This window comes from Chryseobacterium oleae (assembly GCF_900115055.1).
Classification (GTDB): Bacteria; Bacteroidota; Bacteroidia; order Flavobacteriales; family Weeksellaceae; genus Chryseobacterium; species Chryseobacterium oleae.
On the sequence record NZ_FOVD01000003.1, the window covers coordinates 115,344 to 173,014 of the forward strand.

Consider the following 57,671-nt stretch of genomic DNA (forward strand, 5'->3'; position numbering starts at 1 on the left):
AAGTTTAGGAACTATGGCAGGTGAAGATAAGAGTGATGTAAAAACATTTGGAAATACTCCGTTTCTCCATAAAGACTACACCCGATACCTGAACTTAAAAGGATTGAAAGGAAAAAGATTAGGATATGTAAAAGGAATCACCAACGGGGCCAGTAAGAAAGTGGATGAACTGTTTTTACAGACCTTAAAGGTATTGGAAAGGCAGGGAGCTATTATCGTAGAAATAGAAAAAGATCTGCTTTCCGGAGAAGTATATGAAAAATCTCTGGAGCTGATGATTGATGAATATAAAGATGGGATCAACGATTATCTTGCCTCACTGGGTAAAAATGCACCAATAAAAAATATAGACGAACTGATTGCCTTCAATAAAAACAATAAAGAAGAACTGAAATATTTCGGGCAGGAATATCTGGAAATGGCTGCAAAAAGTAAGGGCACCAAAGAAGAAGGCTATGCCAAAGCCGTTAAAACTGCACAGGAAGGCAGCGGTGAGAAAGGAATTGATCTCGCTATGAAGAAATATAATCTTGATGCCATCGTTTCTCCAACGACAACGGAAGCCTGGAAAACAGATTTAATAAACGGAGATCATTACACTTTCGGAAGTGCAGATGCGGCAGCCATCGCAGGATATCCAAGCATTACACTGACAATGGGCTATATCGACGGACTTCCTGTCGGGATTTTATTTTCTGCAGAAAAATGGAGCGAAGGAAAACTGATTAATATGGCTTATACTTTTGAACAGGCGAGTCCGCAGAGGAAGGTTCCGCAGTTTTTGAAGGAATAACAGGTTGTGGGTTCTGAGAAGATAAGGATTTTAGTTTGACTTAAAGTTTAATGGGATTAATTTAAAAACTTGAGGAGCGCATAAGCTTTTTTTACGCAAAGGTCTATTTTAATACCGATGATTTAAGGCTGCAAAGAAGGAATCAATTTCATTGATTCGATTAAGCGGATGTTTTAGGCAATCGCTTCATCAGTGACGCAGTCACAGTCTTTCCCTTCCTCAAAACTAAACGTCAACAAGATGAAGCTTTGCGTTAAAAAATTTTACCCGCTCCTCAAGCTTTGCAGGTGATCCGTTTTATTATATGAAAAACAAAAAAGCGCGGAAATTTTATTTCCGCGCTTTTTATACTTTATAATTCTCTTCTAATGCTTATAATTCAGCTTTCCATTGTGATTCATAACCCGAATCCCGACATCTCGAAACTCCGTACTACGAATCCTGCAACAGCCTATTAAAGCATTTTAAGATTATTAACTTCCAGTTCTGTAAGGATTCTCCAGTGTCCACGTTTGATGTTTTTCTTCGTCATTCCGGCAAACATCACTCTGTCTAAAGCTTCCACTTCGTATCCAAGTCTTTGGAAAATTCTTCTGATAACACGGTTCCATCCGATATGAATTTCAATTCCGATTTCATTTTTAGGTTTCCCTTCAATGAATGAAATCTGATCTACTACCGCGATTCCTTCGTCAAGACGAATTCCTTCTACGATAAGTCTCATGTCTTCATTGGTCAGTTTTTTATCCAGTGTCACATGATAGATCTTTTTAGCATCAAAAGATGGATGCGTCAGTTTTTTCGTCATGTGTCCGTCATTCGTTAAAAGAATAACTCCGGTTGTAGAACGGTCAAGTCTTCCAACAGGGAAAAGACGGTACGGTGATGCATTCGCTACCAGATCCATTACTGTTTTTCTGGCTTTGTCATCTTTAGTGGTAGAAATATATCCTTTCGGTTTATTTAAAAGCACATATACCGGTTTTTCAGGGGTAATACCCTGTCCGTCAAAAACTACTTTATCGGTCTTCTGAACCTGATAGCCCATTTCGTTCACCACTACTCCGTTTACTTCTACCAGTCCCTGCGTAATCAGTTCGTCAGCTTCTCTTCTGCTGCAGATCCCGGAGTTTGCGATATACTTATTAAGACGGATGGTGTCTTTATGAACATCTTTTTCAATCTTGTTTAACCTTCTTTTCTGTACAAAAGATCTTGCCTTATCTTCATTTTTGTCATCTCCACTGGATGGTCTTCTTCCGTATTTCAGGCTGCCTCTTTCATACTTGTCTCTGGTATCAAAACTCTTTGCACCTCCTCTTTTTGCAGCCGGTTTCCCGAAAGTTTTTCTTTCACGTCCTTCACTTGAATTGGTGATGAAAGCTCTGCTTGCCGGTTTTTCACCAGCTTCTTCATCGCTGCTTTTTGCACTGTCATCACTTCTTTTGAAAGGTTTCTGTCCGAACTTTGAATTACTGCCTTTACTGTCGAAATTTCTTTCGCCTGCTTTAGGGAAAGGTTTCTTAAAAGGTTTTGATCCTGAAGAATTTCCAGATCTGGAAGCACGAGAATCATCAGAATTGTTTCTTGTTGAAGTTCTTGGTCTTTTTGGTCTTTCTGAATTATTATTATCTCTGCTCATTTCTAAAAATTTCTGCAAAGATAGTAATTTAGTTACGAGTTAAAAATTAAGAATCATAACTTTGCAGAATAGTTTTATTTTAATTTTAAAGAAACTCCAATAATGATAACAATATTAAACGATGATTTTTCTCAATTAAACAGTTTTCTACACGAAAAATCTTTCAGTAAAATCTTTATTTTAGTTGATGAAAACACCCATGAATATTGTCTTCCTGTCCTTTTGGGCAATATGGAAACAGACTTAGGTTTTGAAATTTTAGAGATTGAGGCAGGTGAGGAAATGAAAAATATCCAGACTGCGAATCAGCTTTGGGAAATTCTTACCGAAATGCAGGCGGACAGAAAAGCACTGGTCATCAATCTTGGCGGCGGTGTGATCACAGATATGGGTGGTTTTATTGCATCAACTTATAAAAGAGGGGTTCAGTTCATCAATATCCCTACTACCCTTTTATCGATGTGTGACGCTTCTATAGGCGGAAAAACAGGAATAGACCTGATGCATTATAAAAATATGGTGGGAACTTTTGCCTTCCCGGAGCAGATCTTTATTTATCCTAAATTTTTAGAAACCCTTCCTTTTAAAGAATTGCGCAGCGGTTTTGCAGAAATGCTGAAGCACGGTCTTATCGCTGACAAGGCACATTGGGACAGTTTGATTCAGATTCATAAACTGGATGTGGAAACTGTAGTTCCTCATATTCAGACTTCCATGGATATCAAGCAGGATGTTGTAGAAAAGGACTTCCATGAAAAAAATATCAGAAAGACCCTGAATTTTGGGCACACGATAGGACATTCAGTAGAAAGCCTTTGTCTGAGCCAGGGAAATCCTATTCTTCATGGAGAAGCAGTCGCTATGGGAATGATCTGCGAGGCGCATCTGGCCCATCTTGAAGATCTTATCACTGAGGAAGATGCCACTTTTATCATCGAAAATATTCAGAGGTATTATCCTTACCTTGATATCAGCGACTTTACGGATGAAAGCATTACAGAACTTCTTCTTAATGATAAAAAGAATTCAGACAGTAAAATCAATTTTTCCCTGCTTACGGGAATAGGATCATGTACGTATGATTACCAGTGCAGCCAGGAAAATATTTTGAAATCTTTAGAATTTTACAGAAAGCTAGATATCGTTTAAGCTTACATACTGTCAGGAAGTTATAATCTGCAAATGATTAAGATACACCAACTAACCATGTCAAGTTTTTGAACCTTGACATGGTTCTACTTAACAGAAACTATTAAAAATTATCAACAGATACTCAGTCTCCCGGCTTCTATTACTGATTCCCCGATATTTTACGCTGTAAACGCTCTTTAATCGTTTGATAAACCTCTTCCAGCTCATTGGTATCATTATATAAATAAGGAAGAAAAAAACCAACTCCCTCTACTTTAACTCTTATCTTGTTTCCCATCCATTTGTCGGTTACCATATTGACTGTTAACTGATCTGTAAAGTAGGCTTTTTCCATTTTCTTGCGAAAAAACATAGAGACTGCGTGAAAGTTCCGTGCTCCGGTCCCAAAATCATAAATCGGGAAAAATTCAAAACTGTCGTCGTTGATGATAAGTTGTACAATCTTTTTCCGTCGGATGAATAATTTGATCCCGGTGAAAATACTGTACAGTGATGCCAGAAATAAAATAAAAAGCAAAGCCAGCATCACAATAAGCGCCGCAGACTTTCCCGTTTGAATTTCTTTTATAATTTCAGGAACCGTGGGAAGTAAAAAATAAATAAAAAATGCAGGCAACACCATCATCACCAGACTGAACGTTGTGCTTCTGTAAGGCGAAATAAAGAACAGTTTCTGTCCGGTAGCATCCTGATGAACTGTCGTCAAAGGCGGAGGAACTGCTGTAAAAAAGTCATAAATGAATTTTAAGGTCAAAAGCAGGATCACAATACCCACACCTGACATCACATAAATGGTGAAAGGATATTCAATGATGCCTGAAAGCATGACAAGCGTAGCAGCCACCATTAATACAACAAGGCTTATCGCAAATCTTACTATCTTTTTATGTTCCATCGCAGCCTTTTATTTATGGTTATATCATATACGAAATCATTGAAATGATTCTTTATCAGGTTTTTCCAACTGAGTACAAATCATTAAAAACTTTCATTACAATATTACATCTTATTATGAAATAACGCTGTTTTTAACTTATTTTAATAAAATATAACCCTGTTTTTACAGGTAATATAATTTAGATCATTTCTAAACAAATGTTTGATAGGATAATTAAAAAACTGAAAATCAACTAATTAAATACACCCACCTAGGAATACCAACTCTATTATGAGCTGACTTTTGTCATGTAAATTATTTTTGGCAAGCAATTTGAAAGATACTCTGCGTTCAACTGAAAACTGAACAGTAGTAAAATTTAAAATTAAGAATAGTAAAATATTAAAAAATTAAAGTTATGAAAAAGTTAATTTTAGGATTAGCAGTAACTGCAAGTTCACTGGCATTCGCACAACAGACTCCAAAGTCTTCTTCTAACCCGGTAACATTTGGTGTAAAAGGTGGGATGAACGTATCTTCTCTTTCTAAAGACGAAGGTTTAGATGATCAAAAATCTAAAATCGGTTTCAACGCAGGTGTATTTGCTAACATTCCAGTTGCAGAATCATTCAGCATTCAGCCGGAGGTTTTATACTCTCAGTATGGTTCAAAATCTGAGTATACTGTATTAGGAAACAAGTATTCTTCTTCAACTAAATTAGATTACATCGCTGTACCGGTAATGTTCCAGTACAACCTGATCCCTAATCTTTTTGTAGAGGCAGGTCCTGAGTTTGGTTTTATGGTGAGTGCAAAAAACAAAATCAAAAACGAATCTAACGGAAACTCTTCTACTTCTGATAACTACAAAGATGATTTAAAAACATTCAACTTTGGTATCGGTATTGGAGCAGGATATTACTTCACGGATAACTTTGGAATTACAGCGAGATATGTTGCTGGTTTAACAGACGTAGCTAAAGACAGACCTAACGGATCTGATGCTGTAAGAAACAACACATTCCAGGTAGGATTGGCTTATAAATTCAAATAATAAGCTTTAACATTCAGATAACAAATTTTATATTCAATAGAAAGCCGGGCTATGTATTTAGTCCGGTTTTTTTGTGTGGAAAATTTTCTCCATTCAGCATTTTTGGCAAGAAGTTTGCGTATATCAGATAAGCCGGAAGACATTGTTTTTTTTAAACAGTATCTGAAAGCAAAAAAAGTTTCTTCATATACAAATTGATTTCAATAGAAAAGGTCAGGTTTATTCATTTAAGCCTGACCTTTTCGCGTAAAACATGATATTTATCAGTTTAATCCCTTTGGCGGGAATTTTGATGCAGTGTGAGAACATAAGTTTAAACTTTAAAAATCATGAAAAAACTAATTTTAGGATTAGCATTTGCAGGAAGCCTTTTGGTGAATGCACAGGAAAAAACTAAATCTACATCACCGATTACTTTCGGGGTTAAAGCAGGATTCAACGCTTCTACTCTTTCCAAGTATGATGGATATGATGGGTATGATAATGATCAGAAGCTGAAACCAGGTTTCAATGCTGGGGTATTTGTAAATATTCCGGTAGCAGAGAAATTCAGCGTTCAACCGGAAGTTCTTTTTAGCCAATTGGGTTCAAAAACTGAAGAAAAAGAGGTGTACTATAATAATTCTGATAAATTCAAAAGAGAAACTGATTACAAAAAAACATTGAATTATCTTACCATTCCTGTAATGGTACAGTACAATATCCTTCCTCAGCTTTATGTAGAAGCAGGGCCTGAGTTCGGATTTCTTTTAGGAGGAAAGGATAAAGGGGACTTGACTCTTACCCAAACTTCCGGAAATACAACGACAACGCAAACAACAAGCTTTTCGGAAAATATTGTTAAAGATCTTCACAATAAATTCAATTTCGGAATCGGTATTGGAGCAGGATATTATTTTACTCAAAATTTTGGGGTAACAGCCAGATTTACGGCAGGTATTACAGATATCTACAAGCATAACAACGGTGATGCTGTTAGAAACAATGCATTCCAGGTGGGTGTAGCTTACAAATTCAAATAATACGTATCATAAAATGCTGGAATTTTATTTAATCCAGTGTTGATAAAGAGATTTTACAAAAGGTCAGGTTTATTCGTTTAAGCCTGGTCTTTTGATTTATAATAGACTTCCTTAAATATGTAGAGGCAGGTCTTGAATTCGGGTTTCTGTTGGGTGGAAGAAGCAAAGGTGACTTTACTCAAACCAGAAATATAGACGGATCAAGCAGTACACAGAGTTATTATGATAAAATTGCGAAGTCCGTATTCAATAAATTCAATTTCGGAATCGGGATTGGAGCGGGATATTATTTCACTCAAAATCTTGCGGTAACAGCGAGGTTTACAGTTGGTATTACGGACATCTATATAAGTATAGCAATTCAGATACAGTGAGAAATAATGCATTTCAGATTGGTTTAGCATATAAATTCAAATAGCGATTTATTATTTTCAAGTTAATGTCGGATCTTTTTAGAGGTCCGGCATTTTTATAGGCAATAAATGGGACATTGGTATTAGGGAGTATGATGCTATCTGGTTTTTTGTTATCAGAACAGTTAACAGAAAAATGTGTTTTTACTTCTAATGGATAAAAGTTTTTTTTTATCAGTATATTAACTCATTTAATTGGTAAGAGTCCTTATCCTGAAGTAGAAGCATTATTGCTTACCCACAATTATTAGTTTAACAATGATTTACGCCATTTTTAATGGTGTTATTATAAGCAAGTGTAAATTAAGTAGAATGATTTTAAAATAAATACGATGCTTTTCGCCAAACTTCATATAAAAATAAAAACGATCCTAATTATGCAAAGTATAGCAATGCTAAGTGGCATGACTACACATCTAATTTGGATAATTAATAATGGATTTTTGTCGGAAAATTATAATGCGCCGTTTTTTACCAGATTTTTTTGGGATAGTTTGACTTTTATTGATCCCATTGCCGCCATCTTATTAATCATCAAGCCCAAAACTGGAATTTGGCTGACTTTCATAATTATTATAATTGATGTCGTTCACAATTTTATATTATGTTTTAGAAGTATAATTCCGAATTCTAATTATTTCTCTTACTGGATTATCGGCAACTGGATGCTTATGTGTCAGATTCTTTTTCTTTTATTTGTGTCTGTTACCTTTAAAAGTAATTTAAAAGAAGTGAAAATCAGATCTGCAGAGTTTTAATACTATAAAGTATCTGGGATTGTTATGTTTCTTTAAGAGGTCGCCTTACACTGAGCTCCAGTTCTCTCAGCAATCGAGAAATAAAACTAAACATTTTATCTCCGATAAAATGTTTGCGCCTTCAATATGACATCAATGTATATGGCTTGCTTTTTCTACTTCATTCTTAAGGAAAATAAAAGCTTAAATATTTTCATCAATTATCTTATCCTTTTTTGTCTATTTTTTTCCGGTTTAACACGATATTAAATCATCAACATAAATGCGTTTTAGCTTAAAATCCCGACCAAAAAATTGAATTCCATAATATAATTTTTCATAAAAAATCGTTAAAAGAAGAGAAAAGACAACAGCCAAAACCCTTCCTAAAGCCCTTCAAATAAGGATTTTCCGAGTTTGGCAAGCATTTTGCAAAATAATTCAAGTCTGATTGAAAAACCGGACACGAAGTACAACAGTAAAATTAAAAAATAAAATTATGAAGAAGTTATTTCTAGGGTTGGCAGTTACTGCTGGCATGATGACATTTGCTCAGGAAACAAAAACAGTAACTCCGGAACCTATTAAAAAAGAAAAACAACCGATCAGATTTGGTATCAAAGCAGGGGGAAACTCTTCTTACTTCAGTGAGCAGAAATTAAGCCTTAACAACCAGAAAGTCGGGTTCCATGCCGGGGTTTTAGTTAATATTCCAATTTCTCAGAAATTCAGCTTACAACCAGAGGTTTTATATAACCAGTTAGGAGCCAGAAGCGTGATCTCATCTACAGATGTAACTACGGGTGCTACGAACGTTAAAACGAAAAGCGAGTACAAAACTACCATGAACTATATTTCAGTTCCTTTAATGGTACAAATGAGACCTACTGAAAGATTTTATGTAGAGGCAGGTCCTGAATTCAGCTATTTCATCAACGGGAAAAACTCCGGAGACAGCACGATTTCTACGACAACAGGTGGTATTACGACCACTCAGTCGGTATCTAACTCTGAAGACATCAACAAAGATAATGTTAACAAGTTTAACTTAGGATTAGGTTTAGGTCTTGGATATGATATCACTCAAAACCTGGGCATCAACGCAAGATACATCAACAGTCTTACGGATATGAGAAACCAAAAGCCTGAAGGTACAGAACCTTTGAACCACAGAGCGTTTCAGTTGGGTCTGAATTACAAGTTCTAATAAGAGACAATCAATTATTTAACCTATAGTAAAGTCCGGATTTAAATTATTTAAGTCCGGACTTTCGTTTTTTGATGATGATAGATGTCAGACACCAGATTTCAGATATCAGATATTATCACTGGGGGCTTCGAGATTCTTAGCCATCAGGTATTTGTCATTCATTCAACCTTTTCTGGTGTATTAGATTATGCGCATCCCGAAATTCTCAAACTCTACGACAGTCTGACGCTCAAACCCTAAAACACTCCCACTCTCAAACCTCTTTACCGGTTATTCAAATATCCTCGGATCATCGCTGATCACACCGTCTATTCCCATGTCTTTTAATTCTTTTAATCTTTCTTTTGTGTTGACGGTCCATGGGATCACTTTCATGCCCAAGGCATGGCATTCCTGTACCAATTTTGAAGTAACGAGGGTGTGATCAGGACTGTAAATGGTTGGGATAAAACTTAGAAATTTCATATCTCCGGCTACACCATTCAAATGATTCGGATATTCTTTGAATTTGTCAGCGGGTATATTTTCGAAATGAGCCTGCTGTTGAACTATCTTTTTATCATCCACTTTTTCTACCAACAGAGCGGTCATGACCTTAGGATATTCCTTATGAATGATTTCCAATGTTCTGGGATCAAACGACTGAATAATTACTCTGTCCTGAATGCCTTTTTTGACAATAATTTTCATCATCAGATCTACAAATTCCTTAGGTTCCGGATGAAATATATTGTCGGAAAAAGGACGTGTTTTGGTTTCTATATTATAAAATGGCAAAGGTCTTTTCAATTCGCGGGAATACGCCTCGCAGGCATCTATTACATCTTCGAAGAGCGGTTTCTGAACCTTCATCTTCTTCTGGTCAGGATAGCGGTCAAGTTTCTTTGAGCCTACATCAAAGGTTTGAATCTTTGCATAGGACATATCATAAATTTTATAGTAAAATCCAGAGTCTTTCGGAATATAGGTTCCATCCGGTTTTGTTATTAATTCAGGGGAAAGGAAAGCATCATGGGAAAGGATTACTTTTTTGTCTTTTGTGATGGCAAGATCCATTTCCAGCGTCGTTACATTCATTTTCAGGGCATTCTTCATGGCCGGAATTGTATTTTCAGGATACAGGGACTTTCCGCCACGATGCGCCTGATTATCAAAAGTCTGAGAGGAATACCATTGGGTCAGTACCAGAAAAGCACCGGTTAAAAATACGTTCTTCATTTTGCTACAGTTTAAGGAAACAAATTTAGAATTTGCCCCTGTACTGTATGATAAAGGAATATTAAGCTTTTGATACATTTATAAAAACAAAAAGAGCCAGACTCAATGCCTGGCTTCTTCTTTTTTATTTCGAATCGCAGATGATTAATTAAATAATTCTATCTCCTCTCCTTTTTCTACCGGATATTCTTCTGTGAAACATCCGAAACAGTGGTTGGAAGATCCTAAAATTTCTTTCAGGTTTTCTGTACTTAAAAACTCTAATGAGTCTACACCCAGATAATCTCTAAGCTCTTCTGTCGTCATATTGGCCGAAATCAGATCATCTTTTGAAGGAGTATCGATTCCTAAGTAGCACGGAGCAATAATAGGAGGAGAAACACTTCTGAAGTGGATCTCTTTCACACCTGCATCCTTCAATATTTTCACCAATCTCTTGGAAGTAGTTCCTCTCACGATAGAATCGTCGATGATCACTACTCTTTTATCCTTGATCTCTGAAATAATCGGGTTAAGCTTAAGGTTTACTACCCTTTCTCTCATTTCCTGTGTAGGAACGATGAAACTTCTTCCGATGTATCTGTTTTTGATCAGAACCGGACGGAAAGGTATTCCGGAAGCTTTTGAGAAACCTATGGCAGCCGGAACTCCTGAATCAGGAACCCCGATCACGATATCCGCTTCTACAGGAGCCTGCTCCCAGATCTTTTCACCGGACTTTTCTCTGATTTCATATACGTTGATGTTTTCCAGTGTAGAGTCAGGTCTTGCGAAGTAGATGTATTCAAAAGAACAGATTCTCTGCTTCCCTCTTCCCTCATTCACCATATAAGACTGAAGTTTTCCAGGCTCATTTTCATTGGTATAAATAATCTCTCCCGGAAGGATATCACGTACATACTGAGCGCCTACAGCATCCAAAGCAACAGATTCGGAAGCTACCACGTAAGTATTTTCATCAACAGCTCCTAAAACCAACGGACGGATCCCGTTGAAGTCTCTGAATGCAAAGAATTTATTTCTCGTCATTCCCACTACGGAGTAAGCACCTTCAATTTTCTCCATGGTAGCTTTGATAGCTCCACGAAGTCCTAAGTCAAGATTTTTCTGGATCAATCTTAAAATAACCTCAGAATCGGAAGTAGCTCTGAAGACAACGCCTTCAGCTTCCAGTTCATTTTTTAATTCTCTCGCATTGGTAAGGTTACCGTTATGCGCTATAGAAAGAATAATCTGGTCGTACTCGTTTTTCGCGAAGAACGGCTGGAAATTATACTTCTTTTTGTCTCCTGCAGTGGTATAACGGGTATGCCCGATTGCAGAATTTCCCATAAAAGCCTCAGGTTCCTGAATTTCTTTATAAACGTCTAAAACCAGTCCTTCATCTTTCATGTTCGTGATTTTCCCGTCTTTTAAAACGGAAATACCGCAGGCTTCCTGTCCTCTGTGCTGGAGGGCAAAAAGTCCGAACTGTGAAAGCGAAAACGTATCCAGATCATTGTCAGAGTACAGTCCGAAGATTCCGCACTCCTCATTGGGAGCATCCAGTCTTTCTTCTTCCTGCGTTCTGAAAAGATTCCTCCCGTAGGTCTGGCCTCTAAACTGTTTTAAATATTCACTTTTATGAATGTCTAAACTTTTCATTTCTATTTTTTCTAAATTAGAAGTTAGATATTAGATGTTAGAAATTAGTCTAAGTCAACTTCAATTATAATTTTAAACTTTCTTTTAATGAGTATATCATCTTCTGAATTTCAGCTAAAAGTTCTTTTAAAGGTACTACTTTAGCTTCAGAAATAAAATCCAGATCTATTAACAACTGTAATTGAGTTTGCAGTTCATAGGTAGAACCAAATGCAATTCCAAGAAATTGATAGAACTCATTCTTATTATTTCTTCCAGCTCCTTCAGCAATATTAGAAGGTATTGAAACGGCACATCTTCTGATTTGAGACAGCAGACCAAATTTTTCTTCAGCTGGAAGTTCTGCAGAAACTAAATAAACTTCTTTTACCAAAGCCATCGATTTCTTCCAAACCTTCAAATCTTCTATCCTGTGCGATTTCATACTAACTTCTAATATCTAACTTCTAACTTCTCCAATTTACTTACCAAGTAAATTTTTCAGTCTGTTGTAGATCTCTACGTAAGCTTCCGTCACTTCTCCAAGATCTCTTCTGAATCTGTCTTTATCCAGTTTCTTCATGGTATCTTTGTCCCAAAGTCTGCATGTATCAGGAGAAATTTCGTCAGCAAGGATGATTTCCCCGTCTGCCGTTTTTCCTAATTCAATTTTGAAATCAACCAGGATGATGTTCATTTTATCAAAAAGGTCGATCAGGATTTCGTTGATATCAGAAGTCAGTTCATACATTTCATCCAATTCCTCATAGGTTGCTGCTCCTAAAAAAACGGCGTGGTGATCGTTGATAAGCGGATCTCCCAACTCGTCTTTTTTGTAGCAGATATCGAAGATGGTCACCGGAGATTTAATTCCTTCTTCCACTCCTAATCTTTGAGCCATACTTCCTGCAGAGTAGTTTCTTACCACCATTTCCAATGGAATGATAGATACTTTTTTTACCAGCTGCTCTCTCTCGTCTAATTGTTTGATGAAATGAGTTTTAATCCCTTTTTCATTTAAGTATTCAAAAATAAGAGTGGTGATCGCGTTGTTCATTTCGCCTTTCAAATCAACAGACCCTCTTTTTTGAGCGTTAAATGCTGTAGCGTCGTCTTTAAAACGTACTACTACTTCATTAGGATTATCGGTAGCAAATACCTGTTTTGCCTTACCTTCGTACAACATTTCTTTCTTTTCCATTTCTAAATTCTTGTTAGTTAGATTTATTTTATATTACTTAATTAAAATTCCTGTTAAAACAGCTAATCCGAAACTCAGCAGTGTTCCGATCAATACATATTCCGTAAGCTTTCGCTGTTTAGCCTGTGCCAGATCGCTGAATCTGAAAACCGATTTGGCAGCCACCATAAAACCTACGCCTTCCCAGTGATTCACCATAATAAACGTGAACACCAGAAGACGTTCCAGTATTCCGATATATTTTCCTGCACTCGACAGCGATTCGGTCTGTAAACTGCTTTGTGTCTCCGGAACCGGAGTCCATGAAGACAATAATATTTTGATAAAGATGGATGCAGGGGTTGACAGAAATAATGCCGCCATCCCAATTTTTAAAACTTCCTGATTGCTCAGAAAATTAAAACTGAATTCTTTGAAATAGAATGAGATTCCCAGAATTACAAGAATATGCAGCATCTGATCAATGAAAAACCATCTCTTTTTATTCTTTACGTTTTGAAAGATCAGTTTTGAGGCATCAATGATAAGATGCGTGATCCCCACCAAAATAGAAACCCACCAGAGGTCTGTATTCCAAAGGAAAACAAAACTTAAAATGGTATGAATCAGAACATGAAGGTACAAATACGGACTTTTCAGCTTACGGCGTTCTTTATCTGCAACCCAAGAATCTGGCTGAAGAATAAAATCTCCGAATAGATGTGCCAATATGAGTTTAGTAAAGATCATGCTTACAGTTCTGAGATTTTCTTTCTAAAATATTGATTAGTTTCTACGATAAGTTCGTAGTTGGCGCGTTTCAGCCTCTGACTTACGGAGGACTGTGAGATGGCAAATTTCTTAGCCAGATCTTCCTGTGTGATATCCTGGTTCATGATCATTTCGTGAATGATCTCTGCCGTGGCTACCGTCCAGCTGTCGAAATCCTTGGAAGACCATTTCAGGAGAATATTTAAATCCCGGTCTACAGCTTCGTTGGAGGTTTTTATAGAAACGGTGTGTCCGTCACTCTTAAGGTCGTTGAGCAGTCGTCCGGAATGTACGTAGGCTGTTCCATTGGATTCGGTGATTTTTTCAGAGGAAAAATTCTCTTCCCCAATGCCTATAGCAATTCTTACATCTAAATTTTCCTGACTTCTTATGAGGGACTTTATGGCTAGAAAACGCCAGAACACTTCATCAATGCTACACTTAAACTGGAACTCGTCTCCTCTGTAGATTTCCCATGCGAGCGGTGAACTTCCCCAATTTTCCAGGAGATTCTTGAGTCTGGTGATCCAAACTTCCGTGTCTGCATGCTGTGAATTTATAATATCACCGGTTATGACCGCTATCATTATGCAAATATAAGCATAATTACTTATAAATAAAAAATATAAGCAGAAACACTTATAGATATTGATTATTAGTGAATCTGCTTATATCAATTATGTATTGTTTATAAGCTTTTTAACGAAAAAAATAAAAATTCGAAAGCCTAAAATGACCCAAATGGGCTCTTGCCGCTCAGTTATTTTTTAATAAACTGATACACTTTTTCATCAAGTTTTAAGAAATAAAAACCTGCAGAAAGATTCTGAAGAGAAATATTCTTCTTGTTCCTGAACGGATTTTTTTCAGTGTAAATTATTTTTCCTGAAACGTCCAGTACCTGAGCCATCTTAATTTCCTGAGTTTCTCCGCTCACGAAAAGATCATCATGAACCGGGTTCGGATATATTTTAAACTCTTTATTTGAAGTGATAAGATCAGTCGTAGATAAAGTTCCTCCAAGATTCTGGCAGTAGTTGATCGCATAAGAATCCCATTCACTTAAAGTAAACGTACTTGTCGGCTGGGTGACTGTGCTTTTTCTGTAAAGAGAAAGATTACCGTTTGCATTAGCCGTACTTTTCAAACCGATTGCATCCACAGTCCCAAAACCCTTATAGGCTAATTCTACATACTGACTTCCTGTATATGTCATAGGAGTGGAAGCCGTAACAAATTTAGCCTGTGAATTGGTATAACACGTGAATGCTGCATTAGGGTTTAAAACAACAAATGTTTGATTATTGGCAATTTTACCCTCAAGCTGAAAACTGTCTGAGAAATAATAACTGGTTCCACTGCTGAACTGAATATTCAGATTGTAGTTATTCAGATTAACTTCATGTCCGGTTTTATTGGTAATTTCTATCGCTTTATTATTGCCGCTTCCTTCAATATATTTGCTAATCATTAAATCCTTTGAAAAACCGTCTGAAGCAATGGTGGCTGCCGTAGCAACGTTACTCATTGGAGATTCCAGATATCCTTTATCATAAGATTTTACCGTAAAAGTATACGTTGTTGACGGAGTCAGCCTATCAATAGAGATACTGGTACTTTTAGTAGTAGCAATAGGCGTTGCAGCACCATTCATATAAATTTTGTATCCTAAAATATCCGTATCTGCACTTGGCGTCCAGCTTAAATTGACAAAATTGGCATTCTGTTGAGCTACCGACAGGTTTATCGGGGCAGAAGGCGCATTTGCATCAGGAGTTTCAGACCAGATTAAATCCACCCAACCCGGATTATCAATAAATGGATTTCTGTTTTTCTGAATACTGTACACCGTATTATTTCGGTCTATTTCCCTTTGTGAAACAGGATCTAAAGTATTCCACTGTTTTAACATTGTAATGTAAGCCGGTTCAAAAGCACGTTCTTCCGTGCCATCCAACTGGGATTCGTCATTGGCCGGAGTAGTTCCTGCATTATGATTAAACCCGTTCAGCTTTCCTTCATATCTTACCGCAAAATACAGCAATGCTCTGGCAACATCTCCTTTAAATTCATTGATTGGCTCATAAACACGTCCTGTATAAGCCAAGCCCGGAGTTGCATCGTTGGCTATCTTTGAACCATTGGTAAAATTATAATAAACCGTTGATCCCGCTACACCATAAGGGTAATTGGATCTTCTCTGATTGATCCAGGCATCCACCGGCACTACATAAAACAAGTCAGAATACATAGGATAATTACTGATGCTTCCTGTACTGAATGTACTTTGCGGAACCATATGCTCCCGGTTCCACGCGATTCCTTCTCCTGTAATAGAACCTGATCCCTGCAATTGTGTGGAGTTGTACTCATATGAATCTGGTCCGTTCGGAATTTCTGAGTAAATATCTAATAATATGTAGTTCCCATTGGAAGGATTGTTGGTGCTATTATGATCGTAATAAACATCTAAATCTGTCTGTTTATAATATTCCTGCAAGTCGCCATAGTGCCAGTTGACATTCTTTTCAGCAATAATATCATGCAACTTAGACTTCAGCGCATAACCGCTAAGTCCCACTGTTCCGTCATAATATCCCGCCGGAGCCTGGGCAGAAATAAGTGAGGAGATTAAAATAATAGGTAGTAGAAGTTTTTTCATTCCTTAAAAATTGGGAGGCTAAAATAGTAAATTAAAACACTTAAAGTTCTGAAAAATTTATTAAAAAATCATTAATTATGAAAATATAAAAAATTGATTATTAAAATATTGCGTATATGATCTTATGAGCTAAATAATTATTTTTGGCTTTCCGTCAATTTAATTATCTTTGGGAACTAACTATTTTATCTATATGAACACAGAGACTATTGACAACATTAAAATGATAGCGGAAACAGCAAGAGAATTTGCTGAGAAAAATATCAGACCGAATATTATGGAGTGGGACGAGAGCCAAACATTTCCAAAAGACTTATTTCACCAGTTAGGAGAAATGGGATTTATGGGGATCGTAGTTCCTGAGCAGTACGGAGGTTCCGGTCTGGGTTATCACGAATATGTTACCATTCTGGATGAAATCTCTCAGGTAGACCCTTCTATCGGTCTTTCTGTAGCGGCACACAATTCACTTTGTACCAATCATATCTATGAGTTCGGAAATGAGGAGCAGAGACACAGATGGCTTCCACAGCTTGCTTCGGGTAAAGTGATCGGCGCATGGGGACTTACAGAGCACAATACAGGTTCTGATTCAGGAGGTATGTCTACGACTGCTGTAAAAGACGGTGATGACTGGGTGATCAACGGTGCTAAAAACTTTATCACTCACGCCATTTCTGGAGACATTGCCGTAGTAATGACCAGAACAGGTGAAATAGGAGCTAAAAACAACTCTACTGCTTTTGTTCTGGAAAAAGGAATGCCGGGCTTCACGTCAGGAAAAAAAGAAAATAAATTAGGAATGCGTGCTTCTGAAACGGCTGAACTTATTTTCGACAGCGTTCGTGTACCGGATTCTCACAGATTAGGAGAAGTAGGTGAAGGTTTCAAGCAGGCTATGAAAATCCTGGATGGTGGTAGAATTTCTATCGCTGCTTTAAGTTTAGGAACAGCAAGAGGCGCTTACAAAGCGGCTTTAAAATATGCTAAAGAAAGACACCAGTTTGGAAAAGCAATCGCTGAATTCCAGGCGATCAACTTTATGCTTGCTGATATGGCAACAGAAATTGACGCTGCTGAACTTCTGATCCAAAGAGCATCAACCTTGAAAAATGCCAAACAAAAAATGACCAAAGAAGGAGCAATGGCTAAATTGTACGCTTCTGAGGCTTGTGTAAGAATTTCCAACAATGCCGTACAGATCTTCGGAGGTTACGGGTATACAAAGGACTTCCCTGCTGAGAAATTCTACAGAGATTCTAAATTATGCACCATCGGTGAAGGTACTTCAGAAATCCAGAGAATGGTAATCGGAAGAGATATTACAAAATAAGAAATCATTTTCAAGTTCTGACCTGAAAATCAGATTGAGAATTATTTTATAATAAACCAATAGCATACGTATTTTGCGTATGCTATTTTCTTTTTATGAGATAATACATTTTTCATTATATTCAATGTATTGCATAATATATTAAATGAATACTCTAAATTTTTCTTAAATAATTTTGTTTTTCGTAACATAAAAATTATTAGCTTTGATATTCCACAACCAAAACAAATAATTAATATGAAAAAACAATTATCCATGATTGGAATGCTTCTCATTACGGGCATTTCTTTCGCGCAGACTGACCGTCTCTGGAGCGAAGGTTCAAAAAAAGCACCTTCAGACATTTTTGAAAACAAAACCCAAATCACTAATCCGAAGATTTACAGCTTAGATTTTGATGGATTAAAAAATGCACTTGCCAAAGCTCCCAAAAGATTAGCTGCGGGAGAAAAATCAGAAACCATCATTTCTTTCCCTAATTCTGAAGGGAAGATGGAAAACTTTAAAGTAAGGGAAAATTCAAACTTCGACCCTCAGCTTGCCGCGAAATATCCGGATATCAAATCTTATGTAGGCGAAGGCCTTAACGATCCCAATTCAACAGTTTATTTCAGTATTTCTTCACTCGGACTTTCTTCCATGGAGATTTATGGTGATAAATCTGCTGTTTTCATCGAACCGTATGCTAAAGACCTTTCGTCTTATGTAGTATACAGAAAATCAGACAAAAAAGACAACCTCAACAAATTCGAATGTACCGTTATTGATGTCGCTCAAAAAGGAGTATCCAATACCAATATCGCTGCAAGACCCAACGCAGACGATGCCAAACTAAGAACATTCAGACTGGCGCTTTCCACTACCGGAGAATACACAGTATATTTCGGAGGAACCAAAGCCAATGCACTGGCAGCCATCAACAACACCATGACGCGTGTAAACGGGGTGTTCGAAAAAGATTTTGCCGCAAGAATGGTACTGATCGCCAACAACGATGCGGTAATCTACACCAACGCTTCCACAGATCCTTATTCTGCCGCTTCAGGAATGAGCAGCTGGAATTCCCAGCTTCAAAGCACCCTGACTTCAGTGATTGGTGAAGCCAACTATGACATCGGACACTTATTCGGAGCTTCCGGAGGTGGCGGAAACGCCGGATGCATCGGATGTATCTGTACCAACGGCTCAAAAGGAAGCGGATACACCTCTCCGGCAGATGCCATTCCTTCAGGAGACAATTTCGATATCGATTATGTAGCCCACGAAATGGGACATCAGTTCGGAGGAAATCACACCTTCTCTCATGGCAATGAAGGCACCGGAGTCAATATGGAGCCGGGTTCAGGATCAACTATCATGGGCTATGCAGGAATTACCGGCCAGGATGTTCAGCCTCATTCAGATGCGTTCTTCCATGCGGTAAGCATTCAGCAGATTACCAATAATATTAAAGCTAAAACATGTCCGGTAAGCACTTCTACAGGAAACGCCATTCCTACAGCCAATGCCGGTCTTGACTATACGATTCCAAAAGGAACGCCATTTATGCTGACAGGAACCGGAACCGACGCCAACGGAGATTCATTAACCTATATCTGGGAACAGATGGATAATGCTTCATCGTCACAAACGGGAGCCAGCTCTGCAGCAAGCGCTACAAAAGCATCAGGCCCTACTTTCAGATCATGGACCCCAACAACTTCTCCGATAAGATATTTCCCTAGAATGGCATCCATTTTAACGGGAGGAACCACTACTGCAGGTTCCGAAATCACAGTAGAAGCTTTATCTAATGTAGCCAGATCATTAAACTTTAGATTCACTGTTCGTGACAACAGAGCCGGAGGTTCAGGAAACAATTCCGACGATGCATTGGTTACAGTCAACGCAACGGCAGGACCATTCAGTGTATCTTCCCAAAACTCTGCCATATCTTATGCGGGAGGAAGTTCACAGACCGTTACATGGAACGTAGCCGGAACAACTGCCAATAATGTCAATGCAGCGAATGTAGATATCCTTTGGTCAACTGACAGCGGAAATACATGGACTACCCTTCTTGCCGGAACGCCTAATGACGGATCTCAGGCTGTAACCATTCCAAACTCCTCTACTACAACAGGAAGAATTATGGTAAAAGGCTCCAATCATATCTTCTTTGATGTGAACAATGCCAATATTACCGTTAATGCAGGTTCAGGCACAGATACCGTAGCTCCTACAGCTCCTACTCTTGCAGCTTCCGGAACTACAGCGACAACTACCAATCTTTCATGGAGCGGTGCTACCGACAATGTAGGCGTTACAGGATATGATGTGTATATGAACGGATCTCTGATTGGAAACACTGCATCTACTACTTATACTGTAACAAGTTTAACCCCTGCAACCACTTACAGCTTCACTGTTAAATCCAAAGATGCAGCAGGAAATGTATCCCCTTCAAGTAACACGGTAAGCGTAACAACTCTTACAGGAGGAACTGTAACTTACTGTTCTGCTTCTGCGAACAATACTTCGGACGAAAGAATCGGAAATGTGAAATTCGGAACCATCAACAATACTTCAACAGGGACTGCCGGATATGAAAACTTCACATCAATTTCTACCAATGTAACCAGAGGAAGTGCTTACACCATCTCAGTAACTCCAACGTGGACTTCAACGGTTTACAGCGAAGCTTACGCAGTATATATTGATTATAACGGTGACGGTGACTTTACAGACAGCGGAGAATTAGCATGGACTAAAACAGGCTCTACGACAACTCCAGTAACGGGAAGTATTACGATTCCTGCCACTGCAACGATTGGCTCTACAAGAATGAGAGTAATGATGCAGTACAGCTCCGTTCCGACATCTTCATGTGGTTCATATACTTATGGCCAGGTGGAAGACTACACGCTTAATATCGTTTCTTCAGGCAGAGGAGAACTTTCTGACACCAAAGATTTAATCGCCGGATTCAGACTGTATCCAAACCCTGTAAAAGATGTATTATATATTTCAAACACGACATCTGAAGAGTATAAAATCTTCGATATGGGTGGAAAACTAATCAATTCAGGAAAACTGGAAAAAGGCAGCGTTAATGTAAGCGGACTTATCAAAGGAGCTTATATGATCCAGATTGGAGACCATGCCAAGAGATTCATCAAAAACTAATAACCACAAACCTATTTATTCAATACTGCCTCATTCGGGGCAGTATTTTTTTTGAAATTTTTTAACCATTTAAATTAAATCATATGCATTTTTTTATGTAAAATAAAATTTAAATTATTATTCAACATTAAAAAATACTAATTAATGAATGGATGTATAAAATATTGTATATGAGATGTTTTCATGGAATTTTATTCACTAATTTTGGATTTACCAATTATAATATATTTATATGAAACAACAATTATTGCTGATTGGGATGCTTATGATGACAGGCATCACTTTCGCTCAAACAGACCGCGTATGGTCTCAGGCTTCACTAAAAAATTCTTCTGAAGTCCTAGAAAACAAAACAGGTATTGATGATCCAAAAATCTTCAGACTTGACATGGATGGATTAAAGAATACGTTATCTGCTGCTCCTAAAAGACTGATCGCAGGGCAGAAATCAGAAATCGTTATTTCTTTCCCTAATTCCGAAGGAAAAATGGAAAATTTTAAGGTTGCCGAAAATTCAAACTTTGATCCTGAATTGGCCGCCAAATACCCGGACATCAAGTCTTATGTAGGTCAAGGTGTTTCTGATGCCAGTTCAACGGTCTACTTCAGCATCTCTCCATTAGGATTATCATCAATGGAAATTTATGGCGATAAGTCGGCTACTTTCATTGAACCTTACACCAAAGATCTTTCTACGTATGTGGTTTATAAAAAATCAGATAAAAAAGAAAGTCTTAACAAATTTGAATGCAAAGTCATAGATGAAGTTCACAAACAGACAAATTCAACAGCAAAAACCAATGCAGATGATGCTAAATTAAGAACATTCAGACTGGCACTTTCATGTACAGGAGAATATGCAACTTTTTTTGGAGGAACAAAAGCGAATGCGCTGGCAGCCATGAACAATACGATGACCCGTGTGAACGGTGTTTTTGAAAAAGATTTTGCTGCAAGAATGGTGTTAATCAGCAATACCGATGATGTTATTTACACGAATGCATCTACAGACCCATATTCAAAAGTGACAAGTTCCACATCCCCACCGGCAGCATGGAATTCACAGCTTCAGACCACACTGACGAATTTAATTGGAGAAGATAAATATGATATTGGCCATTTATTCGGTGCTTCCGGTGGTGGCGGAGACGCGGGCTGTATAGGTTGCGTTTGTGAAGATGGAAAAAAAGGAAGCGGGATCACCTCTCCTAATACAGGCTCTGTAAATTCATCTACCAACTTTCCGCCTTCCGGGGATACATTTGACATTGATTATGTAGCCCATGAAATGGGGCATCAGTTTGGTGGAAACCATACTTTTTCTTTTGACATAGAAGACGAGGGAGTTAATGTAGAACCAGGATCAGGATCAACTATTATGGGGTACGCCGGTATTACCGATCAGGATATCCAGCCTCATTCCGATGCATTTTTTCATGCTATAACGATTGAACAAATCACTGATAATATTAAAGCAAAAACCTGCCCGGTAGTTACTTCTACTGGAAATGCCATTCCAACCGCTAATGCAGGTTTAGACTATACGATCCCAAAAGGAACTCCGTTCATGTTAACCGGAACAGGAACCGACACCAACGGTGACTCACTAACCTATATCTGGGAACAGATGGACAATGCTTCATCATCACAAACAGAAGCCAACTCTGCAGCAAGTGCTACAAAAGCATCAGGCCCTACTTTCAGATCATGGACACCGACCGCATCCCCTACACGATATTTCCCAAGAATGGCTTCAATACTGGCAGGTGCTACGACTACTGCGGGCACAGAAATTACAGTAGAAGCTCTACCTAACGTAGCAAGAAAACTCAACTTCAGATTTACTGTTCGTGACAACAGAGCCGGAGGTTCAGGAAATAATTCCGACGATGTAGTGCTTACAGTAAACAAAACAGCAGGACCATTCAGCGTAAGCTCACAAAACTCAGCAACTACGTATACAGGAGGAAGTTCTCAAACTGTAACGTGGAATGTGGCAGGAACTACAGCAAACAATGTAAATGCGGCAAATGTAGATATTCTATGGTCAACAAACAGCGGAAGCACATGGACTACCCTGCTTGCAGGAACGCCAAACGACGGATCCCAAGCGGTAACCATTCCTAATGCAGCCACTGCAACGGGAAGAATTATGGTAAAAGGTTCCAATCATATCTTCTTCGATGTCAACAACGCAAACATTAAGGTCAATGCAAGTGCTGCAAAAGCAGTTCAGGAAACTAAAGAAGTTCTTACAGACATTAAAGTATATCCAAATCCTGTAAAAGATGTCCTGAATATTTCCAATACCACATCCGAAGAGTATAAGATATTCGATATGTCCGGAAAAGTCATCAGCTCAGGAAAACTGGAAAGAGGCAGCGTGAATGTAAGCAAACTGATCAAAGGAGCTTATGTGATTCTGATTGGAGAAACTACGAAGAGGTTTATAAAAGACTAAAAATTTCAACCTAATTTATTTAATACTGTCTCAAAAGGGGCAGTATTTTTTTTACTATTTATTGTCATGCCAATTGTATTTTTTTATAACAAAATAAAGATTGAATTATTATTTAATGTTAAAAAATAAAAGTTAATGAACGACCCTTTAAAACATTGCTAATGAGCGGATTTCAATATACTTTATTCACTAGATTTGGATTAAACCAATTTTAAAATATCCATATGAAAAAACAATTATTAATGAGTGGTATGCTTATGATTACAGGTATCACTTTTGCGCAAACAGACCGCTTATGGTCTCCTGCTTCACTAAAAAAAACAGCTGAAGTATTTGAAAACAAAACACGAATTGAGGAACCAAAGATCTTTAGTCTTGACATTAACGGATTAAAAAATGCACTTTCCAGAGCGCCTAAAAGAATGATTGAAGACCAGAAATCAGAAATCATCATTTCTTTTCCTAATTCTGAAGGAAAGATGGAAAATTTCAAAGTGACGGAAAATTCAAACCTGGACCCGGAACTTACTGCAAAATACCCGGATATTAAATCCTATGTGGGACAAAATGTAAATGATCCGGGCTCTACAGTTTTTTTCAGCCTTTCCCAATTAGGACTTTCATCCATGGAAATCTACGATAATAAATCTGCGGTTTTCATTGAGCCTTACACTAAAGATCTTTCAACCTATGTGGTTTATAAAAAATCGGATAAGAAAGAAGATCTAAGTAACTTTGAATGTAAAGTTATCGATGAAGTACAAAAAGCCACTTCAAATAGCGCAGAAAAAGCCAATGCTAATGATGCTAAACTGAGAACGTACCGAATGGCACTCTCCTGTACAGGAGAATACACCTCTTATTTCGGAGGCACAAAAGCTAATGCACTGGCAGCTATGAACAATACCATGACCCGGGTCAACGGTGTATTCGAAAAAGATATGGCCGTACGGATGGTCCTTATAGCAAATAATGATGCTATTATCTATACTAACGCATCTACAGATCCATACTCTCCTTCTTCATTAAAGAGCAAATGGAATCTGGAATTACAGAATAATCTGACCAATACCATAGGGAATTCAGCATATGATATCGGACATCTGTTTGGTGCTACAGGAGGCGGAGGAAATGCGGGCTGTCTTGGATGTGTCTGCAGAGACGATACTTCTTCCACTACAGATTTTAACAAAGGAAGTGCGATCACCTCTCCAGCTAATGCCATCCCTTCCGGTGATACTTTCGATATTGATTTTGTTGCCCATGAAATAGGCCATCAGTTTGGCGCCAACCACACTTATTCTATGGCAAATGACGGATCAAATTTACGTATGGAGCCTGGATCCGGATCAACTATTATGGGATATGCGGGAATTACCGCTCAGGATGTTCAGCCCAATTCAGATGCGTTCTTTCATGCGAGCAGCATTGAACAAGTTACCAATTATATTAAAAGCACAACCTGCGCAGCAATTACCAATACAGGAAATGCTATTCCTACGGCTAACGCAGGGCCGGATTACACCATTCCGAAAGGTACCCCATTTATGTTAACCGGAACCGGAACAGATGCAAATGGTGATCTTCTAACATATATCTGGGAACAGATTGATAGCGCACCATCTTCACAAACGGGATCCAGCTCTGCAGCCAATGCAACAAAAACAACAGGCCCAACTTTCAGATCGTGGACGCCAACAACTTCTCCGGTAAGGTATTTCCCGAGAATGGCCTCTATATTAACCGGAGCTACCACTACTGCTGGTTCAGAAATTACGGTAGAAGCACTGTCTAATGTAGCAAGATCATTAAATTTCAGATTTACCGTTCGCGACAACAGAGCCGGAGGATCGGGTAATAATTCCGATGATGCAAAAATCACAGTGAACGGAACCGCAGGACCTTTTAATATCACTACTCAGAATTCAGCAATAACCTATACCGGAGGAACTTCTCAAACGGTAAACTGGAATGTGGCAGGGACAACAGTGAATGGAGTCAATGCAGCGAATGTAGATATCTTATGGTCAACAAACAGCGGAAGCACATGGACTACCCTGCTTGCAGGAACTCCTAACGATGGATCCCAAGCGGTAACCATTCCTAATGCAGCCACTACAACAGGAAGAATTATGGTGAAAGGTTCGAATCATATTTTCTTTGATGTCAACAATGCGAACATTAAAGTCAATGCAAGTGCTGCAAAAGCAGTTCAGGAAACTAAAGAAGTTCTTACAGACATTAAAGTATATCCAAATCCTGTAAAAGATGTCCTGAATATTTCCAACACTACATCCGAAGAGTATAAGATATTCGATATGTCCGGAAAAGTGATCAGTTCAGGAAAACTGGAAAAAGGCAGCGTAAATGTAAGCAAACTAATTAAAGGAGCTTATGTGATCCAGATCGGTGAAACTACGAAGAGGTTTATAAAAAACTAACTACATTTTAATATTATTTAGAAAGGCCGCTCAGTAATGAGTGGTCTTTTTTTATGAATGATGATTGATAAAATATACAAGATATCAATGAAAACAGAGAATGATATTGCAAGAGCTTTCATCTTCCAACTAAACAGATAAATATTTATTGTTAAAAATGAATCAATTAACATATTTTACGCACTAATAATATTTTATTTTAAAAACATTCACTACAATTTGATTTTTTGGTTTAAATTTATCACTCAAAATTATTATTCTATTGTACCATTGAACCCGCTTCTGTAATAGGGAAATTCTAAAACTGAATTTTCTTCAGTGACTGCATTTGCAATTTCTGACAGGGATAATAAATTCAACACCTTTACTTTTTCTACATTGGCTTTTATGCCTTTCTATAAAAGTCAATAGGAACCAAAGGGTGAACCTATACTTCTTCAAAAAACTAAAACCATTAAAACTTTTATCATGAAACACTTATTTAAGTACATTTTCTTTTTGGCAATTGCCATGTCTTCAATTGCCTGTAGCTCCGATAACGAGGAGGTAATCATCAATCCGGGAGGCGTAACCCATGTATTTTACAAAAATGCGGATGAGTTTGCTCTAACCTATGATACAGCCGGAACTGTAAGCCCGGCGATCAGGAATCAGGCATTTGATTTATACAAGCAAGGCCAATGGATTGCTCTGGAAGCCCTTTTCAATGCCAATAATCTGAATGGTGGCTGGCCGCCTGCCAACGGGGGATATAATATCTACGATGATGTTCCTTTCCTGGCAGGGCAAAAATTTGACAGATACAGCGGTGCTGTGGGAAACTATGACGGAAACGGAATTCCTACTTTAGGAGGCAGTTTTACCAGCCCGATCATCAACGGATATGTTTATACTTTTACCCAAAGAGCATTAAACCAGCCTGAAAACAAATATGATTTCTATTATGAAATTGATGTTTTGAATAATTTACTGCCTTTCAAATCTCAGGTAGGAGATGTCATTCCTTGGTTTAATCAAGCGGGAGGCGGAAAACAGACGATGTGGAAAATCCCGATTGATGTAACCACAGGTTATCAGAAAACATGGAACAAACTGGCTCAGGAAGGTTATATAAAAATTACGATTAAGAAAAGTCCAAGCGGAAAATATAATAACTTAGTGGGCACAGTTATCCAGCAATAAATAAACGTACATGTATTCAATCTCAAAAAAAATAAATATTGTGCAACAGGCTCTGGTTGCAAAAAATTTCTTCAGCAATGATGAAATTATTCCGGCGGCAGTAACCACATTCACATGTTGTGATTGCGGGCATACCAATACCGTTACAATCAAGCCTTATGAATCCGGATTTTCGATCTTCCAGCTTTACCATGAGGACAAAGTGTTATCAAAAACAGAATTATTAAAAAACAAAATGGTCACCGAAACTTCAGCCAGGATGATTCATTCTGGAGCATTAACGGTTACGGATTTACCCACTCTATACTTCGGAACCCAATGCGAATCCTGTCATTCAAAATACATCGTGGTATTCAGTTATGGGGAAAAGCAACCGGGACTGACCGTTTTAAACATCTCAGGCGTCTGGAAATATGAAGATTCGGAATAATTTATTTTGAATACAATAGGTAAAATTTCTTCCTGCATACTCGGAATTCAGAAGATCATTTATAGTAAATCCACAGTTTTTTCGCTGTGGATTTTTCATGCACCTATGGCTACAATATGCAGTCTTCATTACAAATTTTCCAAAATCGTTTTCTATCTTTGCTGTAAATAATAAAATTCATGGATAAAATTGATAGTCTGAACCAAGTTGCAGAATTCCACACCACTTTTAAAGCCCCTATTTTAGATACACCACAGATCCCTTCTCAGGAAAGATGCAATCTTAGAGTTGAACTTTTGCAGGAAGAATTAAATGAACTGAAGCAGGCTATTGCTGATAACGATATCGTAGAAATTGCTGATGCTCTGTGTGATCTTCAGTATGTATTAAGCGGTGCAGTCCTTGAATTCGGACTTGGCAGTAAATTTGTAGAGCTATTCAACGAAGTACAGCGTTCCAATATGTCTAAAGCTTGCGACAATGAAGAACAGGCAGAGGAAACTGTAGCATTTTATAAGGAAAAAGGGGTAGAATCTTTTTATGAAAAATCAGGAGAGAAATTTAACGTCTACAGAAAAGCAGACCATAAAGTTCTTAAGAATAAGTACTACTCCCCTGCAGATTTAAAAACAATCATCGAAAAATAATATGAAGAAATTTATTACCAATATTGTTGCCGTTTCAGGTCTTTTTCTGGCTTCGCAGCAGTTCAGCGCCCAAAAAGTGGTGATGAACCGTGAGGTAGAAACTCAGAATGATGGCAAAATGCTTTTAGGAAACCAATTCAAAGAGCAGTTTCTGAAAGCTCCCTATGCAGACTGGTACGTGAAAGAGCATGATGAATATGCTGTAGATCAGAAAGCTGTAGATCAACTAAGAAAGGCTAAATTCAATACCTATTCACTGGTTGTTTTTATGGGAACCTGGTGTGAGGACAGTCACAGGGATTTCCCAAGACTGATGAAGATCCTGGAAGATTTAAAATATCCTGACAATAAGGTAACCATCATTGCTGTTAACCGTAAAAAAGAGTCTCCTACAGGAGATGAAGTACGTTACAATATTCAGAAGGTTCCTACGATTATCGTAGAAAAATACGGTAAAGAGATCGGAAGAATCATAGAAATGCCTACCTCCGGATATATTGAAAGAGATCTGGTTGAAATTGTGAAAAAAGATGACAGTTCTGTAATCAAAGAAATCTTTGGCAAATAGTGTTGAGAAATTATAAAGTAATTATATCATTCGCAGCGGGAATTCTCGTGATGCTGATTCTGTTTTTCGGACTAAAATCATGTTTTAATCTTAGCGAAAAGACGGAAAAGTCAGATTATTATATCCTGACCAACCAGATTTCCAAGATGAACAAAATGGTGGTCATGGAACAGGACATCTCCAGCATGCAGAAAACGAAAATGGGCTACGAAGTGTTTGGAAAAGAAATTTCAAACAACAGCATTATCACGTACACCAAAACCAATGCACAGGTTTCTTATGATCTTAACAAAATGAAGATCGAAGTGGATTCTATCAACAAGAAACTGGTGATTACGGCACTTCCCGACGCAGATATCAGAATTACACCAAGCGTTGAAATTCAGTCGCTGGATGATTCTTTTATCAACAGAATTTCTGAAAAGGACATTAAAAACGTGACCCAGAAAGCAAAGGAAACCGCCATTAATTCCGTTAATCAGAATCAATTGAGAACAGAAGGGCGCAAACAATTAATGGAAAATCTTAATAATATTTTCGTTTTGGCAAAAGCTTTGAATTATACCATAGAAGATGAAACCGGCAAGCTCGGCGTTTTAGGACTCTAAAAATTTTAAGCTATGAATTCAGAAGACAACAAAAAGAAGGAATCTGCCAATTCAGCAGAAACGAAAAAACAGAATGAGGATTTTCAAAACATTCCTGCTTCCTCAGAAAAAAGCAACCCGCCTGATATTGACAAAGAAGATGTTCAGAAGTCTTCCAAAAATAAATCAGGGAAAACGGATAATACTAAAAAATAAACCAAAAGGTTCTGCTCAGGTGAGTGGAACCTTTTTTATTGATTATTTTTAACCACAAAAGTCGCAAAAGTTTTTTGAACACTTAAGTTTATTTCAAGTTTAAATTCAGGCTGCAGAGAAGAGCACTTGAGTTTTATTAAAATCAAAGATTTTTATTGATAATGGTAAAAGAGCATGACCTATTTAATCTAACAGAAGGAGAATCTTAAACCATTAAGGCTGATTAAGGTTTAGCTTCGCTTTAAGGCTTACGGCTTAAAAAATCATTTGATTTTTTCTTAACTCACCTTATATCCTTCACTTATCTTAATGTTTTAAAAAGCTTGAAATGAAAATCTGAGAAATCTGCGGGAGATAAGAAAATAAAAGTATTTTGAACACTTAAGTTATTTTTGAGGCTAATTCATTACGCATATCATGTCCGCTTAAGTTTTGTGAAAATCTTTGATTTTAGGCTTATGTACTCTTGTTGAAGGCATTAAAACTTTTGAAACCAAAGTGTTTAAAAAATTAAAAGCTTTTGTGACTTTTGTGGTTAAAAAAAGCAAAATAGTAAACAGGCAGAAACAGAAAGATTCTGCTCAAATGAATGAACAGAACCTTTCTTACTAATCTATTATTATATGGACTTAAATGATCATACGATGGTGGATTTTCCTATTTTAATATTCTCGAAATTGTAATAAGATTTCTCAGAATACTTAATATAATCCGCGATAAAACTTCCTACTTCACTGGTGGAATAATGCTGTTCTGAATTAAGATCTACCGTCACATACCTGTTTTCTATAGCATGCTCCACCGCTCTTCTCAATTTTTCTGCGGCTTCCGGAAGTTCAAGATAATCAAGCATCATGGCTGTACTTAAAATAGAGGCTACAGGATTGGCAATACCTTTTCCTTTTGCCTGCGGATAAGAACCATGAATCGGTTCAAACAATGCATTCTCCTCACCTATCGATGCCGAAGGAAGAAGCCCGATAGAACCGCCGATAACACTCGCTTCATCAGAAATAATATCTCCGAACATATTCTCTGTCAGAATCACATCAAACTGCTTTGGATTAAGGATCAGCTGCATCGCTGCATTATCTACAAACAAATAATCCAGTTGTACATCAGGATATTGAGACGCTATTTTCTGGCAGGTTTTTCTCCAGAGTCTGGAAGTATCCAAAACATTAGCTTTGTCGATAAGCGTCAGTTTTTTCTTTCTTTTTTCTGCTTCTCTAAAGGCCATGTGTGCAATAGGAATAATCTCTTCTGTGCTGTATTTACAGACATCATAGGCGTATTTCCCATCAGGATCTGTAAATTTCTCCCCGAAATAAATTCCGCTCACCAGCTCTCTGAAGATCTGAATATCTGTTCCTTCAATAATCTCTCTTTTTAAAGGACTCTTGTCAATCAGTGATGCATAGGTTTTCAAGGGTCTGATATTCGCATATAGTCCCAATTCTTTACGAAGTTTCAGCAAACCCTGTTCAGGTCTTACTTTAGCTTCAGGATTATTGTCGAAAACAGGATCTCCGATCGCTCCGAAAAGGACTGCATCAGAATCTTTGCAAATCTTCAATGTTTCATCAGGTAGCGGATCGCCTGTTTTAAAAATAGCTTCAGCCCCCATTAATCCATAGGAAAACTGAAAATTACATTTAAAAACTTCTGCCACAGCATCCAGTATTTTAATGCTTTCGCCGACTACTTCTGGCCCGATCCCGTCTCCGGGAAGGACCGCAATTTTAAAATAACTGTTGCTCATACTTTTGTGTTTTTAGTTCAAACTGTTTTATCGCCTGTTTTTTGCTGATTAAAAAATCAATATCGTCATAGCCGTTGAGAAGGCATATTTTTTTATAGGATTCAAGTTCAAAAGTTTCTGTTTTTCCGTTAAAACTGATCGTCTGCTGCTCTACATCCACCTCAATTTCGGATTCAGGGTTTTCTGTACTGTTTTTTAAAATTTCCTTTAAAAATTCTTCTGAAACTTTTACAGGAAGAAGTCCGTTGTTTAAAGCATTCCCTTTAAAAATATCCGCAAAATAACTCGATACAATGACTTTGAATCCATAATCCGTCAAAGACCACGCGGCATGCTCCCTGCTGCTTCCGCAACCGAAATTGTTTCCTGCAACCAGGATTTCCCCGGTGTATTTGGTATTGTTCAACACAAAATCAGGATTAGGTTCTCCTGTATGCATATTAAACCTCCAGTCTCTGAAAAGATTCTCTCCAAAGCCTTTTCTGTCAATGCTTTTCAGAAATCTGGCAGGAATAATCTGGTCTGTATCTATATTTTCTGCCGGTAATGGTACGGCGCGGGATGTTATATGTTTTAATTTTTGCATTACGTCTTGATCTTTTAGTTTAAGCTTTCAAAAGCTGAAATTCTACCTTCTATGGCTGCTTTGGCTGCAGTAAGCGGACTGGCGAGGATCGTTCTTGCTCCCTGTCCCTGTCTGCCTTCAAAATTCCTGTTGGAGGTAGAAACACAATATTCACCTTCCGGGATTTTATCATCATTCATCGCCAAACAGGCTGAACATCCCGGCTGACGGATCTGAAATCCTGCATCATTGAAGATTTTATCCAAACCTTCCTCATAAATCTGCTTAACGACCTGCTGAGAACCCGGAACGATCAGGGCTTTTACACTCTCTGATTTATTTTTTCCTTTAATATACTGAGCAGCAGAACGGAAATCTTCTATCCTTGCATTGGTACAGCTTCCGATAAATACATGATGCACTTTAATCCCTGAGACCTCCTGTCCGGCTTTCAGTCCCATATACTGAAGTGCTTTTTCTTCAGATTCATTCTGTGGAACCGGAATAACTTCATGGACTGAAATTCCCATTCCCGGGTTGGTTCCGTAAGTGATCATTGGAAATATATCTGCAGCATCAAAGGTTAATTCTTTATCAAAAACGGCTCCTTCATCGGTTTTCAACGTTTTCCAATATTCCAGTTTATCTGTCCATTCCTCACCTTTTGGCGCAAATGTTCTTCCTTTTACGTATTCAAATGTGGTTTCGTCCGGCGCGATCATCCCGCCTCTGGCTCCCATTTCAATGCTCATATTGCAAACGGTCATTCTTCCTTCCATGGACATTTCTTCGAAAACATTTCCGGCGTATTCACAGAAATATCCTGTTCCGCCATCGGTTCCGATTTTAGAAATGATATACAGAATCACGTCTTTTGACTGAACATTTTCATTCAGCTCTCCATTGACAGTGATTCTCATAGATTTAGGCTTATTGAGTAACAGACACTGACTGGCAAAAACCTGTGCCACCTGACTGGTTCCGATACCGAAAGCAATAGCACCAAAAGCACCGTGTGTAGACGTATGGCTGTCTCCGCAAACGATGCTCATTCCCGGTTGGGTAATGCCCAGTTCAGGAGCGATAATGTGTACAATTCCCTGGTACTGATGACCTAATCCGAATAATTCAACATTATTCTTTTTGCAGTTTTCCGTAAGCTGTTCCACCTGGTTTCTTGATAATTCATCCCGGATTGGCTGCTCCTGATTCAGAGTCGGAACATTGTGATCTGCCGTAGCTACAATCTGTTGGGGTCTGAAAACTTCAAGATTTCTGGCTTCTAGTTCAGCAAAAGCCTGAGGGCTGGTTACCTCATGAATCAGATGTTTGTCTATATAAATGATTTGAGGTCCGTCCGGGACCGTTTCTACAACGTGAGCATCCCAAACTTTATCAAAAAGTGTCTTTCTATTATTATCCATATTCAATATTAAAATCAATCCCTATACTATTTTACGGCTGCAGACTTCCATGATCATGTACAGATCGTCGTTTTTCACTTCTTTTTTCACATCAGCAACCTTTAAAAACTCCTGATATAAGAAATCAAGTTCGTTTTTCGTGATATCGAAACCGATATGTTTGAAACGGTAAGCTAATGCTGAACGTCCGCTTCTCGCGGTAAGAATAATCGATGAAGCATTTACGCCTACTTCCGCAGGATCTATAATTTCGTACGTTTCTCTGTTTTTAATCACCCCATCCTGGTGAATTCCTGAACTGTGGGCAAAAGCATTGGCTCCGACAATAGCTTTGTTAGGCTGTACCGGCATCCCCATCAGATCAGAAACCATCACACTCATTTCATTCAGCATTTTTGAATTGATATCGGTGTGAAAGTTTAAATCTTTATGCTGCTTTAAGATCATCACCACTTCTTCCAAAGCTGTATTTCCGGCTCTTTCTCCCAGCCCGTTGATGGTACATTCAATCTGGCGGGCTCCGTTAACTGCTCCTGCAATGGAATTAGCGGTAGCAAGTCCCAGATCATTATGGCAATGGCACGAAATAATTGCTTTTTCAATGCCTTTTACATTTTCTTTCAGATATTTGATTTTCTGACCGTATTCTTCCGGAAGGCAATATCCTGTCGTATCCGGAATATTTAAAACGGTGGCTCCTGCCTTGATGACCTCTTCACAAACCCTTGCCAGATAAGCATTGTCTGTTCTTCCGGCATCTTCTGCATAAAATTCCACATCTTCTACGTAGCTTTTGGCGTATTTTACAGCTTCAACGGCACGCTCCAGAATATTTTCACGGGTTGAATTAAATTTAAACTGAATATGAGAATCAGACGTCCCGATTCCTGTATGGATGCGTGGCCTTTTAGCATATCGTAATGCTTCCGCGGCTACGTCTATGTCTTTTTTGTTGGCTCTTGTCAGTCCGCAGACCTTCGCATTTTTTACCAGCTTTGAAATTTCTGAAACTGATTCAAAATCTCCGGGGCTTGAAATCGGGAAACCGGCTTCTATTACGTCAATCCCTAGCTTATCGAGCCTTTCTGCGATCATCAGCTTTTGCTTTGTATTCAGTTTACATCCGGGAACCTGTTCCCCATCCCTCAGCGTAGTATCAAAAATTTCGATTTTTTCGGAATTCATAATGAAGTTTTTTACTTAATTTTGATCAAAACTACAGCTTACAATATTTTTGCGTTTTCATCTTTTCTGAAAATTACAATATTCAACAGCCGACCAAATAGCCGCATTCATTTAATAATCAATTTATTACATTTTACAAATTTACAATGGCAGAATTGCAGAAAGATTTTTTGTTTGTCCTGATTAAGTCATTAACCACTTCTGAAAAACGTCAGTTCAGGCTGTACGTGAACCGTCTCGGAATTAATGTTGATGCTAAATTTCTGCTCCTTTTTTCGGAACTGGATAAGATGAAGGAATATGATGAACAGATCATTATCGAGAAAAAAATCTCCACCAAACAGCAGCTTTCCAACCTGAAAGCTCATTTGTACAAACAGATTCTCGTGAGCTTACGAATGAATCCAAGTCATCAGAACTACAGGATACAGCTTCGTGAGCAGCTTGATTTTGCCAATATCCTTTATCAGAAAGGGCTTTATAAACAGGCTTTAAAAATACTGGACAAAACCAAACAGTCTGCTCTTGAGCTGGATGAAAAAAGCATTGCATCAGAGATCATCAATCTTGAAAAAGTCATTGAATCACAATTCATTACCAGAAGTATTGAGGGCCGTGCCTATGAACTGATCGAGCAGTCTACAGAAATCAGCCGACAGAATCATTATGCGACGGAACTGTCTAATCTTTCGCTGAAACTATACAGTGAAATGCTGACATACGGTTATGTTAAAAATGATACGGACCGGGAAAAAGTATTGCATCTGTTCAATGATCAGATTCAGAAAATTAAACTTGATAAGCTGAATTTCACGGAAAAACTTTGGTACTTCAAGGCCCATGTCTGGAAAAACCAGTTGCTTCAGGATTACAAATACACCCTGAAATACGCCTATCAATGGGTAGATCTGTTTCATAAAAAACCTGAGATGATCATCAGTCATCCGGTGTGGTATATCAAAGGAAACACATATCTGTTAAAAATCCTGTTTCTGTACGGAAATATTGATATTCTGGAGGAGCATTTTGAGAATTTCAATGCGATGGTGAACTCCCAGAATTTTGCCCAGAATGAAAACCTGCAGTCTCTGATCTTTCTTACCCATTACAATACTTTAATGAACATTCATTTTGTAAAAGGTGAATTTTTTACGGGAACCAAACTTATTCCTGAGATTGAGCTGAAGATGGAAAGACTTCGGGAAAGGATTGATGAACACCATTTTATGATTCTTTATCTGAAAATGGCAGCGATGTTTTTCGGAAGTAAAAAGTTTAAAAAATCAATCGAATATTCCATGAAGGTTGTGGAATGTAAAGGCAACGTTCAGGAAGATCTTCTGTTTCACACAAGAATCCTGATCTTAATGGCGAAATATGAGTCCGGAAATGATGAAGACTATGATGAATTCATCAATTCTACCCGGAAGTTTGCCCGGAAAATGAAAAAACCTGAAGCATTTCATTTTGAAAGCATTGAGTTTTTCAAAAACATTAATAACCTGGTATTAGATCAGCACCAGAAAGCTTTTGAGGCTTTTGATGAAGTGCTTGAAGGATTTTCTAAAAATGAATACTACAGGAGATCACTGTTCTATATTGATATCCATGGATGGGTGCAGTCTAAAGTGAAAAATGTGGATGTGATTGAGATTATTAAGCAGAAAGTAAAGTATAAGAGGAAGAGTTAAAAAACGGTATTTGCTGAAGTGTTATGGTGGCTTCGAGTCCCTCAGCCACCACTTTCTTATGTCTATATCCTTTCAATAAAATTCAAAGCGTTTTTATAGCTGATCTTTTCCATCAATTCTGTGGAGAAGTCTTTTTCAAGTCTTTCATTGATTGAATTCAAAGCTGAAGCATCATCATACCCTTCAAAGAAAAACGGGAAACGTGATTTATCCGGATGGTCTTTACAAAAGAAGAAATCGGCACCATAGGCAATGGCATCTTCTCCTCCCAGATCCAGTCCGTACTGAACGTGTTCATACAATACCTCAGGATTGGTCTCATCTACACAGTTCCGGATAAAATTCAGACCAATCAGGCCTTTTCTTTTAATCACTTCTTTCGCCAGCTCATCAGGAAGGTTTCTGTTTTTATCATGAACTACACGGTAATTGGAATGGCTTGCCAGAATAGGAATATTGTAGTTTTTCTGATCTATATAATTAAGAATGCCATAAGCCAGCTGATCACTTGTATGGGCAAGATCAATAGGAATTCTTTTGTCTGCAATATAATCGATCAGGACTTTTCCGTCCTCTTTCAATCCCGCATCCGTATTATTGCCGCCTCCAAAACGATTTTCCGTGTGATGGGTAATTCCAAGATAAACAATTTTCTGTGTTTTTTCAATCATTGCATCCAGATTTTTAAACCCGGAATCCAGGGAATCATCTTCTCCGCAAAACCCCGAAGCGTTTTCAATAGAAGCGATCACTCCCACCCTGTTTTCATTTTCAGGATTTTTATAGTTTTCGCCTTCAAACAGGAAGAAGTTTTCATTATTCAACAGGTCAGAAAAGAGTTCAGCCTGCTTAGCTCCGTAAGCCGTACTACCGGCTCCCGTTGCCGAATAAATAGCCATCACCTGGAGTTTTACATGCCCTTCTTTCAAATAAGGAAGTGAACATCCCAGCTCTTTATCATCAATTGTAGCGCCCGGGCTTAATAAATGGCATAACAGATCGCAGTGCAGATCAATATTAAAGTTTCTCATATCATCGTACATTTTATCATTTCTTTTTCTCAAATTCATACAGGATTTCAAAGCGAATCAATCTCATTTCCAAAGCCTTATTATTGCAAAATATTGAAAATTGCAGGCTGTTTTTTTCTGAAAAATTTAAATGGGGAAGGAATACATTTAAAATCATGAATCAAAATTTGGAGATTCAACCGTAATTCTTATTTCAAATATACTTTAAAAATAGCATATTATTTAAAAAATGCGTATTTTTGCAACTTAAAATTTCTTAGTAAACAATGATAAAAATTACACTTCCAGACAATAGTGTCAAAGAATTCGAAGGAGAAGTTACTCCTTTAGATGTGGCAAAATCTATCAGTGAGGGATTGGCTAGAAATACCATTTCCGCAGTTGTAAACGGCAAACAAGTAGAAACGACCACACCTATAACCACGGATTCAACGGTACAATTGTTAACATGGAATGATGATCTTGGAAAGAAAGCCTTCTGGCACTCTTCTGCCCACTTGCTGGCGCAGGCTATCCTTGAATTTTATCCTAATGCTAAACTAACCATCGGACCTGCTATCGACAGTGGATTCTATTATGATGTAGATTTCGGGGACGAGAATTTATCAGAAAAGGATTTCGAGAAGATTGAAAAGAAAGTTCTGGAAAATGCCAAGAAAGGTTCAACATTCGCTCTATACCCTGTTTCTAAAGAAGAAGCATTAAAAACATATGCAGATAACCCTTACAAAGTAGAGCTTATCTCTAATCTTAATGATGGAGAAATCACTTTTGTAACCCACGATAACTTCACCGATTTATGTCGTGGAGGTCATATTCCTAACACGGGAATCGTGAAAGCGGTTAAGATTTTAAATGCAGCCGGAGCTTACTGGAGAGGAAATGAAAAAAATCCTCAGCTGACAAGAGTTTACGGTATTTCTTTCCCTAAACAGAAAGAACTTACTGAATATCTTGAAAGACTGGAAGAAGCTAAAAGAAGAGACCACAGAAAGCTGGGTAAAGAACTTGGAATTTTTGCTTTCTCTGAAAAAGTGGGTGCTGGTCTTCCATTATGGTTGCCAAAAGGGACTGCTTTAAGAAGAAAATTAGAGAATTTCCTTTCTGACGCCCAGAAAAAAGGAGGTTATGAATTTGTAATGTCTCCGCATATCGGATCAAAAGAACTGTATGTAACTTCAGGACACTGGGATAAATATGGAGCAGACAGCTTCCAGCCGATTAAAACTCCAAATGAAGGAGAAGAATTTATGCTGAAGCCAATGAACTGCCCTCACCACTGTGAGATCTACAAAACTTCACAATGGAGCTACAGAGATCTTCCTAAGAGATATGCAGAATTCGGTACGGTTTACAGATATGAGCAAAGTGGAGAGCTTCACGGATTGACAAGAGTTCGTGGATTTACTCAGGATGATGCTCACCTTTTCTGTACTCCGGATCAGCTTTCAGAGGAATTTGAAAAAGTAATCGATTTAACGCTTTATGTGTTCAAATCATTAGGTTTTGAAGATTTTGTAACTCAGGTTTCGTTGAGAGATCCTGATAACAGAGAAAAATATATCGGTTCCGATGAAAATTGGGAGAAAGCCGAAAACGCGATCATCAATGCGGCAGAGAAAAAAGGATTGAAGACTATCGTAGAATATGGTGAAGCTGCATTCTACGGTCCGAAACTGGATTTCATGGTAAAAGATGCTTTGGGAAGAAAATGGCAGCTGGGAACAATCCAGGTAGATTACAACTTACCGGAAAGATTTGATCTTCACTATATCGGGAACGATAATGAGAAGCACAGACCGGTGATGATCCACAGAGCGCCATTCGGTTCTATGGAGCGTTTTATCGCGATCCTGCTTGAGAATACTGCCGGAGATTTCCCGTTATGGCTAAGCCCGGACCAGTTCACTATTCTACCAATCAGTGAAAAGTACGTAGATTATGCAAAAAAAGTTTCACAATTTTTGGAAAATCACGATATTAGCGGTCTGATTGACGACAGAAATGAGAAAACAGGGAAAAAGATCCGTGATGCGGAATTGAAGAAGATCCCATTCATGCTGGTTGTAGGTGAAAATGAAGAGAAAGAAGGCACAATTTCTGTAAGAAGACGTGGAGAAGGTGACTTAGGTGTCATGAATATGGAAGATTTTGTGGCTTACTTTAAAAAGGAGGCTGCGATATAAAATTTAAATTATTAAAAGATTTAAGAATTAAAAAAATTTAAAGATTGTTGAGTTTAGATTAATCTTTAAATGATTTAAATTTTTTAATCTTTAAATTTAGAAAAATAGATAAGTAATTAACCAATAAAATTATAATACAATAGCACAAAGATTTAACAACAGGGGCCCACAGAGACGTCCTGTACAGGAGGACTTACACTTGATCAACGATAAAATTCGTGTGAGAGAGCTTCGTTTAGTGGGCGATAACGTAGAGCCGGGAATTTTTCCAATCGACAAAGCAAGACAGCTTGCTACGGAACAAGAATTGGATTTAGTGGTAATTTCGGATAAGGCTGAACCTTTCATTGCAAGGATATTAGACTATAAAAAGTTTTTATACGAGCAAAAGAAAAAGCAGAAGGAACTAAAAGCTAAGCAAATAAAAGTGGTTGTAAAGGAGATCCGTTTCGGACCTCAGACAGATGATCACGATTATGAATTTAAGAAGAAACATGCTGAGAAATTCCTTGAAGAAGGGTCAAAATTGAAAACCTACGTATTTTTTAAGGGACGTTCAATTATCTTTAAAGACCAGGGAGAAATTTTGCTTCTAAAACTTGCTCAGGAACTCGAGCACGTTGGAAAAGTAGATCAGCTGCCTAAGCTTGAAGGAAAGAGAATGATCATGATGATGAGTCCTAAAAAACCAGCTAAATAGTTTTAACAGATGTACTATCTGTTTCCTATATATAAAACCTCAAAGAAATTTGAGGTTTTTTATTTTTTATAGATTCCCAGTTTCCTTTAATGATAAACGAGCGGGCTTATTTAACGCAAAGTTTGATCTTGACAGTAAATATTTTAAAGGGTGCAAAGAATAAATCAATTGTATCGATTTATTGAGACCCCAAACCGTGTCAAAGTTTTGAGGTAAAAAATCGCAATATTAGGTCCTGTGATGCAGACTATTTTTAGGAATTCAAGCATTACATTCACCAATAAAAACCAGCAACAGGTTCTTTTTGGAATAAAAAATGATACTTAAAGAATATAACTCGCTGAAAAACTGATTCTCATTTTCAAAGGTTTGATAAAAAAACCGAAGAATTTTGAAAGCGTTCAGCTTCCCGTAAAAAACTAAGTTCAGAATTTTAAATTATCATTAAATATTATCCTATATCAATATCCAATGAAAGATATAAGTATACATTTGCATAGTAATTAACGAACAACACTATTTATTATAATATTAATAACTTAAACAGGAAAATAATGAGCACACTTACATTAAAAGACGGAACGGAAATCTATTACAAAGACTGGGGAAAAGGACAACCTGTATTTTTCCATCACGGATGGCCATTATCCAGTGATGACTGGGATGCGCAGATGTTATTCTTTTTAGAAAAGGGGTACAGAGTAATTGCCCACGACAGAAGAGGTCATGGAAGATCTGAACAGACTCCTGAAGGACACAATATGGATACTTATGCATCAGATGTTGACGAAATTGTCACCGCGTTAAACCTTACCGACGTTATTCACGTAGGACATTCTACAGGAGGTGGTGAAGTGATCCGATATGTGGCACAGCACGGAAAAGGAAGAGTAGCAAAAGCTGTTTTAATAAGTGCCGTGACTCCGATTATGGTTCAAAACGAAAACAATCCGAATGGTGTCCCTATTTCTGTGTTTGATGATATCCGTAACAATACGGCTAATCACAGGCAACAATTCTATATTGATATCACCTTCCCTTTTTACGGATACAACAGAGATGGCGCTAAAGTTTCCGAAGGCATCCAGAGAAACTGGTGGAGACAGGGCATGATGGGATCTATCAAGGCTCATTATGACTGTGTTAAAGCTTTTTCTGAAACCGATTTTACAGAAGATCTTAAAAATACCGAAGTTCCTGTTTTGGTATTGCATGGTGAAGATGATCAAATCGTTCCTTTTGAAACTACCGGCAAAGTGGCCGCTACCCTTCTTAAAAACGGTAAATTAATTTCATATCCCGGTTTCCCCCATGGAATGCCAACTACAGAAGCAGAAACAATCAATAAAGATTTATTATCATTTTTTCAATCATAATAAATTTGTACTATAAAATTTTGAAACCGTCATTTAAAACAATGGCGGTTTTTTATTTAATAACACTCAAAAGTGTCTTAAATAAAACTCACAACTACCATTAATAAACAGTTTAATACAATTTATTTAATCTCGCATTTGTGATTTAATGTCGCATTTTCTATATTTGCAGTGTTAAATTATACTAATGAAAATTAAATTACTGACTTTATTAAGTCTTCCGGTGCTTCTTGCATCTTGTGCTCAGGATAGCGTTCTTGATGATGTAAATGCGAATGTTCAAAATGAAAAACAGATCACTAAAGATGGAAACAGTGCATCTCGTATTTTTAACCTTACAAGCTATAAACTTTTAAAGGAAAGTACCAATCATCCTCAGGTATTAGAAGCGGGACAATCCATCAGCATGGAATATAACGGCAGTACCTACCGGTTCATTATGCAGACGGACAATAATCTGGTTTTATACAGAGAAAGACCTGGATTTAATATGGTCCTATGGCATTCCAATACCTACAGAAGCTCAGGTACTCCAAGGCTTATTGTACAAAACGACGGAAATATGGTTATTTACAGGGACGGAAATCCTCTTTGGAGCTCCAATACTGCCGTTAATTATCACGTGGCCAATCCGCACGTTAAGCTTCAGCTTTATTCAAGAACAGGCGCAGCAATTCCTTCAGGATACAGAATTAAAGTTATTCTAGGTGGAAATAATGAAGAAAGAAACGACATCATCGTTGAAGATTTCTTATAAGCCCTAATTTTTACTCACAGCCGTTTCTCATCAGAGGCGGCTTTTTCATATCTCTGATAAAATCACAGATAATGAAAGTTTGGATTAATTTTTTTTGTATCTTTGCCAACTGTAATTCCTGAGTAATACAAAGGAATTAAGGACAAGATATTGATAACAAAACAATAAAAAAGCAGAACAATGCCAAAATTAAAAACGAAATCAGGTGCTAAAAAGCGTTTTAAACTTACCGGAACTGGGAAGATTAAAAGAAAAAATGCTTTCAAAAGCCACATCTTAACTAAGAAAGAAACTAAGCAGAAGAGAAATCTTACGCAGACTTCTTATGTTTCCGCTGTGGATACAAAAAGCGTTCTACGTCAATTAGCAATTAAGTAGTTTTTATAAATCTATATTCGGTTTATAAGAATTCAAAACAAATTCAACAATTTAACCCTGAAATGGAGCCACTAAGAGTAATGAAACAATTGCCGCACATTTCAAAAAAACAATTTAAATTATGCCAAGATCAGTAAATGCAGTAGCTTCAAGAGCTCGCAGAAAGAAAATTATTAAGCAAGCTAAAGGTTTTTTCGGTAGAAGAAAGAACGTTTGGACTGTAGCTAAAAACGCGGTAGAAAAAGCAATGCAATATGCTTACCGTGGAAGAAAAGAGAAAAAGAGAAACTTCAGATCACTTTGGATTACTCGTATCAACGCGGGTGCCAGAGAGCATGGAATGTCTTACTCTCAATTTATGGGAGCTCTTAAAAAGAACAACGTTGAGCTTAACAGAAAAGTTTTAGCTGATTTAGCAATGAATCACCCTGAAGCTTTCAAAGCAGTTGTAGATCAAGTAAAATAATGTAGAATTTTTTGTTATCAATATAATCCCGGGCTATGCTCGGGATTTTTTGCTCCCACTCATAGTAATTATTATTTTTCACTAAAAAGCACATATAATAGATTAAATTTCATCACTTTAAATCTATCAAAAAAAATAAAGCTGCATAAGTGAATTTTCCTTTTTGCATAAAATAAAATTGGTTTTTATTATCTACATTTGTTGAATTATTAAATCTTTAAAACTTTATCGAAAAGTGAAAAAAATAACGACTGTTTTACTCCTTTCTTTATCAGCTTATAGTCTTCAGGGCCAGAATTTTATACAGGCTTATCAAACCAGGGTTGATAAAGTATCTCAAACCAATATTACATCCAACCTTCAGGGATTTGGTAATCTCGGTATAAAAACTACGGGTTCTGTTGAGAATAACAATGCACTGGAATGGCTTAAAGCAAAATACCAGGCTTATGGATACAGTGCAAGCCAGATCACAGAAGACAGTTTCACCTATAGCGGTAACACTTCTAAAAATTTAATCATCACCAAAACAGGAACCGTCTACCCTAATACCTATGTGATCATTTGTGGTCATTACGACACTGTAAACGGCCCAGGAGTAAGTGACAACGGCAGTGGAACCTCTATTTTGCTTGAAGCAGCAAGGATTTTAAAAGATGTTCCCACAGAATATTCTATAAAATTCATTCACTTTTCCGGAGAAGAACAGGGCTATCAGGGAAGCTCCCACTATGTAAATAACGTCGTTTTTCAAAATAATGCACGCCAGCTCACTCTGAAAGTAGTTTTCAACATCGATCAGGTAGGCGGAAAAATAGGAAATGCGAACACGAATATCAACTGTGAAAGCGATCAGAATGGTCAGTCCGGAAACAATGCAGCTTCATTAGCTATGACCCAACAGCTGGCTAACTGTACCACTCTTTACTCCCCGCTTCAGCCTACGATGTCCTATACGTATAATTCAGATTATATGCCATTTGAAAATAAGGGTGATATCATTACCGGTTTTTATGAAACGACAAGAAGTAACAACGAGCACACTCCCAATGATACTTTTGCCAATGTAGATCCCGTATATGTTTTCAATGCAGGGAAAGCTGCTCTGGGAGCATTACAACACTTTGCAGTAGCTTCTGCTACCACTTTGAATACAGATGATGTTCAGATTGAAAATTCATTGGAATCTGTCAAAATCTACCCTAATCCGGCACACGATGTACTTCACATTGAACTTCCGAAGAATCACAAAGACTTTAAAGTAGAAATCAGCGATATGAACGGACGATTGATTTTAAATACAGAAAACGAAAAGAAACTGAATACCTCCGGGCTCACCAACGGAACGTATATCGTGACTGTAAAATCTGATCAGAGCAGCATATCCAGGAAGATCATTATTGAAAAATAAAGAAAACCACACCAAATCCAAAATATAATTTAATATGAAAAAACTAACTCCATTTTTATGTACTGCATTAGCGGTGGGGAGCCTTGGTGCCCAAACCCTGATCCAGACTTACAAAAACAGGGCTGATATGGTTTCTCAGACCAACATCACCAACAATCTTCAGGAATTCTCCAATTTAGGGATCAAGACCACAGGATCGGTAAATAATGCCAATACTCTGACCTGGATCAAAAACAAGTATACGTCTTTCGGATACTCTGCCAGCCAGATTGTAGAAAACCCTTTCACTTTTGGAAGCACAAGCTCGAAAAATCTGGTCATTACCAAGACGGGAACGCTTTATCCGGATAAATATGTCATTATCTGCGGACACTATGATACCATTACAGGCCCGGGAACAAGTGATAACGGAAGCGGAACCTCGGTGATCTTAGAGGTGGCGAGAATTCTAAAAGATGTCCCTACAGAATATTCCATCAAGTTTATCCATTTCTCCGGAGAGGAACAGGGCTTATATGGAAGTTCCCATTACGCCAATAACATCGCATTTCAAAACGGCGTGAAAAAACTAGACATCAAGGTAGTATTCAATCTTGATCAGGTAGGCGGCAAGATAGGTAACGTGAATGACAAAATCATCTGTGAAAAAGATACGGGAGGACAGTCAGGAAACAATGCGGCTTCCAATACGATCACGCAGCAACTGGCAACGTGTACTACTCTATACTCTCCTCTTCAGACCAGTATTTCCAATGCCTATTCCTCAGATTATATGCCTTTTGAAAAGAAAGGGTATGTGATTACGGGTTTTTATGAATACACCAGAAGTTATAATGAACACACAGTCAATGATACATTTGCCAACGTAGATCCGGTATATGTATTTAAAGTTGGAAAAGCGGCTGTAGGCGCTATGCAGCATTTTGCAACAGCATCTACTGCTGCACCTGCTCCCGTTGCTAAAGAAAAACCGATAAAGTCATTAGAAGCTGTAAAAATATACCCCAATCCGGCTAAAGATATTTTAACAGTTGAGCTGCCTGATTCAAACACAAAAAAATTTACTGTTGAAATCACCGATTTGTCAGGACAATCTTTTCTGAAAGAAGAAAACCAGGCCCAGCTTAATATTTCACGTTTAGCAAAAGGAATTTATTTGTGTACAGTAAATGCAGAAGGCTCCAGCGTTACCAGAAAGGTTATTATTGAAAAATAACTATAACTTATAAGTCCTGGTTTTATCCGGGACTTTTCAATCTTTAGATTCATCACCAATCACCACACCATAAATTATTTGATATGAAAAAAACAATTACAATCCTGTCGGTTTGTTTAGCAACATTCGGCGGCAAAGCTCAGAGCTTTATTCAGGCTTATCAGGACAGAGCCAATCTGGTTTCACAGACGAATATCACAACGAACTTACAGCAGTTTGCGAACTTAGGGATCAAAACTACGGGTTCTACGAATAATGCCAACGCATTAACCTGGCTGAAAAACAAATACACTGCTTTCGGATATTCTGCCAGCCAGATCGTAGAAGATCCTTTTACTTTCGGAAGTACGAGTTCAAAGAATCTTGTGATTACCAAAACAGGAACGCTTTATCCAAACAAATTCGTCATTATTTGCGGGCATTTTGACAGCATCAACGGTCCCGGCGTCAATGACAACGGCAGCGGAACTTCAATTATCCTGGAAGCGGCAAGGATCTTAAGAAATATTCCGACTGAGTATTCTATCAAGTTCATCCACTTCTCCGGAGAGGAACAGGGATTGAGAGGCAGTACCCATTACGTGAACAATGTAGCCTATCAGAATGGTGTACGTGTATTGGATATCAAATTGGTATTCAATCTTGACCAGGTAGGCGGAGTTATGGGGAACAATAACAATACAGTATATTGTGATCAGGATCAGGCCGGGCCAACCAGTAATAATGCGGCAGCCGCGGCAGTAACCCAACAGCTTAGAAACTGTACAACGTTATATTCTCCTCTTCAAACGACTGTAGACCCTGCAGAAAATACAGATTATATTCCTTTTGAAAGAAAAGGTGAAATCATTACCGGCTTTTTTGAAAGAATAAGAAGTACGTATCCTCATACCTCCAACGATACATTTGCCAATACAGATCCTGTGTATATTTTCAAAATAGGAAAAGCAACCGTTGGAGCACTGCAGCATTTCGCCGTAGCAACTTCTACCAATTCTTTAGTGATGAACACAAAAGAAACTGTTTCCAATAATTCTCTTGAAGAGGTTTCCATTTACCCTAATCCTTCTAAAGACATCATCAACATTGAACTTCCGCGTACAACCGGAAAAGATTTCAGCTTTGAAATTACAGAACTGTCCGGGAAAGTCCTTTTAAAAAAGAACAATGAAACGAAAATCAATATTTCAGGACTGGCCGCCGGAGCTTACATTGGAGTCATTAAAGCTGATGGACAGACCGCTGTACGAAAAATCTTGATAGAAAGATAATAAGGTCAGGAAGTTGGAAGCCGGAAGAAGGAAGATATTGAAGTATAAAGGCATAAAACTTTATCATTCATTTAATACGGATCAGCCTAAATTATATGGCAGGAAGGATTTCTTCCTGCTTTTTTCATATAATTTTCTTAACCTATTTATCTCTACTCTCAAGAATTTCCTCAATATCCTCCATAGAAAACCCTTTTGCCTTAAGCAGAATCAGAAAGTGATACAGTAAATCTGCCGCCTCATTTTTAAAAAGATCATCATTGTTGTCTTTAGCCTCAATAACCAGCTCTACAGCCTCTTCTCCTACTTTCTGGGCCATCTTGTTGATTCCTCTCTGAAACAGCGAATACGTGTACGAATCTTCGGCCTTCCGGTCTATCCTGTCGCTTATCTTGTCTTCAAGTTCATACAAAAACCCTTTGGATTCTTTTTCTCCGAAACAACTGAGGCTTCCGGTGTGACAAACCGTATTCTTTGGTACCGCCTGAATTAATATCGTATCCTGATCACAATCTACACTTATATTTTTAACAGTCAGGAAATTCCCGGATTCTTCGCCCTTTGTCCAAAGTCTGTTTTTAGAGCGGCTGAAAAAAGTGACAATGCCTTCCTTTTCTGTTTTTTCAAAAGCCTCTTCATTCATATAACCCAGCATCAATACCTGTTGGGTTCTGCTGTCCTGAATGATCACCGGAACCAGGCCGTTATCTTTATTAAAATCTATTTTCATCGTACGGGAATTTTTTGAATTTTTAATTGTTTTTTTAATTCTTGAATGGGCACTTCATTAAAATGGAAAATACTGGCTGCCAATGCACCTGTAGCTTTTGTTTCATTAAACACTTTAACAAAGTCATCTGCATTTCCAGCTCCTCCGGAAGCAATTACAGGAATACTGACCGCCTCGGAAACCAGCTTTGTGATGCGAATATCGAAGCCGTTTTTTGTTCCGTCGCCATCCATTGAGGTCAGAAGAATTTCACCGGCTCCTAAAGATACCGCTTCTTGCGCCCATGCTACAGTATTTAAGTTTGTCGCTAGTTTTCCTCCTCTGACATACACCAGATCTGATCCACTGGTCAGCCTCGTGTCAATAGCTACAACGATACACTGGCTTCCAAATTCTTGAGATAATTCTTCAATGAGTTTTGGATTTTTAACAGCAGAAGAATTGATACTGATCTTGTCTGCGCCAGCTTCCAGAAGTGTTCTGACATCTTCAATGGAAGAAATCCCACCACCTACAGTAAACGGAATGCTCAGTTGTGCTGCAATATCTTTCACCAGTCCGGCAAATGTTTTCCGGTCTTCCACCGTTGCCGTAATATCCAGAAAAACCAATTCATCAGCGCCTTCCTGCTCATATTTCACAGCGAGCTCAATAGGATCTCCTGCATTGCGTAGGCCTTCAAAATTGACCCCTTTTACCGTTGTCCCGTCTTTGATATCGAGACATGGAATAATTCTTTTTTTAAGCATTTTCAATAAAGTCCTGAAGTTGTTGTAATGTTATTTTTCCCTCGTAAATCGCCTTTCCGATAATCGTTCCCGAACATCCGATCTCTTTCATGCTGTAGACGTCTTCTATGCACGAAATACCGCCGCTGGCTGTGAGTTTTATCGCTGTTTTCTCCAGAATTTCTCTATACAGCTCTGTGGAAGGACCTTCCAGCATTCCATCTTTTGAAATATCTGTACAAATGGTCTGAACCACTCCTTTTTCCTGGTAATGCAACAGAAAATCAATGATATCTAAATTGCTTTCCTCTTCCCATCCGGACGTTTTTATCTTTCGATTTTCACAGTCTGCGCCTAAAATAATCTTTTCACTGCCGTATTTTTGGATCATTTCAATACAGAATTCAGGATCCTGTACCGCAATACTTCCAAGCGTGATCTGTTTGGCTCCCGAATTAAAAGCTGTTTCTATATCATTCCCGGTTTTTAATCCACCTCCAAAATCAATGTGAAGCGATGTTTCCCGGGCGATATTTTCTAATACCTTCTGATTGACAATGTGTTTGGACCGGGCTCCGTCAAGATCCACAAGATGCAGAAACTGAATTCCATAGCTTTCAAATTCTTTGGCCGTTTCCACCGGATCTTCGCTGTATATTTTTTTTGTCGAATAATCTCCTTTTGAAAGACGGACACACTTTCCGTCGATAATATCAATAGCTGGAATAATTTTCATCATTTACAGTTTTATAAAGTTATTTAATATGCTGCTGCCTGCCATTCCTGATTTCTCCGGGTGAAACTGTACCGCAAAGAAATTATCCTTCTGCAGTGCTGCACTGAATGGCAGAATATAATCACATACCGCAACCGTAGCATCTGCCAGCCCGCAGTAATAGCTGTGTACAAAATAGACATCATTAGTTTCTTCAATTCCCGAAAACAATGGACTTTTAAGATCCGAAAGCGTGTTCCAACCCATGTGGGGAACCAGATCTGTCTGCGGAAACCTTTTAACATCAACATCAAATATTCCCATTCCTCTTACATTGCCTTCTTCATTATCGCCACACATCAGCTGCATCCCCAGACAAATCCCGAGAACAGGCTGTTTCAAAGAAGGAATGAGCATATCAAGACCTTTTTCTTTCAAGACTTTCATGGTGGAAGAAGCTTCTCCTACGCCCGGAAAAATGACTTTATCCGCCTTCAGGATCAATTCCGGATCATCGGTCACTATCGATTCAATGTTCAGCCGGGACAGTGCGTTCTGGACTGAACTGACGTTTCCTCCGTTGTATTTTATTAGTGCAATCATCTATAAACTTCCTTTGGTTGATGGTACATTATAACTGCTATCGGACTGATTCACCGCGATTTTAACAGCTTTTGCAAACGCTTTGAAGACCGCTTCTATTTTGTGGTGCTCATTGCTGCCTTCTGCCTTGATATTCAGATTGGACCGGGAAGAATCTGTAAATGATTTGAAAAAGTGAACAAACATTTCTGTAGGCACATCCCCAATTTTCTCTCTTTTGAAATCAACATCCCAAACCAGCCACGGTCTGCCTCCGAAATCTATAGCAGCCTGAGCCAGACAATCGTCCATCGGAAGCAGAAAACCATACCTCTCGATTCCTTTCTTGTTTCTCAATGCTTTTAGGAAGGCTTCTCCCAGTGCAATTCCTGTATCTTCAATCGTGTGATGCTCATCGACCTGAAGATCTCCATTCACTTTGATTGTAAGGTCTAAATTTCCGTGTCTGGCAATTTGATCCAGCATATGATCAAAAAAATGAAGGCCGGTAGAAATTTCAGAAACTCCTTTTCCATTAAGATCGATTTCAATATCAATCTCTGTTTCATTCGTTTTTCTGTAAACCTTTGCCTTTCTGGATTCCTGTTTTAAAAATGAATAAATCCCGCCCCAGCTATCTGTACTGAGCGTCGCTTCTTCATTAAAGTTTTCATTAAGATAAATAGATTTAGTTCTCAAATTGACAGCAAGTTGTATGTCCGTACTTCGATCACCAATTACATATGAATTTTCAAGATCATAATTTCCGTAAATGTATTTTGAAAGCATACCAATTCCCGGTTTTCTGGTAGGCAGATTTTCATGTTCAAAGCTTTTGTCAATCAGAATATCACTGAAAATAATTCCTTCATTTTCGAAGGCTTTCAACATTTTTTCGTGAGGTTGTATAAAATCTTCAAAAGGAAAACTCTCCGTACCCAAGCCATCCTGATTGGTCACCATCACCAGTTCGTAATCCATTTCTCTGACAATTCTGGCAAGGTTCTGAAAAACCCCGGGATAAAATTCAAGCTTCTCCAGAGCATCTACCTGAAAATCTTCCGGCGGTTCTACGATCAGGGTTCCGTCGCGGTCTATGAACAGTACTTTTTTCATGATGGTATTCCTTTTAAAACATTAATCAACTTTTCATTTTCTGCACGATTTCCTACATTGATTCTGATACAATCCGGAATCGCAGGCGCTCTCTGGCTGGTTAAAACTTCTTCTTCAAGCATTTTCTCATACACAGTTTTTCCATCTTTCATTTTGATCAGAAAGAAATTGGCGTCTGTCGGAAATACTTTTTCAATGCACAAAACGGTTTTAAACTGTTCTTCCAGCCAAGATCTTTCCTGCAAAACATTTTCCACGTTTTCTTTTAGCTTATTTTCATCATCCAGGATACTCAGAATAAGCTCCTGACTCAAAGAATTGACGTTATAAGGTGCTTTTACCGTGTTGATAAAACGAATGATTTCTTCGGAAGCGTAAGCCGTTCCTACCCTTGCTCCTGCCGTTCCCCATGCTTTTGAAAAAGTCTGAAGCACAATGACATTGGGATATTGGTCCAGCAATTCAATGCCTGATCTGTTTCCCGAAAATTCGATATATGCTTCATCAATAACAACAATACCATTAAAATTTTGGATGAAAAACTCAATGTCTTCTATACTATTTCCGGTTGGGTTATTCGGAGAACACAGGAAGAAAATTTTTATCTCCCTTTCCTGAGTGATCTTTAGAAAATCATCTTTTACAATTTCAAAATTTTCATCCAGATCAAGCTTAATCACTTCATTTTCATTTACTGTTGCGTAGAAACCGTACATCGCAAAAGAAGGATTCATCATCAGAATGGCGTCCTTTTTAGGTTCGCAGAAGATTTTAATGATCAAATCGATCAGTTCATCACTTCCGTTTCCTATAGCGATCTTCGTTGGTGAAAGACCTTTAAGCTCTGCTAATTTATTCTTAAGCTTTTTCTGAGACGAATCCGGATATCTATTGAACTCCCCGAACGGACATTCATTGGCATCCAGCAACACCGGAGCATTGAACTCATTGTGATCCCTGAAGCTGATATAAGGCTGTAGTTTTAATATATTTTCTCTTACTAAACTGTTGGTATTGAATTCTTTCATTGTATTATTTTAATCTGATAGATACTGCATTTTTGTGGGCGATAAGACCTTCTGCCTCTGCCATAAGTTCGATGGTTTTTCCTATATTTTTAAGACCTTCCTTAGAAAGGTGCTGGAATGTAATTTTCTTAACAAAACTGTCCAGAGATACTCCGCTATAGTTCTTTGCATAGGCATTTGTAGGAAGCGTGTGATTGGTTCCGCTGGCATAATCACCAGCGCTTTCACATGAATAATTTCCAAGGAAAACAGATCCTGCATTGCTGATCATCGGAGTATATTGTTCAAAATCCTCCAAAGCCAGAATAAGGTGCTCCGGAGCATACAGATTGCTGAATTCCAAAGCTTCTTCGATAGACTGGGTCAACATAAAAAGACTGTGATCCAAGGCCTGTTGGGCCATTTCATTTCTGGGAAGCTTTTTGATCTGCTTTTCTACTGCTTCAATAGTTTTTTCAAAAATTTTGAAATCAGTAGTGATAAAAACTACCTGACTGTCGCTTCCGTGCTCCGCCTGGGAAAGGAGATCCGCCGCACAAAACTCAGGAACCGCTTTACTGTCTGCAATAACCAAAACTTCGCTGGGGCCTGCCGGCATATCGATGGCCACACCAAAACGCTGTGCATATTCTTTAGCAGCAACCACAAACTGATTTCCCGGTCCGAAAATTTTATACACCTTCGGAATACTTTCTGTTCCTAAAGTCATGGCAGCAATAGCCTGCGCGCCACCTGTTTTGAATATTTTAGTAATTCCGCAGAGTTTCGCCGTAAAAAGAATAGCCGGATTAATATTCCCGTTGGTATCAGGAGGAGTACAAAGAATAATCTCCTTACATCCCGCCAGATTCGCAGGCACAGCAAGCATAAGTACAGTGGAAAATAGAGGAGCTGTTCCACCGGGAATATAGATCCCAACCTTTTCTACAGCACGGTTTTCTCTCCAGCAGGTTACGCCTTTTACCGTTTCAATTTTCTCTGTTTCCGTGATCTGAGCCGCGTGGAATTTGGAAATATTTTCTTTCGCCTGACTGATGGCTTTCTTTAATTCTTCAGAAATTTCGTTTTCAGCATTCTCAACTTCTGCTTCTGAAACTAGAATTTCCGGAGTCACTGCTTTGTCAAATTTTTTATTAAACTCAATAAGCGCTTTATCACCGTCTTTTTCTACTGTTTCAAATATTTGCGCGATCAATTCTGAGATTTCTTCACGCTTCAATACCGGCCGTTTTACAAGGTCTGGCCAGATTTCTCTTTCCGGATATCTGTATATTTTCATCATTAAATAACCATTTTATCGATTGGAATAATAAGAATGTCCTGCGCGCCGTTTTCTTTCAGCTCATCAATGACATCCCAGAATCTTTCTTCATCAATCACCGAATGAATGCTGCTCCAGCCTTCTTCCGCCAAAGGAATAACCGTAGGACTCTTCAGTACAGGAAGGACGGAGGCGATATCACTGATCTTGTCATTGGGAACATTCATCAGGATGTATTTTGAATTTTTTGCTCTTAAAACGGATTGTATGCGGAACAGAAATTTATTGAGAATACCTTCTTTTTCAGGATTGAGTACGGATGTTTTTGCTAAAACCGCTTCCGATTTCAGAAGGGTCACCGTTTCTCTCAAACCGTTTTTAAATAAGGTGCTTCCGGAGCTTACAATATCACAGATTCCATCTGCCAGACCAATATTCGGGGCGATTTCAACGGAGCCGGAAATGATGTGAATGTCGGAAGTGATTCCTTTCCTGTCAAGAAAATTTTTAAGGGTGTTGGGGTAAGAAGTAGCAATTTTTTTACCCTGGAAGAAGGAAAGATCATCCGTTTCAACTTCTTTGGGAACAGCCAGCGAAACCCTGCATTTTGAAAACCCAAGCTTCTCCACGATCTGGATATTCTTTTGTTTTTCGGCTAAAAGATTTTCACCCACAATGGCGATATCTACCACTCCGTCTTCGAGGTATTGGGGAATGTCTGAATTTCTGAGATACATGATCTCCATGGGAAAGTTGTCTACAGAGACTTTCAGCTGGTCTTTTCCGTTGTTGACGAAGATCCCGCAGTCTTTCAGGAGCTGTAAAGATTCTTCGTAGAGCCGGCCGCTTTTCTGGATCGCAATTTTTAATTTACTCATTGTATTGTTTTGGGGTCTGAGTAAATGAAAACTGATCTGTTGGATATTTCCGGGAGAATCCGGGGAAACAAAAAAACCGTCTGTTTACTCAGACGGTTTTAATTATTTTTGATTTTAACACATGTTTATATCAACCAATTCCGTCTTAGCAGAGATGATGATAATAATGATGAAGTGTTAAAAAATTCGGTTTCATTGTTTTGAATTGTGGTACAAATGTAGGACTTATTTTTAAACTGCAAAGTTTTTTTATAGAATTTTTTTGTAGAGATCCATCAACTGAGCTGCAATGGGTTCGTCATTAAATTTCTGAACAAACGTGAAACTCTTTTCTGCACGGCGTTTTCTCTCAGATCCATTTTCCCATAAAAATTTTATTTTGGCTCTGATATCTTCAAAACTTTTCGGATCTACATAAACGGAGTCTTCCCCTCCCGCTTCCGGAAGACAGCTGACATTGCTGGTAATAACTGCCGTTTTTGAAAAAAGTGCTTCTATCACAGGGATTCCGAAGCCTTCAAAAAAGCTCGGATAGACAAAAATATCGGCCAGTTTATAGATTACAGCCAGTTCATCCATAGAAACTTCTTCCAGAAAGAGCACCTGCTTTTCCATTTTATTTTTTCTGATGAATGCCTCTACTTTTTTATAGTAATTCGTCTTTCTTCCAACAACAACCAACGGGATTTCCGTTCCATTGATTCCTTTGACAATGTTTAACAGATTCTTACGGTCTTCAATGGTTCCAACGTTTAAAATAAATCGCTCCGGAAGATTGAATTTCTCTTTGGTTAACTGAATAAACTCAGCCGACTGCTGTTCTTTAAAAGCTTTGTGGCAGCCCTGGTAAATGACTTCAATTTTGGTTTCGGGAACTTTTAAATAAGTGATAATATCTCTTTTGGTCTGTTCTGAAATGGCAATGATCTTATCTGCAGAAACAGCCGCTTTTTTAAATTTCCACAGGTGTATTTTCCTGTCAAAAAAGGAATAATACTGAGGATATCTCATGAAAATCAGATCATGGATAGTCACTATCTTTTTGATGGGTTCTTTGCCCCACTTCAAAGGCAGCTCACCGGACAAGCCATGAAATATCTGTGCGCCTTCCTTTTGGGCATCTTTACCCATTTTAAATTGTCGCGAAAGATTTCCTTTTGAGGTTTCCACAAAACGGACATGAGGTCTTTCGAGGATCTCTTTTCCTCTTTCTGAACGGTTTTTGTTCAGCAGCAGGTATTCGTTTTCAGGATAGTACTGAGAAAGAATCCTGACCAGGTCTCTTGAATAATTGCCCAATCCGGACGTATTATGAAAAAAACGTTTTGCGTCGAAGGCAATCTTCATATCCATGTTTTTAGTAAGATTTTTTAAGCGGTTTAAAGGTATAAATAAAATAAACCCTAAATGACTATTCAGGGTTTATTGTATAAATTTTAAAATCAATCTTTAAAATTTAGAGAAAACACAGCTTATACAGCTACATTGTTCTCTCTTAAAGCATCATTAAGAGATGTTTTTTTATCTGTTGATTCTTTTCTCTGACCGATGATCAATGCACAAGGAACCTGGTATTCTCCGGCAGGATACTGTTTTGTATAACTTCCCGGGATTACTACTGAACGTGCAGGAACTCTTCCTTTGATTTCAATAGGCTGGTCACCTGTAACATCAATGATTTTTGTGGAAGCTGTCAATACGACATTCGCACCCAATACGGCTTCTTTTTCTACGTGAACCCCTTCTACCACGATACATCTTGAACCGATGAAGCAGTCGTCCTCAATGATCACAGGAGCTGCCTGTAACGGCTCCAATACACCACCGATACCTACTCCACCACTCAGGTGAACGTTTTTACCGATCTGTGCACAGCTTCCAACCGTAGCCCAGGTGTCTACCATTGTTCCTGAATCTACATATGCTCCGATATTCACGTAAGAAGGCATCAAAATAACGCCTGAAGCTACGAAAGATCCTTCTCTGGCGATCGCATGCGGTACAACTCTTACTCCTTTTTCAGCATAATTTCTCTTCAAAGGAATTTTGTCATGAAATTCAAACGGACCTACTTCAATAGTTTCCATTTTCTGGATCGGGAAATACATTACTACGGCTTTCTTCACCCACTCATTCACCTGCCATCCGTTTTCCGTAGGCTCAGCAACACGAAGTTCTCCGGAATCCAATAAAGAAATAACCTCTCTTATCGCCTTCTGGCTGTCTTCATTCTGTAATAAATCTCTATGATCCCAAATGTTTTCAATTGTTTGTTGTAACGACATGTTTCTTATTTGATTTTAGTATAAATTATCCCTGCAGCTTCCCGCAGTTCCGAAGGTCAAAAGTACAAAAGATTGTTCTAGTATACAAGTTCGGAAAGAAGTCTTCGATGGGAATTATTTACGGTTATCTACAGCTTCATTATTCGCAAATAACGAACTCCATGGTCTTCTCAACGTGTTTTGGTTCAATAATTCCTTTTGAATATTTGAGATTGGAGCCTGTATTATATTTTGTTAAATAAGCCGTATTAATGTTAGACGTAAGTTCTTTAAGATCATCAGGAACGAGTGCCCTTATATTGAAAATCTCTTCTCCGCATCTAATCTGCCCTTTCGGATCTTCCAAAAAAGTATGGTACCAGCTTTTTTCTGCGAGACCCCATGATCTGGCAAAAATTCTGTCGTTAACGGTTACCATCCAGATTTCAAGGAAAGTGGTTCTGTGACTGCCTGCTTTTATTTCGGCAAGATTGTGAGTGTTGATGTAGTGAAGCGCACTGTCTTTATTCATTGTTATTTTTTAGCGAATGTAAAATGAATGGAGCAGTTGAACCAATTTATTATTTGGTATGAAGGAAATATTATTCAGAATGGTGATTTTCTGATGTTTTCTGTTTTTCGAAGTCGTTAAATTCAAGTTCTGAAACCGTATGAAGGTTTTTAACGATGAGTGATGTAAAATAGTAGTTTTTTACGCTTATTTTTTCAAAGCATCATTTTATTAAGTGCTGTAATCAGACAGTCTTTATAGCTTTTCGCTACGGCAATTTTCTGATCCTGACATACCAGCTGGTTGTCTTCAAAATAGTCGATATTCGTTAAATTGACAATATAAGAATTGTGAACCCTCATGAATTCATCCGGAAGACTTTCTATTAAATCTTTAAGGGCTTTGTAGTAGATGTATTTTTTATTGGAAGTGGTATTGATTTCCACATAGTTTCCCAAACCTTTGATAATGGTAATGTCTTTAAAGAACAGTTTTATCAGTTTTTTATCTGTTTTAATAAAAGCAAAGGTGCGGTTCTCCATATCAATGATCAGTTTAAATAATGTTTTATAAAACCCTCTGAGCGTGAAGATAAGCTTTGTTCCAGTATTTTTCATTTAATGAAGAAATCATCACTCCTTTTGAGGTAGAAGCATGGATGAACTTCACCTCTCCATCAGCCCCGATATCGTGAACGATTCCCACATGAGAGACTCTGCTTCCTCCAGCTGTCGCAAAAAACAAAAGATCACCTGGCTTCACTTCTTTGATATCAATTTTCTGTCCGGCATCAGCCTGATCTGTAGATCTGCGTGGCAACGAGAAGTCATTTTCCTCAAACACTTTTACGGTAAATCCGGAACAGTCAAAGCCTGAAGAAGTGTTTCCACCAAATTTGTAAGGTGTTCCGATGTATTTTTCAGCATCCTTCAGAATATCGCTGACGGATCTGGAAATCTTTCCATCAAATCTGGAATCCAGTTTTCTTAGATTTTCGGCTTTCGCAACGGTTTTGGTTCGTGTATTTTTTTTGGAAGATACATTTTTGGAAGATC

At 38.1% G+C, this 57,671-nt stretch carries 53 protein-coding genes (2 of these 53 cut by a window edge); 26 read left to right on the plus strand and 27 right to left on the minus strand.

Features of this window, described 5'->3' with window-relative positions; genetic code table 11:
• Nucleotides 1-793, plus strand: the 3' portion of a protein-coding gene (locus tag BM143_RS11150) for an amidase (RefSeq protein WP_090024569.1). The gene continues 770 nt to the left of window position 1, outside the view; only the last 793 of its 1,563 coding nucleotides appear in the window; the start codon falls outside the window, past its left edge; its stop codon occupies nucleotides 791-793.
• 454 nt (nucleotides 794-1,247) lie between these two features.
• Here the strand turns inward: BM143_RS11150 and BM143_RS11155 are convergent, their stop codons facing one another.
• Entirely contained in the window at nucleotides 1,248-2,171 is a 924-nt protein-coding gene (locus BM143_RS11155) for a pseudouridine synthase (protein WP_090025001.1), read from the minus strand.
• Between the two features lie 366 nt (nucleotides 2,172-2,537).
• On the opposite strand from BM143_RS11155, the gene aroB reads away from it, so the two are divergent.
• Complete coding sequence (gene aroB, locus BM143_RS11160; RefSeq protein WP_090024570.1) at nucleotides 2,538-3,584, plus strand: 3-dehydroquinate synthase; 1,047 nt, start codon at nucleotides 2,538-2,540, stop codon at nucleotides 3,582-3,584.
• 142 nt (nucleotides 3,585-3,726) lie between these two features.
• Here aroB and BM143_RS11165 read toward each other — a convergent pair whose 3' ends face one another.
• A complete protein-coding gene (locus tag BM143_RS11165) occupies nucleotides 3,727-4,482 on the minus strand; it encodes a hypothetical protein (RefSeq protein WP_139222025.1) in 756 nt (251 codons plus the stop codon).
• 400 nt (nucleotides 4,483-4,882) lie between these two features.
• Here BM143_RS11165 and BM143_RS11170 point away from each other — a divergent pair, with 400 nt between their 5' ends.
• The 4 genes from BM143_RS11170 (at nucleotide 4,883) to BM143_RS11190 (ending at nucleotide 8,897) form a co-directional block, all read left to right on the plus strand.
• A complete protein-coding gene (locus tag BM143_RS11170) occupies nucleotides 4,883-5,518 on the plus strand; it encodes a porin family protein (protein ID WP_090024572.1) in 636 nt (211 codons plus the stop codon).
• 329 nt (nucleotides 5,519-5,847) lie between these two features.
• Nucleotides 5,848-6,540 (plus strand): porin family protein, encoded by a 693-nt coding sequence (locus BM143_RS11175; protein ID WP_090024573.1) that lies wholly within the window; start codon nucleotides 5,848-5,850, stop codon nucleotides 6,538-6,540.
• A 149-nt stretch (nucleotides 6,541-6,689) separates the two neighbouring features.
• Nucleotides 6,690-6,914, plus strand: coding sequence for an outer membrane beta-barrel protein (locus BM143_RS11180; protein WP_167375278.1), 225 nt, complete (start codon nucleotides 6,690-6,692; stop codon nucleotides 6,912-6,914).
• Nucleotides 6,915-8,189: 1,275 nt separating this feature from the next.
• Nucleotides 8,190-8,897: a porin family protein gene (locus BM143_RS11190; protein WP_051891324.1), complete on the plus strand. Its 708-nt coding sequence runs from the start codon at nucleotides 8,190-8,192 to the stop codon at nucleotides 8,895-8,897.
• A 273-nt stretch (nucleotides 8,898-9,170) separates the two neighbouring features.
• Here the strand turns inward: BM143_RS11190 and BM143_RS11195 are convergent, their stop codons facing one another.
• The 7 genes from BM143_RS11195 to BM143_RS11225 form a co-directional block, all read right to left on the minus strand.
• Nucleotides 9,171-10,118, minus strand: a complete 948-nt coding sequence (locus BM143_RS11195; RefSeq protein ID WP_090025002.1) for a glycerophosphodiester phosphodiesterase family protein — start codon at nucleotides 10,116-10,118, stop codon at nucleotides 9,171-9,173.
• A gap of 144 nt (nucleotides 10,119-10,262) precedes the next feature.
• Nucleotides 10,263-11,762, minus strand: a complete 1,500-nt coding sequence (gene purF, locus BM143_RS11200) for an amidophosphoribosyltransferase (RefSeq protein ID WP_090024576.1) — start codon at nucleotides 11,760-11,762, stop codon at nucleotides 10,263-10,265.
• A gap of 64 nt (nucleotides 11,763-11,826) precedes the next feature.
• Entirely contained in the window at nucleotides 11,827-12,186 is a 360-nt protein-coding gene (locus BM143_RS11205; protein ID WP_034730197.1) for a four helix bundle protein, read from the minus strand.
• Nucleotides 12,187-12,222: 36 nt separating this feature from the next.
• Nucleotides 12,223-12,942 carry a phosphoribosylaminoimidazolesuccinocarboxamide synthase gene (gene purC, locus BM143_RS11210; RefSeq protein ID WP_034730194.1) on the minus strand — a complete coding sequence of 240 codons (720 nt, stop codon included), beginning with the start codon at nucleotides 12,940-12,942 and terminating at the stop codon, nucleotides 12,223-12,225.
• A 33-nt stretch (nucleotides 12,943-12,975) separates the two neighbouring features.
• On the minus strand, nucleotides 12,976-13,671 hold the full coding sequence (locus tag BM143_RS11215; protein WP_090024577.1) for a DUF3307 domain-containing protein: 696 nt from the start codon (nucleotides 13,669-13,671) through the stop codon (nucleotides 12,976-12,978).
• 2 nt (nucleotides 13,672-13,673) lie between these two features.
• Nucleotides 13,674-14,279 carry a SatD family protein gene (locus BM143_RS11220; RefSeq protein ID WP_034730188.1) on the minus strand — a complete coding sequence of 202 codons (606 nt, stop codon included), beginning with the start codon at nucleotides 14,277-14,279 and terminating at the stop codon, nucleotides 13,674-13,676.
• A gap of 173 nt (nucleotides 14,280-14,452) precedes the next feature.
• A complete protein-coding gene (locus tag BM143_RS11225; RefSeq protein ID WP_090024578.1) occupies nucleotides 14,453-16,354 on the minus strand; it encodes an endonuclease in 1,902 nt (633 codons plus the stop codon).
• 193 nt (nucleotides 16,355-16,547) lie between these two features.
• Between BM143_RS11225 and BM143_RS11230 the strand changes: the two genes are divergently transcribed.
• From BM143_RS11230 to BM143_RS11275, 10 genes are all read left to right on the plus strand, one after another.
• Nucleotides 16,548-17,687 (plus strand): acyl-CoA dehydrogenase family protein, encoded by a 1,140-nt coding sequence (locus BM143_RS11230; protein WP_034730182.1) that lies wholly within the window; start codon nucleotides 16,548-16,550, stop codon nucleotides 17,685-17,687.
• Nucleotides 17,688-17,924: 237 nt separating this feature from the next.
• On the plus strand, nucleotides 17,925-20,852 hold the full coding sequence (locus BM143_RS11235) for a reprolysin-like metallopeptidase (protein WP_090024579.1): 2,928 nt from the start codon (nucleotides 17,925-17,927) through the stop codon (nucleotides 20,850-20,852).
• 232 nt (nucleotides 20,853-21,084) lie between these two features.
• A complete protein-coding gene (locus BM143_RS11240) occupies nucleotides 21,085-23,313 on the plus strand; it encodes a reprolysin-like metallopeptidase (RefSeq protein WP_090024580.1) in 2,229 nt (742 codons plus the stop codon).
• A gap of 224 nt (nucleotides 23,314-23,537) precedes the next feature.
• Nucleotides 23,538-25,754 carry a zinc-dependent metalloprotease gene (locus tag BM143_RS11245; RefSeq protein ID WP_090024581.1) on the plus strand — a complete coding sequence of 739 codons (2,217 nt, stop codon included), beginning with the start codon at nucleotides 23,538-23,540 and terminating at the stop codon, nucleotides 25,752-25,754.
• A gap of 468 nt (nucleotides 25,755-26,222) precedes the next feature.
• Complete coding sequence (locus BM143_RS11250; protein ID WP_090024582.1) at nucleotides 26,223-26,936, plus strand: glycohydrolase toxin TNT-related protein; 714 nt, start codon at nucleotides 26,223-26,225, stop codon at nucleotides 26,934-26,936.
• A gap of 10 nt (nucleotides 26,937-26,946) precedes the next feature.
• On the plus strand, nucleotides 26,947-27,366 hold the full coding sequence (locus tag BM143_RS11255; RefSeq protein ID WP_090024583.1) for a hypothetical protein: 420 nt from the start codon (nucleotides 26,947-26,949) through the stop codon (nucleotides 27,364-27,366).
• A gap of 179 nt (nucleotides 27,367-27,545) precedes the next feature.
• Complete coding sequence (locus tag BM143_RS11260; RefSeq protein WP_034730168.1) at nucleotides 27,546-28,013, plus strand: pyrophosphohydrolase domain-containing protein; 468 nt, start codon at nucleotides 27,546-27,548, stop codon at nucleotides 28,011-28,013.
• 1 nt (nucleotide 28,014) lies between these two features.
• On the plus strand, nucleotides 28,015-28,581 hold the full coding sequence (locus BM143_RS11265) for a TlpA family protein disulfide reductase (RefSeq protein WP_047455760.1): 567 nt from the start codon (nucleotides 28,015-28,017) through the stop codon (nucleotides 28,579-28,581).
• Nucleotides 28,582-28,583: 2 nt separating this feature from the next.
• Nucleotides 28,584-29,189, plus strand: coding sequence for a DUF4230 domain-containing protein (locus BM143_RS11270; protein ID WP_090024584.1), 606 nt, complete (start codon nucleotides 28,584-28,586; stop codon nucleotides 29,187-29,189).
• A 12-nt stretch (nucleotides 29,190-29,201) separates the two neighbouring features.
• Nucleotides 29,202-29,384, plus strand: a complete 183-nt coding sequence (locus BM143_RS11275; protein ID WP_047455765.1) for a hypothetical protein — start codon at nucleotides 29,202-29,204, stop codon at nucleotides 29,382-29,384.
• Between the two features lie 637 nt (nucleotides 29,385-30,021).
• On the opposite strand, the gene leuB is transcribed toward BM143_RS11275, so the two are convergent.
• From leuB to BM143_RS11295, 4 genes are read right to left on the minus strand one after another with little or no spacing between them, the layout of a single operon-like run.
• A complete protein-coding gene (gene leuB / locus BM143_RS11280) occupies nucleotides 30,022-31,146 on the minus strand; it encodes a 3-isopropylmalate dehydrogenase (RefSeq protein WP_090024585.1) in 1,125 nt (374 codons plus the stop codon).
• Nucleotides 31,127-31,732 (minus strand): 3-isopropylmalate dehydratase small subunit, encoded by a 606-nt coding sequence (gene leuD / locus BM143_RS11285; RefSeq protein ID WP_090024586.1) that lies wholly within the window; start codon nucleotides 31,730-31,732, stop codon nucleotides 31,127-31,129. The genes leuB and leuD overlap by 20 nt, the downstream gene beginning before the upstream one ends.
• Before the next feature lie 14 nt (nucleotides 31,733-31,746).
• Nucleotides 31,747-33,135, minus strand: coding sequence for a 3-isopropylmalate dehydratase large subunit (leuC, locus tag BM143_RS11290; RefSeq protein ID WP_090024587.1), 1,389 nt, complete (start codon nucleotides 33,133-33,135; stop codon nucleotides 31,747-31,749).
• A 21-nt stretch (nucleotides 33,136-33,156) separates the two neighbouring features.
• On the minus strand, nucleotides 33,157-34,320 hold the full coding sequence (locus tag BM143_RS11295) for a 2-isopropylmalate synthase (RefSeq protein WP_090024588.1): 1,164 nt from the start codon (nucleotides 34,318-34,320) through the stop codon (nucleotides 33,157-33,159).
• A 146-nt stretch (nucleotides 34,321-34,466) separates the two neighbouring features.
• Here BM143_RS11295 and BM143_RS11300 point away from each other — a divergent pair, with 146 nt between their 5' ends.
• A complete protein-coding gene (locus BM143_RS11300) occupies nucleotides 34,467-36,011 on the plus strand; it encodes a hypothetical protein (protein WP_090024589.1) in 1,545 nt (514 codons plus the stop codon).
• A 62-nt stretch (nucleotides 36,012-36,073) separates the two neighbouring features.
• On the opposite strand, the gene BM143_RS11305 is transcribed toward BM143_RS11300, so the two are convergent.
• Nucleotides 36,074-37,081 (minus strand): dipeptidase, encoded by a 1,008-nt coding sequence (locus tag BM143_RS11305; RefSeq protein WP_228430774.1) that lies wholly within the window; start codon nucleotides 37,079-37,081, stop codon nucleotides 36,074-36,076.
• A 227-nt stretch (nucleotides 37,082-37,308) separates the two neighbouring features.
• Here BM143_RS11305 and thrS point away from each other — a divergent pair, with 227 nt between their 5' ends.
• The 9 genes from thrS (at nucleotide 37,309) to BM143_RS11350 (ending at nucleotide 46,803) form a co-directional block, all read left to right on the plus strand.
• Nucleotides 37,309-39,228 carry a threonine--tRNA ligase gene (thrS, locus tag BM143_RS11310; RefSeq protein ID WP_090024590.1) on the plus strand — a complete coding sequence of 640 codons (1,920 nt, stop codon included), beginning with the start codon at nucleotides 37,309-37,311 and terminating at the stop codon, nucleotides 39,226-39,228.
• A 199-nt stretch (nucleotides 39,229-39,427) separates the two neighbouring features.
• Nucleotides 39,428-39,928, plus strand: coding sequence for a translation initiation factor IF-3 (infC, locus tag BM143_RS11315; protein WP_175548907.1), 501 nt, complete (start codon nucleotides 39,428-39,430; stop codon nucleotides 39,926-39,928).
• Nucleotides 39,929-40,482: 554 nt separating this feature from the next.
• Complete coding sequence (locus BM143_RS11320; protein ID WP_090024591.1) at nucleotides 40,483-41,304, plus strand: alpha/beta fold hydrolase; 822 nt, start codon at nucleotides 40,483-40,485, stop codon at nucleotides 41,302-41,304.
• Between the two features lie 187 nt (nucleotides 41,305-41,491).
• Entirely contained in the window at nucleotides 41,492-42,061 is a 570-nt protein-coding gene (locus tag BM143_RS11325; protein ID WP_090024592.1) for a hypothetical protein, read from the plus strand.
• Nucleotides 42,062-42,241: 180 nt separating this feature from the next.
• Nucleotides 42,242-42,439 (plus strand): 50S ribosomal protein L35, encoded by a 198-nt coding sequence (gene rpmI / locus BM143_RS11330; RefSeq protein ID WP_034705991.1) that lies wholly within the window; start codon nucleotides 42,242-42,244, stop codon nucleotides 42,437-42,439.
• A gap of 121 nt (nucleotides 42,440-42,560) precedes the next feature.
• Entirely contained in the window at nucleotides 42,561-42,905 is a 345-nt protein-coding gene (gene rplT / locus BM143_RS11335) for a 50S ribosomal protein L20 (RefSeq protein WP_034705993.1), read from the plus strand.
• A gap of 235 nt (nucleotides 42,906-43,140) precedes the next feature.
• Nucleotides 43,141-44,316, plus strand: a complete 1,176-nt coding sequence (locus BM143_RS11340) for a M28 family peptidase (protein ID WP_090024593.1) — start codon at nucleotides 43,141-43,143, stop codon at nucleotides 44,314-44,316.
• Nucleotides 44,317-44,350: 34 nt separating this feature from the next.
• Complete coding sequence (locus BM143_RS11345) at nucleotides 44,351-45,532, plus strand: M28 family peptidase (RefSeq protein ID WP_090024594.1); 1,182 nt, start codon at nucleotides 44,351-44,353, stop codon at nucleotides 45,530-45,532.
• An 83-nt stretch (nucleotides 45,533-45,615) separates the two neighbouring features.
• A complete protein-coding gene (locus tag BM143_RS11350; RefSeq protein WP_090024595.1) occupies nucleotides 45,616-46,803 on the plus strand; it encodes a M28 family peptidase in 1,188 nt (395 codons plus the stop codon).
• Between the two features lie 142 nt (nucleotides 46,804-46,945).
• On the opposite strand, the gene hisIE is transcribed toward BM143_RS11350, so the two are convergent.
• From hisIE to BM143_RS11415, 13 genes are all read right to left on the minus strand, one after another.
• Nucleotides 46,946-47,533 (minus strand): bifunctional phosphoribosyl-AMP cyclohydrolase/phosphoribosyl-ATP diphosphatase HisIE, encoded by a 588-nt coding sequence (gene hisIE / locus BM143_RS11355; protein WP_090024596.1) that lies wholly within the window; start codon nucleotides 47,531-47,533, stop codon nucleotides 46,946-46,948.
• The gene (gene hisF, locus BM143_RS11360) at nucleotides 47,530-48,282 is read right to left on the minus strand and encodes an imidazole glycerol phosphate synthase subunit HisF (RefSeq protein ID WP_090024597.1); all 753 of its coding nucleotides are present in this window, start codon (nucleotides 48,280-48,282) and stop codon (nucleotides 47,530-47,532) included. Before hisF ends, hisIE begins: the two co-directional genes overlap by 4 nt.
• Nucleotides 48,275-48,997 (minus strand): 1-(5-phosphoribosyl)-5-[(5-phosphoribosylamino)methylideneamino]imidazole-4-carboxamide isomerase, encoded by a 723-nt coding sequence (gene hisA / locus BM143_RS11365; RefSeq protein WP_090025004.1) that lies wholly within the window; start codon nucleotides 48,995-48,997, stop codon nucleotides 48,275-48,277. Before hisA ends, hisF begins: the two co-directional genes overlap by 8 nt.
• Nucleotides 48,998-49,000: 3 nt before the next feature.
• On the minus strand, nucleotides 49,001-49,579 hold the full coding sequence (hisH, locus tag BM143_RS11370) for an imidazole glycerol phosphate synthase subunit HisH (RefSeq protein ID WP_090024598.1): 579 nt from the start codon (nucleotides 49,577-49,579) through the stop codon (nucleotides 49,001-49,003).
• Nucleotides 49,580-50,674, minus strand: coding sequence for a bifunctional histidinol-phosphatase/imidazoleglycerol-phosphate dehydratase HisB (hisB, locus tag BM143_RS11375; RefSeq protein WP_090024599.1), 1,095 nt, complete (start codon nucleotides 50,672-50,674; stop codon nucleotides 49,580-49,582).
• Nucleotides 50,671-51,702, minus strand: a complete 1,032-nt coding sequence (gene hisC, locus BM143_RS11380) for a histidinol-phosphate transaminase (RefSeq protein WP_090024600.1) — start codon at nucleotides 51,700-51,702, stop codon at nucleotides 50,671-50,673. The genes hisB and hisC overlap by 4 nt, the downstream gene beginning before the upstream one ends.
• A 4-nt stretch (nucleotides 51,703-51,706) precedes the next feature.
• Complete coding sequence (gene hisD, locus BM143_RS11385; protein WP_185116543.1) at nucleotides 51,707-52,984, minus strand: histidinol dehydrogenase; 1,278 nt, start codon at nucleotides 52,982-52,984, stop codon at nucleotides 51,707-51,709.
• A complete protein-coding gene (gene hisG, locus BM143_RS11390; protein ID WP_090024602.1) occupies nucleotides 52,984-53,841 on the minus strand; it encodes an ATP phosphoribosyltransferase in 858 nt (285 codons plus the stop codon). The genes hisD and hisG overlap by 1 nt, the downstream gene beginning before the upstream one ends.
• A 249-nt stretch (nucleotides 53,842-54,090) precedes the next feature.
• Entirely contained in the window at nucleotides 54,091-55,188 is a 1,098-nt protein-coding gene (locus BM143_RS11395) for a glycosyltransferase family 4 protein (RefSeq protein WP_090025005.1), read from the minus strand.
• A 125-nt stretch (nucleotides 55,189-55,313) separates the two neighbouring features.
• On the minus strand, nucleotides 55,314-56,126 hold the full coding sequence (locus tag BM143_RS11400; protein ID WP_034731252.1) for a 2,3,4,5-tetrahydropyridine-2,6-dicarboxylate N-succinyltransferase: 813 nt from the start codon (nucleotides 56,124-56,126) through the stop codon (nucleotides 55,314-55,316).
• Nucleotides 56,127-56,265: 139 nt separating this feature from the next.
• Complete coding sequence (locus tag BM143_RS11405; protein WP_090024603.1) at nucleotides 56,266-56,637, minus strand: DUF2255 family protein; 372 nt, start codon at nucleotides 56,635-56,637, stop codon at nucleotides 56,266-56,268.
• A 194-nt stretch (nucleotides 56,638-56,831) separates the two neighbouring features.
• Nucleotides 56,832-57,158 (minus strand): LytR/AlgR family response regulator transcription factor, encoded by a 327-nt coding sequence (locus BM143_RS11410; RefSeq protein WP_090025006.1) that lies wholly within the window; start codon nucleotides 57,156-57,158, stop codon nucleotides 56,832-56,834.
• A 25-nt stretch (nucleotides 57,159-57,183) separates the two neighbouring features.
• Nucleotides 57,184-57,671: the 3' portion of a C40 family peptidase gene (locus BM143_RS11415; RefSeq protein WP_090024604.1), read on the minus strand. It continues 85 nt past the right edge of the window; the window shows 488 of its 573 coding nt (coding positions 86-573); its start codon lies beyond the right edge, outside the window; its stop codon occupies nucleotides 57,184-57,186.

Excerpts from the sequence above, each read along its gene's own strand:
- aroB (WP_090024570.1), top strand. The coding sequence starts at position 2,538 with ATGATAACAATATTAAACGATGATTTTTCTCAATTAAACAGTTTTCTA.
- hisC (WP_090024600.1), bottom strand. The coding sequence starts at position 51,702 with ATGAAAGAATTCAATACCAACAGTTTAGTAAGAGAAAATATATTAAAA.
- hisIE (WP_090024596.1), bottom strand. The coding sequence starts at position 47,533 with ATGAAAATAGATTTTAATAAAGATAACGGCCTGGTTCCGGTGATCATT.
- BM143_RS11295 (WP_090024588.1), bottom strand. The coding sequence starts at position 34,320 with ATGAATTCCGAAAAAATCGAAATTTTTGATACTACGCTGAGGGATGGG.
- BM143_RS11225 (WP_090024578.1), bottom strand. The coding sequence starts at position 16,354 with ATGAAAAAACTTCTACTACCTATTATTTTAATCTCCTCACTTATTTCT.
- hisH (WP_090024598.1), bottom strand. The coding sequence starts at position 49,579 with ATGATTGCACTAATAAAATACAACGGAGGAAACGTCAGTTCAGTCCAG.
- purF (WP_090024576.1), bottom strand. The coding sequence starts at position 11,762 with ATGAAAAGTTTAGACATTCATAAAAGTGAATATTTAAAACAGTTTAGA.
- hisG (WP_090024602.1), bottom strand. The coding sequence starts at position 53,841 with ATGAGTAAATTAAAAATTGCGATCCAGAAAAGCGGCCGGCTCTACGAA.
- BM143_RS11170 (WP_090024572.1), top strand. The coding sequence starts at position 4,883 with ATGAAAAAGTTAATTTTAGGATTAGCAGTAACTGCAAGTTCACTGGCA.
- hisB (WP_090024599.1), bottom strand. The coding sequence starts at position 50,674 with ATGAAAAAAGTACTGTTCATAGACCGCGACGGAACCCTGATCGTAGAA.
- BM143_RS11410 (WP_090025006.1), bottom strand. The coding sequence starts at position 57,158 with ATGGAGAACCGCACCTTTGCTTTTATTAAAACAGATAAAAAACTGATA.
- BM143_RS11245 (WP_090024581.1), top strand. The coding sequence starts at position 23,538 with ATGAAAAAACAATTATTAATGAGTGGTATGCTTATGATTACAGGTATC.
- BM143_RS11325 (WP_090024592.1), top strand. The coding sequence starts at position 41,492 with ATGAAAATTAAATTACTGACTTTATTAAGTCTTCCGGTGCTTCTTGCA.
- BM143_RS11265 (WP_047455760.1), top strand. The coding sequence starts at position 28,015 with ATGAAGAAATTTATTACCAATATTGTTGCCGTTTCAGGTCTTTTTCTG.
- BM143_RS11400 (WP_034731252.1), bottom strand. The coding sequence starts at position 56,126 with ATGTCGTTACAACAAACAATTGAAAACATTTGGGATCATAGAGATTTA.
- BM143_RS11345 (WP_090024594.1), top strand. The coding sequence starts at position 44,351 with ATGAAAAAACTAACTCCATTTTTATGTACTGCATTAGCGGTGGGGAGC.
- BM143_RS11240 (WP_090024580.1), top strand. The coding sequence starts at position 21,085 with ATGAAACAACAATTATTGCTGATTGGGATGCTTATGATGACAGGCATC.
- BM143_RS11260 (WP_034730168.1), top strand. The coding sequence starts at position 27,546 with ATGGATAAAATTGATAGTCTGAACCAAGTTGCAGAATTCCACACCACT.
- BM143_RS11275 (WP_047455765.1), top strand. The coding sequence starts at position 29,202 with ATGAATTCAGAAGACAACAAAAAGAAGGAATCTGCCAATTCAGCAGAA.
- BM143_RS11405 (WP_090024603.1), bottom strand. The coding sequence starts at position 56,637 with ATGAATAAAGACAGTGCGCTTCACTACATCAACACTCACAATCTTGCC.
- leuD (WP_090024586.1), bottom strand. The coding sequence starts at position 31,732 with ATGCAAAAATTAAAACATATAACATCCCGCGCCGTACCATTACCGGCA.
- BM143_RS11305 (WP_228430774.1), bottom strand. The coding sequence starts at position 37,081 with ATGAATTTGAGAAAAAGAAATGATAAAATGTACGATGATATGAGAAAC.
- hisF (WP_090024597.1), bottom strand. The coding sequence starts at position 48,282 with ATGCTTAAAAAAAGAATTATTCCATGTCTCGATATCAAAGACGGGACA.
- BM143_RS11195 (WP_090025002.1), bottom strand. The coding sequence starts at position 10,118 with ATGAAGAACGTATTTTTAACCGGTGCTTTTCTGGTACTGACCCAATGG.
- BM143_RS11175 (WP_090024573.1), top strand. The coding sequence starts at position 5,848 with ATGAAAAAACTAATTTTAGGATTAGCATTTGCAGGAAGCCTTTTGGTG.
- BM143_RS11230 (WP_034730182.1), top strand. The coding sequence starts at position 16,548 with ATGAACACAGAGACTATTGACAACATTAAAATGATAGCGGAAACAGCA.
- BM143_RS11255 (WP_090024583.1), top strand. The coding sequence starts at position 26,947 with ATGTATTCAATCTCAAAAAAAATAAATATTGTGCAACAGGCTCTGGTT.
- rplT (WP_034705993.1), top strand. The coding sequence starts at position 42,561 with ATGCCAAGATCAGTAAATGCAGTAGCTTCAAGAGCTCGCAGAAAGAAA.
- rpmI (WP_034705991.1), top strand. The coding sequence starts at position 42,242 with ATGCCAAAATTAAAAACGAAATCAGGTGCTAAAAAGCGTTTTAAACTT.
- BM143_RS11205 (WP_034730197.1), bottom strand. The coding sequence starts at position 12,186 with ATGAAATCGCACAGGATAGAAGATTTGAAGGTTTGGAAGAAATCGATG.
- BM143_RS11320 (WP_090024591.1), top strand. The coding sequence starts at position 40,483 with ATGAGCACACTTACATTAAAAGACGGAACGGAAATCTATTACAAAGAC.
- hisA (WP_090025004.1), bottom strand. The coding sequence starts at position 48,997 with ATGAAAATTATTCCAGCTATTGATATTATCGACGGAAAGTGTGTCCGT.
- BM143_RS11165 (WP_139222025.1), bottom strand. The coding sequence starts at position 4,482 with ATGGAACATAAAAAGATAGTAAGATTTGCGATAAGCCTTGTTGTATTA.
- purC (WP_034730194.1), bottom strand. The coding sequence starts at position 12,942 with ATGGAAAAGAAAGAAATGTTGTACGAAGGTAAGGCAAAACAGGTATTT.
- BM143_RS11250 (WP_090024582.1), top strand. The coding sequence starts at position 26,223 with ATGAAACACTTATTTAAGTACATTTTCTTTTTGGCAATTGCCATGTCT.
- thrS (WP_090024590.1), top strand. The coding sequence starts at position 37,309 with ATGATAAAAATTACACTTCCAGACAATAGTGTCAAAGAATTCGAAGGA.
- BM143_RS11215 (WP_090024577.1), bottom strand. The coding sequence starts at position 13,671 with ATGATCTTTACTAAACTCATATTGGCACATCTATTCGGAGATTTTATT.
- BM143_RS11395 (WP_090025005.1), bottom strand. The coding sequence starts at position 55,188 with ATGAAGATTGCCTTCGACGCAAAACGTTTTTTTCATAATACGTCCGGA.
- BM143_RS11220 (WP_034730188.1), bottom strand. The coding sequence starts at position 14,279 with ATGATAGCGGTCATAACCGGTGATATTATAAATTCACAGCATGCAGAC.
- BM143_RS11350 (WP_090024595.1), top strand. The coding sequence starts at position 45,616 with ATGAAAAAAACAATTACAATCCTGTCGGTTTGTTTAGCAACATTCGGC.
- BM143_RS11300 (WP_090024589.1), top strand. The coding sequence starts at position 34,467 with ATGGCAGAATTGCAGAAAGATTTTTTGTTTGTCCTGATTAAGTCATTA.
- hisD (WP_185116543.1), bottom strand. The coding sequence starts at position 52,984 with ATGATGAAAATATACAGATATCCGGAAAGAGAAATCTGGCCAGACCTT.
- BM143_RS11190 (WP_051891324.1), top strand. The coding sequence starts at position 8,190 with ATGAAGAAGTTATTTCTAGGGTTGGCAGTTACTGCTGGCATGATGACA.
- BM143_RS11235 (WP_090024579.1), top strand. The coding sequence starts at position 17,925 with ATGAAAAAACAATTATCCATGATTGGAATGCTTCTCATTACGGGCATT.
- leuC (WP_090024587.1), bottom strand. The coding sequence starts at position 33,135 with ATGGATAATAATAGAAAGACACTTTTTGATAAAGTTTGGGATGCTCAC.
- leuB (WP_090024585.1), bottom strand. The coding sequence starts at position 31,146 with ATGAGCAACAGTTATTTTAAAATTGCGGTCCTTCCCGGAGACGGGATC.